Annotated in this window: 50 protein-coding genes (2 of these 50 cut by a window edge); 27 read left to right on the top strand and 23 right to left on the bottom strand. The window is 65.1% G+C overall.

Going from position 1 to position 57,671, the window contains the following annotated elements:
* Positions 1 to 1,582, bottom strand: partial view of a DEAD/DEAH box helicase gene (locus HAH_RS04525; protein WP_014039849.1) — the 5' portion only. The gene continues 281 nt to the left of window position 1, outside the view; 1,582 of the gene's 1,863 nt are visible here — the first part of the coding sequence; it begins with the start codon at positions 1,580 to 1,582; its stop codon lies beyond the left edge, outside the window.
* A gap of 101 nt (positions 1,583 to 1,683) precedes the next feature.
* Here HAH_RS04525 and HAH_RS04520 point away from each other — a divergent pair, with 101 nt between their 5' ends.
* Positions 1,684 to 3,423, top strand: coding sequence for a Na+/H+ antiporter NhaC family protein (locus HAH_RS04520; RefSeq protein WP_014039848.1), 1,740 nt, complete (start codon positions 1,684 to 1,686; stop codon positions 3,421 to 3,423).
* A 48-nt stretch (positions 3,424 to 3,471) separates the two neighbouring features.
* On the opposite strand, the gene HAH_RS04515 is transcribed toward HAH_RS04520, so the two are convergent.
* A complete protein-coding gene (locus HAH_RS04515) occupies positions 3,472 to 4,530 on the bottom strand; it encodes a glycosyltransferase (protein WP_014039847.1) in 1,059 nt (352 codons plus the stop codon).
* A 128-nt stretch (positions 4,531 to 4,658) separates the two neighbouring features.
* Between HAH_RS04515 and HAH_RS04510 the strand changes: the two genes are divergently transcribed.
* From HAH_RS04510 to HAH_RS04500, 3 genes are all read left to right on the top strand, one after another.
* Positions 4,659 to 6,443 carry a DUF2339 domain-containing protein gene (locus HAH_RS04510; RefSeq protein WP_023843172.1) on the top strand — a complete coding sequence of 595 codons (1,785 nt, stop codon included), beginning with the start codon at positions 4,659 to 4,661 and terminating at the stop codon, positions 6,441 to 6,443.
* A gap of 74 nt (positions 6,444 to 6,517) precedes the next feature.
* The gene (locus HAH_RS04505; protein WP_014039845.1) at positions 6,518 to 8,326 is read left to right on the top strand and encodes a S9 family peptidase; all 1,809 of its coding nucleotides are present in this window, start codon (positions 6,518 to 6,520) and stop codon (positions 8,324 to 8,326) included.
* 120 nt (positions 8,327 to 8,446) lie between these two features.
* The gene (locus HAH_RS04500) at positions 8,447 to 8,962 is read left to right on the top strand and encodes an NUDIX domain-containing protein (RefSeq protein ID WP_014039844.1); all 516 of its coding nucleotides are present in this window, start codon (positions 8,447 to 8,449) and stop codon (positions 8,960 to 8,962) included.
* Here the strand turns inward: HAH_RS04500 and HAH_RS04495 are convergent.
* Entirely contained in the window at positions 8,959 to 10,017 is a 1,059-nt protein-coding gene (locus tag HAH_RS04495; RefSeq protein ID WP_014039843.1) for an NAD(P)-dependent glycerol-1-phosphate dehydrogenase, read from the bottom strand. The two genes, HAH_RS04500 and HAH_RS04495, sit on opposite strands and share 4 nt — an antisense overlap.
* A gap of 142 nt (positions 10,018 to 10,159) precedes the next feature.
* Between HAH_RS04495 and HAH_RS04490 the strand changes: the two genes are divergently transcribed.
* Both HAH_RS04490 and HAH_RS04485 read left to right on the top strand, forming a co-directional pair.
* Complete coding sequence (locus HAH_RS04490; protein ID WP_014039842.1) at positions 10,160 to 12,724, top strand: glycoside hydrolase family 3 protein; 2,565 nt, start codon at positions 10,160 to 10,162, stop codon at positions 12,722 to 12,724.
* A gap of 183 nt (positions 12,725 to 12,907) precedes the next feature.
* Positions 12,908 to 13,972 carry a TrmB family transcriptional regulator gene (locus HAH_RS04485; protein WP_014039841.1) on the top strand — a complete coding sequence of 355 codons (1,065 nt, stop codon included), beginning with the start codon at positions 12,908 to 12,910 and terminating at the stop codon, positions 13,970 to 13,972.
* A gap of 3 nt (positions 13,973 to 13,975) precedes the next feature.
* Here HAH_RS04485 and HAH_RS04480 read toward each other — a convergent pair whose 3' ends face one another.
* Entirely contained in the window at positions 13,976 to 14,959 is a 984-nt protein-coding gene (locus HAH_RS04480) for an NAD-dependent epimerase/dehydratase family protein (RefSeq protein ID WP_014039840.1), read from the bottom strand.
* Positions 14,960 to 15,172: 213 nt separating this feature from the next.
* Here HAH_RS04480 and HAH_RS04475 point away from each other — a divergent pair, with 213 nt between their 5' ends.
* Positions 15,173 to 15,733, top strand: a complete 561-nt coding sequence (locus tag HAH_RS04475) for a type IV pilin (protein WP_023843170.1) — start codon at positions 15,173 to 15,175, stop codon at positions 15,731 to 15,733.
* 60 nt (positions 15,734 to 15,793) lie between these two features.
* Here the strand turns inward: HAH_RS04475 and HAH_RS04470 are convergent, their stop codons facing one another.
* The 3 genes from HAH_RS04470 to HAH_RS04460 form a co-directional block, all read right to left on the bottom strand.
* A complete protein-coding gene (locus HAH_RS04470) occupies positions 15,794 to 16,765 on the bottom strand; it encodes a prohibitin family protein (protein ID WP_014039838.1) in 972 nt (323 codons plus the stop codon).
* A gap of 187 nt (positions 16,766 to 16,952) precedes the next feature.
* Positions 16,953 to 21,500, bottom strand: coding sequence for a glutamate synthase large subunit (gltB, locus tag HAH_RS04465; protein ID WP_014039837.1), 4,548 nt, complete (start codon positions 21,498 to 21,500; stop codon positions 16,953 to 16,955).
* Positions 21,501 to 21,654: 154 nt separating this feature from the next.
* On the bottom strand, positions 21,655 to 22,068 hold the full coding sequence (locus tag HAH_RS04460) for a CBS domain-containing protein (protein WP_014039836.1): 414 nt from the start codon (positions 22,066 to 22,068) through the stop codon (positions 21,655 to 21,657).
* Between the two features lie 489 nt (positions 22,069 to 22,557).
* On the opposite strand from HAH_RS04460, the gene HAH_RS04455 reads away from it, so the two are divergent.
* Entirely contained in the window at positions 22,558 to 23,517 is a 960-nt protein-coding gene (locus HAH_RS04455) for a patatin-like phospholipase family protein (protein ID WP_014039834.1), read from the top strand.
* A 12-nt stretch (positions 23,518 to 23,529) separates the two neighbouring features.
* Here HAH_RS04455 and proS read toward each other — a convergent pair whose 3' ends face one another.
* From proS to HAH_RS04440, 3 genes are all read right to left on the bottom strand, one after another.
* Positions 23,530 to 24,984: a proline--tRNA ligase gene (gene proS / locus HAH_RS04450; RefSeq protein WP_014039833.1), complete on the bottom strand. Its 1,455-nt coding sequence runs from the start codon at positions 24,982 to 24,984 to the stop codon at positions 23,530 to 23,532.
* A 129-nt stretch (positions 24,985 to 25,113) separates the two neighbouring features.
* A complete protein-coding gene (locus HAH_RS04445; protein ID WP_014039832.1) occupies positions 25,114 to 25,893 on the bottom strand; it encodes an SAM hydrolase/SAM-dependent halogenase family protein in 780 nt (259 codons plus the stop codon).
* Between the two features lie 93 nt (positions 25,894 to 25,986).
* Positions 25,987 to 26,709, bottom strand: coding sequence for a hypothetical protein (locus tag HAH_RS04440; protein ID WP_014039831.1), 723 nt, complete (start codon positions 26,707 to 26,709; stop codon positions 25,987 to 25,989).
* A gap of 81 nt (positions 26,710 to 26,790) precedes the next feature.
* Between HAH_RS04440 and HAH_RS04435 the strand changes: the two genes are divergently transcribed.
* The 3 genes from HAH_RS04435 (at position 26,791) to HAH_RS04425 (ending at position 28,970) form a co-directional block, all read left to right on the top strand.
* The gene (locus HAH_RS04435) at positions 26,791 to 27,126 is read left to right on the top strand and encodes a DUF7471 family protein (protein WP_014039830.1); all 336 of its coding nucleotides are present in this window, start codon (positions 26,791 to 26,793) and stop codon (positions 27,124 to 27,126) included.
* On the top strand, positions 27,123 to 27,626 hold the full coding sequence (locus HAH_RS04430; protein WP_014039829.1) for a winged helix-turn-helix transcriptional regulator: 504 nt from the start codon (positions 27,123 to 27,125) through the stop codon (positions 27,624 to 27,626). The genes HAH_RS04435 and HAH_RS04430 overlap by 4 nt, the downstream gene beginning before the upstream one ends.
* Before the next feature lie 78 nt (positions 27,627 to 27,704).
* Complete coding sequence (locus HAH_RS04425) at positions 27,705 to 28,970, top strand: DUF7405 family protein (protein ID WP_014039828.1); 1,266 nt, start codon at positions 27,705 to 27,707, stop codon at positions 28,968 to 28,970.
* A gap of 13 nt (positions 28,971 to 28,983) precedes the next feature.
* Here the strand turns inward: HAH_RS04425 and HAH_RS04420 are convergent, their stop codons facing one another.
* The gene (locus HAH_RS04420) at positions 28,984 to 29,466 is read right to left on the bottom strand and encodes a hypothetical protein (protein ID WP_023843168.1); all 483 of its coding nucleotides are present in this window, start codon (positions 29,464 to 29,466) and stop codon (positions 28,984 to 28,986) included.
* 110 nt (positions 29,467 to 29,576) lie between these two features.
* On the opposite strand from HAH_RS04420, the gene HAH_RS04415 reads away from it, so the two are divergent.
* Entirely contained in the window at positions 29,577 to 30,635 is a 1,059-nt protein-coding gene (locus HAH_RS04415; protein ID WP_014039826.1) for a DUF7350 domain-containing protein, read from the top strand.
* Between the two features lie 41 nt (positions 30,636 to 30,676).
* Here HAH_RS04415 and HAH_RS04410 read toward each other — a convergent pair whose 3' ends face one another.
* Positions 30,677 to 31,159, bottom strand: coding sequence for a hypothetical protein (locus HAH_RS04410; RefSeq protein ID WP_014039825.1), 483 nt, complete (start codon positions 31,157 to 31,159; stop codon positions 30,677 to 30,679).
* Between the two features lie 268 nt (positions 31,160 to 31,427).
* Between HAH_RS04410 and HAH_RS04405 the strand changes: the two genes are divergently transcribed.
* The 3 genes from HAH_RS04405 (at position 31,428) to HAH_RS04400 (ending at position 33,849) form a co-directional block, all read left to right on the top strand.
* Complete coding sequence (locus tag HAH_RS04405; protein WP_014039824.1) at positions 31,428 to 33,344, top strand: beta-CASP ribonuclease aCPSF1; 1,917 nt, start codon at positions 31,428 to 31,430, stop codon at positions 33,342 to 33,344.
* A gap of 80 nt (positions 33,345 to 33,424) precedes the next feature.
* Entirely contained in the window at positions 33,425 to 33,580 is a 156-nt protein-coding gene (locus tag HAH_RS19870; protein ID WP_008310249.1) for a hypothetical protein, read from the top strand.
* Positions 33,581 to 33,600: 20 nt separating this feature from the next.
* A complete protein-coding gene (locus HAH_RS04400; RefSeq protein ID WP_014039823.1) occupies positions 33,601 to 33,849 on the top strand; it encodes a DUF7861 family protein in 249 nt (82 codons plus the stop codon).
* Between the two features lie 38 nt (positions 33,850 to 33,887).
* On the opposite strand, the gene HAH_RS04395 is transcribed toward HAH_RS04400, so the two are convergent.
* From HAH_RS04395 to HAH_RS04375, 5 genes are all read right to left on the bottom strand, one after another.
* Positions 33,888 to 34,442, bottom strand: a complete 555-nt coding sequence (locus HAH_RS04395; protein WP_014039822.1) for a hypothetical protein — start codon at positions 34,440 to 34,442, stop codon at positions 33,888 to 33,890.
* Positions 34,439 to 35,764, bottom strand: coding sequence for a divalent metal cation transporter (locus HAH_RS04390; RefSeq protein ID WP_014039821.1), 1,326 nt, complete (start codon positions 35,762 to 35,764; stop codon positions 34,439 to 34,441). Before HAH_RS04390 ends, HAH_RS04395 begins: the two co-directional genes overlap by 4 nt.
* 173 nt (positions 35,765 to 35,937) lie before the next feature.
* Positions 35,938 to 36,642: a hypothetical protein gene (locus tag HAH_RS04385; protein WP_014039820.1), complete on the bottom strand. Its 705-nt coding sequence runs from the start codon at positions 36,640 to 36,642 to the stop codon at positions 35,938 to 35,940.
* A gap of 60 nt (positions 36,643 to 36,702) precedes the next feature.
* Complete coding sequence (pdhA, locus tag HAH_RS04380; RefSeq protein WP_014039819.1) at positions 36,703 to 37,815, bottom strand: pyruvate dehydrogenase (acetyl-transferring) E1 component subunit alpha; 1,113 nt, start codon at positions 37,813 to 37,815, stop codon at positions 36,703 to 36,705.
* 120 nt (positions 37,816 to 37,935) lie between these two features.
* Positions 37,936 to 38,592, bottom strand: a complete 657-nt coding sequence (locus HAH_RS04375) for a sugar phosphate isomerase/epimerase family protein (RefSeq protein ID WP_023843166.1) — start codon at positions 38,590 to 38,592, stop codon at positions 37,936 to 37,938.
* A 94-nt stretch (positions 38,593 to 38,686) separates the two neighbouring features.
* Here HAH_RS04375 and HAH_RS04370 point away from each other — a divergent pair, with 94 nt between their 5' ends.
* The 6 genes from HAH_RS04370 (at position 38,687) to HAH_RS04345 (ending at position 46,885) form a co-directional block, all read left to right on the top strand.
* Positions 38,687 to 39,076, top strand: a complete 390-nt coding sequence (locus HAH_RS04370) for a hypothetical protein (RefSeq protein WP_014039817.1) — start codon at positions 38,687 to 38,689, stop codon at positions 39,074 to 39,076.
* 63 nt (positions 39,077 to 39,139) lie between these two features.
* On the top strand, positions 39,140 to 40,264 hold the full coding sequence (locus tag HAH_RS04365) for a thiamine ABC transporter substrate-binding protein (protein WP_014039816.1): 1,125 nt from the start codon (positions 39,140 to 39,142) through the stop codon (positions 40,262 to 40,264).
* A 12-nt stretch (positions 40,265 to 40,276) separates the two neighbouring features.
* Positions 40,277 to 42,130 carry an ABC transporter permease gene (locus HAH_RS04360; protein ID WP_014039815.1) on the top strand — a complete coding sequence of 618 codons (1,854 nt, stop codon included), beginning with the start codon at positions 40,277 to 40,279 and terminating at the stop codon, positions 42,128 to 42,130.
* A gap of 25 nt (positions 42,131 to 42,155) precedes the next feature.
* Positions 42,156 to 43,268 carry an ABC transporter ATP-binding protein gene (locus HAH_RS04355; protein WP_014039814.1) on the top strand — a complete coding sequence of 371 codons (1,113 nt, stop codon included), beginning with the start codon at positions 42,156 to 42,158 and terminating at the stop codon, positions 43,266 to 43,268.
* A gap of 205 nt (positions 43,269 to 43,473) precedes the next feature.
* Positions 43,474 to 44,949 carry an arginine/ornithine antiporter ArcD gene (arcD, locus tag HAH_RS04350; protein WP_014039813.1) on the top strand — a complete coding sequence of 492 codons (1,476 nt, stop codon included), beginning with the start codon at positions 43,474 to 43,476 and terminating at the stop codon, positions 44,947 to 44,949.
* A 112-nt stretch (positions 44,950 to 45,061) separates the two neighbouring features.
* Positions 45,062 to 46,885 carry an L-aspartate oxidase gene (locus tag HAH_RS04345; protein WP_014039812.1) on the top strand — a complete coding sequence of 608 codons (1,824 nt, stop codon included), beginning with the start codon at positions 45,062 to 45,064 and terminating at the stop codon, positions 46,883 to 46,885.
* Positions 46,886 to 46,921: 36 nt separating this feature from the next.
* On the opposite strand, the gene HAH_RS04340 is transcribed toward HAH_RS04345, so the two are convergent.
* A complete protein-coding gene (locus tag HAH_RS04340) occupies positions 46,922 to 47,293 on the bottom strand; it encodes a regulator of G-protein signaling domain-containing protein (protein WP_014039811.1) in 372 nt (123 codons plus the stop codon).
* A gap of 120 nt (positions 47,294 to 47,413) precedes the next feature.
* On the opposite strand from HAH_RS04340, the gene HAH_RS04335 reads away from it, so the two are divergent.
* A complete protein-coding gene (locus HAH_RS04335) occupies positions 47,414 to 48,541 on the top strand; it encodes a CapA family protein (protein ID WP_044952168.1) in 1,128 nt (375 codons plus the stop codon).
* Between the two features lie 39 nt (positions 48,542 to 48,580).
* Here the strand turns inward: HAH_RS04335 and HAH_RS04330 are convergent, their stop codons facing one another.
* Positions 48,581 to 49,300: a DICT sensory domain-containing protein gene (locus HAH_RS04330; RefSeq protein ID WP_014039809.1), complete on the bottom strand. Its 720-nt coding sequence runs from the start codon at positions 49,298 to 49,300 to the stop codon at positions 48,581 to 48,583.
* Between the two features lie 10 nt (positions 49,301 to 49,310).
* A complete protein-coding gene (locus tag HAH_RS04325) occupies positions 49,311 to 49,691 on the bottom strand; it encodes a DUF7344 domain-containing protein (protein ID WP_023843165.1) in 381 nt (126 codons plus the stop codon).
* Positions 49,692 to 49,788: 97 nt separating this feature from the next.
* Here HAH_RS04325 and HAH_RS04320 point away from each other — a divergent pair, with 97 nt between their 5' ends.
* Entirely contained in the window at positions 49,789 to 50,400 is a 612-nt protein-coding gene (locus tag HAH_RS04320; protein ID WP_008310273.1) for a translation initiation factor IF-2 subunit beta, read from the top strand.
* A 36-nt stretch (positions 50,401 to 50,436) separates the two neighbouring features.
* On the opposite strand, the gene cysK is transcribed toward HAH_RS04320, so the two are convergent.
* Entirely contained in the window at positions 50,437 to 51,363 is a 927-nt protein-coding gene (gene cysK, locus HAH_RS04315; RefSeq protein ID WP_014039807.1) for a cysteine synthase A, read from the bottom strand.
* A 119-nt stretch (positions 51,364 to 51,482) separates the two neighbouring features.
* On the opposite strand from cysK, the gene HAH_RS20265 reads away from it, so the two are divergent.
* Positions 51,483 to 51,608, top strand: a complete 126-nt coding sequence (locus HAH_RS20265; RefSeq protein ID WP_008310277.1) for a hypothetical protein — start codon at positions 51,483 to 51,485, stop codon at positions 51,606 to 51,608.
* Positions 51,609 to 51,627: 19 nt separating this feature from the next.
* On the opposite strand, the gene HAH_RS04310 is transcribed toward HAH_RS20265, so the two are convergent.
* On the bottom strand, positions 51,628 to 52,329 hold the full coding sequence (locus HAH_RS04310; protein WP_014039806.1) for an SOS response-associated peptidase: 702 nt from the start codon (positions 52,327 to 52,329) through the stop codon (positions 51,628 to 51,630).
* A gap of 34 nt (positions 52,330 to 52,363) precedes the next feature.
* On the bottom strand, positions 52,364 to 54,013 hold the full coding sequence (locus tag HAH_RS04305) for a thiamine pyrophosphate-binding protein (protein WP_014039805.1): 1,650 nt from the start codon (positions 54,011 to 54,013) through the stop codon (positions 52,364 to 52,366).
* A gap of 161 nt (positions 54,014 to 54,174) precedes the next feature.
* On the opposite strand from HAH_RS04305, the gene HAH_RS04300 reads away from it, so the two are divergent.
* From HAH_RS04300 to HAH_RS04290, 3 genes are all read left to right on the top strand, one after another.
* Positions 54,175 to 54,561, top strand: coding sequence for a hypothetical protein (locus tag HAH_RS04300; RefSeq protein WP_014039804.1), 387 nt, complete (start codon positions 54,175 to 54,177; stop codon positions 54,559 to 54,561).
* 62 nt (positions 54,562 to 54,623) lie between these two features.
* Positions 54,624 to 55,904: an ornithine cyclodeaminase gene (locus HAH_RS04295; protein WP_014039803.1), complete on the top strand. Its 1,281-nt coding sequence runs from the start codon at positions 54,624 to 54,626 to the stop codon at positions 55,902 to 55,904.
* Positions 55,905 to 56,346: 442 nt separating this feature from the next.
* Positions 56,347 to 57,671, top strand: partial view of an ATPase domain-containing protein gene (locus HAH_RS04290; RefSeq protein ID WP_044951732.1) — the 5' portion only. It continues 166 nt past the right edge of the window; the window shows 1,325 of its 1,491 coding nt (coding positions 1-1,325); its start codon is at positions 56,347 to 56,349; its stop codon lies off the right edge, out of view.

The raw sequence follows: 57,671 nt of genomic DNA, 5'->3' as shown, positions 1-57,671 counted from the left end.
TCAGTTCGCCCCGGCGGAACTCGTCGAACAGTTTCTCCCGGCGGGCGTGTGGCGTCTCGCCGCTGATGAACGGCGCGTCGATGGCCTCGCTGATGGCCTCGCCCTGGTCGAGGTACTCGATGAACACAAGCGCCTTCGCGGCGGGGTTCTCGGCCAGCGCGTAGTGTATCTCGTCAATCTTTCCGGTGTTGCTGGCGGCAGCCTGTCGGCGGTCGTGGCCCGACGTGGAACTGTACTCGGACTGCTCGGTCTCGTTGCCCCACGGTACGAGGCGGATTTCGACCTCGGGTTCGGCCACGTAGCCCTCGTCGAACAGTTTGCCCCAATCTGTCCCGATGGGCGGGCCGATGAGCGTGAATATCTCCTCCTCGTCGTCGCTCTCCCGCGTCGGCGTGGCGGTCAGGCCCAGCCGGTGTTTGGTCTGGAGGTCCGCACTCCGGCGGTGAATCGGCGACGGGACGTGATGGACCTCGTCGAAGACGATGAGGCCCCACTTGCGCTGGTCGAACAGCTTCCGGTGGCGGTCCATCCCCGCGGTGCGGTAGGTTGCGATGGTGACCGGCCGGATGTTCTTCTCGCCGCCGTGGTACTCGCCGATGTCGTCGTCGGTCAGGGTCGTGTGCCGGACCAGTTCGTCGTGCCACTGGGTCGCGAGTTCGCGCGAGGGGACGAGAATCAACGTCTCACCGCTGATAGCGGCCATCGCCCCCATCGCGGCGACGGTCTTGCCCGACCCCGGCGGGCCGACGAACACGCCAGAGCCCTGCTCGGTGAACCGCTCGACCCAGTCCTGCTGGTAATCCCGCAGGCGCAGGCGGAGGTCCATCTCGATGGCGTCGCCGGTCTCTAAGTCGCGGTCGTCACGGACCGGATAGCCCGCCTCGTACAGCGTGCGCTTGATCTCGGCGGTCGCGTCCTCGTTGACCCACGACTCCGAATCCGAGATGGGGGCCCGGAGGTGGTCGTCGTCGAGTTTCGGCCGGGCGACGTTGCCCATCAGGTCATCGCTCTCGGCTTCGAGGACGACGTAGCCGTCCTCGTGGGTCTTCAGGCGGAACTTCCGGGCGCGCTCCCACTGGCTCGTCACCCACTCTTCGAGGTGGGGCGAGCGCTCGCCCAGCACGTCCCGCATCGTCGTCAGGAGGGCGTCTAGAGACTCGTGTGGCGCGGCCCAGATGTCCTCCTCGCGGAGTTCGTACACGTACCCACCCGAACGGTTGGTGTCCTGCAGGCGCGCGAACTGTGAGAGTTGCGCCCGCGTGAACTGGTCGGGGTGTTCGACGACCACTTCGCGGCGGTCGGGGAACAGAACGACGCGCTCGCGGTCTGTCACCTCGGCGATGTCCGCCGGGTACCACACGGACTCGACCTCGGACACGTCCTGGCGCTCGATGTCGCCGTCGTCGGCGAGGCGCTCCAGTGCTTCCCGGGCCTCGTCTGGCGTCAGGTCCGTTTTCCGGGAGAACTCCGTCGCCGTCAGATGTGGGCGGCCGACGGCATCGATAGCGTCGTAGACGGCGTCGAGTTCGAGTTCTGCGGGGTCCGAGTCCTCGTCTCGGTCTGCTGGCTCCTCGACTGTCACTACCAAATGGAGGGGACCGACGCTCAAACGGGTTTCGTCTGGGCGACCGCCCCGTCGGTCCGAACACGTACATTAATATAGCGCCACTTAGACCAGCCGGCATGGTTGAGGGAATCGCGGCTGGACCGTGGTCTGTCGTTCCCGCGCTCGTCGCTATCGGTCTCGCTTGGTACACCCGGGACGCTCTTATCGGGCTGTTCGTGGGCATCGTCATCACAGGCGTGCTGGTCGGCGCATTACACCCCCAGGCTGTCGGGGTCCCGTCCGATCTGATCACCGCCGGCGGTGAGGTGGCGACCGTTCAGCCACAGGCAGAAGACGGGAGTCCCTGGACGGTCGGCGTCGGTGGCATCGTACTCGGAGCGCTCTTCGGGCTGAAGCTCGTGCCGGAAATCATCGCCACGGCCCCGCTGTTCGGGGAATGGTACGTCAAGAACGTCCTGCTCGCCATCTTCGCCATCGGCGGGCTGATCGGACTAATGATTCGAGCCGGTGCGATACAGGGCGTGCTGGAGGCGCTGGTGGCGCGGGCTGAATCCGCCGCAGACGCCGAGAAGGCCGCTTTCCTGGCCGGTATCGCAATCCACATCGACGACTACTTCAACTGTCTCGTGGTCGGCTCGATGATGCGCCCGCTGACCGACAAGTTCGACGTCTCGCGGGCCAAACTGGCCTACTACGTCGACTCAGCGGGGTCCCCGGCGTCCCGGCTCGCGTTCTACTCGACGTGGGGAGCGGCGATGGTCGGCTTCATCGGAGGCGGCCTCGTCGAGGCACAGCAGCAGGGGACGCTGCCCTCGGGCATGACCAACTTCGTGAACACCGGCGGCGAGCAGGTCACCGCGGCGACCGGTGCCGTCTGGCCGCTGTTTTTCAACACGCTGTTTACCGGCTTCTACTCCTGGATCGCGCTCGGTCTCGCGGGACTCGTCGCGTGGCAGGTCGTGCCAAACATCTACGGGATGGGGACGGAGGAATCCCGAGCGAGAAACGAGGGGAAAGTCGTCGGCGACGACGCCGACCCGATGATTTCCGCGGAGATGGACGAGTACGAGGTGTCAGAGACCGCGACGCCGGACTGGCGGAACTTCGCCTGGCCGATTCTCACCATGATCGTCGTCGGCCTCGGCGCGATGTTCTGGCGGGCCAGCCCCGTCATCTACGTCAAGGGGAAGGAAGGGATGGGGGCCACGCTGCTCCAGCTCGGCAGTTGGCAGCTCATCACGCCGCCGAGCGGCCCGTGGGCGTTCAACATCGGCGGCGTCCAGTTGGGTCTCGCGTCCTTCTCGGCACTCATCCTCGCCTTCCTGCTGTATCGCTGGAAGGGCGACATCCCGTCCAACGACGATGCCACCGACGCGATGATGGTCGGCTTCAAGGGCATCCTCCTTGCGGCCGTCATCCTGATGTTCGCCAGTTCCATCCAGAACGCGGTGACGATACTGGGTATTTCGTCGTTCGTGACGAACGTCTTCGGCGGCGTGCCGGCGTTCATCATTCCGGTGGGCGTCTTCCTCGTGACTTCCTTTGTTAGCTTCTCCGATGGCTCGTCGTGGTCGACCTACGGCATCATGTTCCCCATCGCCATCCCGCTCGCGTTCTCGACGGGCGCGAACCTCCCGCTCGTCCTCGGCGCGGTGTTCAGCGGCGGCATCTTCGGCGACCACACCTCGCCCATCAGCGACACGACCGTCCTCGCGTCGTCGACGAGCGGGAGCGACCACATGGTCCACGTCCGGAGTCAAGCGCCCTACGCTCTCATCGCGGCAGGTATCGCGGCCGCGCTGTTCCTCGTGTTCGGGCTGGTGCTCCCCGAAGGGTTCCGCGTCATCCCGTACTGACTGGTGGCGATTTGTCCCCGTCGTCAGCGCGTCTGAACGGCGTTCCGATTAGAAAAGACCGGTCTCCTCGATACGTGACTCGTACAGGTCCTCGTACTCTGCACGGACCTGTGCGTGGTCGAACTCGGCACAGGACTCGTCGACGGTCCGGCGCTCGAAGTCGGCCGATTCGGCGATTTTGTCGGCGATTTCCTGTGGGTTCGTCACCCGGAAGGCACGGTCGCGCTGCTCGATGAGTTCGTGGGCCGACGACTCGGCCTGGTACTCCACGATGCCGATACAGCCACAGGCCATCGCCCAGAGGAGGTCCGTTGCGAAACACTCTCGGAATGCCGTCTGGACGAATACGTGCGCACCCTTGTAGATCGAGACGCGCTCCTCGATGTCGCACGCGCCAGCGAAGGTCACGCGGTCGTCGATGCGGAGGTCGGCCGCCTCCTGTTCGTAGTACTCCCGCTCCGGGCCGTCGCCGATGATCGTCGCCGACCAACCCTTCTGTCTGAGTTCCGCCAGTCCGAGCAGCAGCGACTCGACGTTCGCGCTGCCGTCCAGCCGATGGGCGTACACCACGTCGATCTCCTCGTCGGGGTCGACTTCCCGGACAAGATCCATGTCGATGCTCTGTGGGAGAATCGCGGTCTGGTCCGCCGTCGCTCCCCGCTCGCGGACCCGCGTGCGGACGAGTTCGGAGGGGGTGACGAGACAGTCCGACGCGCGGAGCGCGAGGTTGGCCCGGCGGCTTTCGGGCACGTCTTCGTCCCCATACCACTCCGTGAGAAGCGGCGCGCGAGAGAGCGTTGCACCGGTCTTGGCCGCGAGTGCGACCGACGACGGCGTCGGGTGAACGTGGACGACATCCGGGCGGAACCGGGCGAGCATGGCCGGAAGGCGGACACAGAAGGAGGGGACGGTCGGCGAGACGGTGACGGCGCGGTACGTGACGCCGTCGCGCTCGCGCTGATTGTCGAATCCCGGCCACCACTGCGAACAGAACACGGTCACGTCGTGACCGGCAGCGGCGAGTTCGGTAGCCACCCGCTCCAGCCGGGTCCGTCCCACTGTGTCCCGGTACTGACTCGTCTCCATGGCGACGACCGCGACACGCATACAGGTGCGACGACGTGGCCGCTCAAAAATCCACCCGTTCGCGGTTGACGGCGACAGATGGCGGATTGGCCGTCGGAACTGTCGTTCGACTGGATGTTTATTACAGCGACTGCGCAACGTGTCAGTGTATGAGCGATGATGACGACCTCGAAGCGGAAGTACGTGACCTCCGCGCCGAGGTCGATGCCCTCCAGACACGCATCACCGCCCTGGAATCGAAACTGGACACCGACCCGCCTCCGTCTGTCGGGGACGAAACTGCAACCACTGAAGCGGACACGGCGGCTCCCGAATCGGAGGCCACACACGGTTCGGAGACAGCGCCAGAGACCGGCGAGACAGCCGACAGCGACGCGCCTGTCGACGAGCGGAACTGGGAGCGCGACATCGGGATGAAGTGGCTCGGCGGGGTCGGCGGGCTCGCGCTGGTGGTCGGCGTCGTCTTCTTCATTCGTCTGGCTATCGAAGCGGGCTACCTCGGCCCGCTCGGGCGTGTGCTCACCGGCACAGCGGGCGGGCTCATACTGCTCGCGGGCGGTCGGTACGCCGCCGAGCGGCAGGGCTACGACCGATGGGGTCGGCTCGTCGCGGGGACCGGCCTCGCCATCGCGTATTTCAGCGTCTACGCGGCCTACGGCTTCGAGTCGTACCGCGCCGCCATCGGAGCGCCGCTGTGGGCGGTCCTGCTCGTCCTGACGGCTCTCGTGGCCGCCACCGCGGTTCTCTCGGTGCGGGACCACGCGCCGGCCGTTGCCGGTGAGGCGTTCCTGCTGGGATACGTCACGGCCTACGTCGGACTCGACGCCGCGTCCTTCGTCGTCTCGCCGGCCTACGTCGTGCTTCTCACGGCCGGGCTGGTGACCATCGCCGCCGTCCGGCCGTGGAGCCGGCTCGTCCTCGGGAGCGTCCTCCCGGCCTACGTGCTCCACATCGCCTGGATGAACAGGCTAGAGCCACCCGAAGCGGTTGCCACCGCTGTTCTCGTCGCGACGTTCGCCGTCTACGCCGCTGGTGTGTACGTGCTCCGTGCAAGCGACCGAACGGACCGATGGCACCGCCGACTGGTGGAAGCGACGACCGGGCTCAATGCCGTGTTCGCCGCGATCCTGCTGGAAGGCGTCGTTCGTCGACTCATCCCGACAGCGCCGGACGGGGTGGCTGTCGGCGCAGTCGGACTCGCTCTCGGCGGCGTCTACGCCGTCACGGAGTCACGCCTCGGACAGCAAGACAGCGCGGCTGGGGTGCTGGCCGTCGTGCTACTCGCCATCAGCGTCGTCCTCGGGGCCGACCCGTTCCTCGCGACCGCTGGGCTCCTCCTCCTGCTCTGTGGGGCGCTGGCGCTCGGATTTCGCCGCGACGCGAGGGCAGTTCGTATCGGCGGGCACCTCGTCGCCGTTGGGACCGTCGCCAAACTGCTCGCCGTGGACGCGACCGAATTACCGGCGTTCTCGCTCGCGGACCCGCTGGCGACCGCGATGGGGCGACCAGCCGCATACCTGCTGGGAATCGCGGTCTTCTACGCGCTCGGTCGGTGGTTCGGCGGCGCATCGACGACGGTGCCAAGCACTGACCGCGAACTCTCGGTGGCTGCGCCGTACGTCTGGACAGCGACCGGGCTCGCGGTGGTGCTTCTGGGACTGGAGCTTTCGGGGGCGGGGCTGTCGGTTGCGTGGGCCGTCCTGGGGCTCGCGTTCGTCGGGGTTGGCCTCGCGCTGGACGACCGCAGTCGTCGACTCCAGGGCGTCGTCGTCCTCGGCCTGGTGACGACCAAGGTGTTCCTCTACGACACGCAGGGGCTCGATACGCTCGCCCGGACCCTCTCGTTCCTCGTACTGGGTGGCATCCTCCTCGTCGCCTCGTACGCGTACGCCCGCTGGCAGGGTGAGGAGCCACTCAAGCGACTAGCTGGATAACAGCCGCCGCGTTCCGCTGAATCAGACCACGGCCGCCACAAAGGGTTTTGCCGGTCCCTGCCCTCCCACCGGTTGTGACCGCGTACGACCTCTCTCGCTATCTGAACGTCCGGAGCGCCTACGGCAGTTCGTTCGCGCCGGACGGGACGCTCGCCTTCCTGATGAATACGACCGGCGTCGCCCAGCTCTGGTCGCTTACCGAGCCACAGGGCTGGCCCGAGCAACTGACTTTTTATGACGACACCGTGAGCTTCGTCGACTACTCGCCCGAGCGCCAGGAACTCGTCTTCGGCATGGACGAGGGCGGCAACGAGCGGGCGCAACTGTACCGGCTCGACGCGGACGGGCGCGTCCACGACCTCACCGGGATGCCCGACGCGAAACACCGCTGGGGCGGCTGGTCGCCGGACGGCGAGCGCTTCGCCTTCGCGTCGAACCGCCGCGACGAAGCCGCCTTCGACATCTACGTGCAGGACCGCGACGCAACCGGCGACGACGCGGAACTGGTCTGGGAGGGCGACGGCTGGCTCTCGGTGGGTGGCTTCTCGCCCGACGGCGAGCGCCTGCTGGTCAGCGAAGCCCACTCCAGTTTCGACCAGGACATCTACGTGCTGGACATCGATAGCGAAGACCTCAGCCATCTCACGCCACACGAGGGGAAGGTCAGGTACACGAGCGCGTCGTGGGGGCCGGAGGGCGATGCGGTGTATCTCGTCACCGACGCCGAGAGCGACACGCTCGAACTCGCCCGCCTCTCGCTTGAAGGCGACCTCGACATCGTGCGCTCGGACGACCAGTGGAACATCGACGGTGTCGCACTTGATAAGGACAGTGGCCGTCTCGTGTACTCGCGCAACGTCGACGGCTACAACGAACTCACCGTCGGCGAACTGACAGGGCCGACAACCATTGAGACGTTCCCGACGCCGGACCTGCCGGGCGGGCTGGCTGGCGGCGTCGCCTGGGGCCCCGATGCCGAGCGTTTCGCCGTTAGCGTCACCGGGCGGCGGGTCAATACCAACGTGTTCGTCGTCGAGGCCGAAACCGGCGAGAGCGAACAGTGGACGGCCGCTTCGACGGCCGGCATCCCGCGCGAGACGTTCATCGAGCCAGAGGTCGTCCGGTTCGACTCCTTCGACGGGCGAGAGGTTCCAGCGCTGTTCTCCCTGCCGAACGGTGCGAACGGGGCCAGTGCTGACGGCGACACGCCCGTCATCGTCGACATCCACGGCGGCCCGGAGAGTCAGCGCCGGCCGTCGTTCTCGGGCCTGACCCAGTACTTCCTCTCGCGGGGGTACGCGGTCTTCGAGCCCAACGTCCGCGGGTCGACCGGCTACGGAAAGGCTTACACGCGCCTCGACGACGTCGAAAAGCGGATGGACTCGGTAAAGGACCTACGGGCCGGCGTCGACTGGCTCCACAATCACTCGGCTGTCGATCCCGACCGAATCGTGGCGATGGGCGGCTCCTACGGCGGTTTCATGGTGCTGGCGGCGTTGACGGAGTACCCCGACCTCTGGGCGGCCGGCGTCGACGTGGTCGGCATCGCCAACTTCGTGACGTTTCTGGAGAACACCGGTGACTGGCGACGCGAACTCCGCGAGGCCGAGTACGGCTCTCTCGACGAGGACAGGGAGTTCCTCGAATCCATCTCGCCGATCAACAACGTCGACCGCATCGACGCGCCGCTGTTCGTCCTCCACGGGGCCAACGATCCGCGTGTTCCGGTCGGCGAGGCCGAGCAGATCGCCGAGCAGGCGGCCGAACGGGGAGTTCCCGTGGAGAAGCTCGTCTTCGACGACGAAGGACATGGCATCAGCAAGCGGGAGAACCGCATCGAGGCCTACACCGCTGTCGTCGAGTTCCTCAACGAGCACGTCTGAGAGGTCCGGCCGAATGCTGTGACGGACGGTATTACGGGGGATCACAGCCGGCGCACAGGGTAGTTTCAAACTGTGAGAGCGTTCAGGCGGATTTATTACGCTGCCGAAGCACCGTTTCGTATGGAGATAGCCGAGCGCTCGCGAGCGCGGGTGCAGGAACGCCTCGCCCGGCTCGAACAGGAGTTCGGCTCGACGCCGGTGGACCAGACCACCTTTTCGGTGGGTTCGGAGGCGTACCAGCGTGCTGTCGAGCGCTCACGGGAAGGACAGGTGGACGTACACGCATTCGTCCACAACGAGTCGGGCGACGTGCTACTCAGCGACGCCGACGGGTCCTGGGAGATACCACAGGGACAGACACAGGGGGCCGAGCGGCCGGCGGCAGCGGCCGAACGAGTCGTCACCGAAACAGCCGGCGTCTCGTGTACCATTCGGGACGCGGTTCGGGCGACCATCTGTGGTGTGCGAAACGAGGCAGACCCGGACGCCGAGACGGTGTATCGACTCAGTATCGTGTTCGACGCCGAAATCAACAGGGCCGCGCCCGGCGGCAGTGACGCCGAGACGGTCGCTGAGGCCGAAGCGTCGATTCGATGGGACGACTCAAGCGATGTCGCGGTCGCGGAACTGGTTTAGATAACGCCGGTGACCGTCGCCGCTTCGATCGCCGCTTCTTCACTCATACCGTCCCCGAGCACCGTGTAGCGGTCGCGGATCTGGTGAGCTGTGGTCAGCGCTTCGATCACCGTCTCGTCGTCGATACCAAGTTCGTCTGCCGTCGTCGGCGCGCCGATGGCCGCCAGCGCGTCTCTGGCGTCTCGCCACTTGCCTTTCTGGCCGCTGTGGAGGTACTCGGTCATTATCGAGCCGACACCGACCTGATGGCCGTGGAGCGCGCCGTCGGGGACGAGCCGGTCCAGCTGGTGGGAAAACAGGTGTTCTGCGCCGCTCGCCGGCCGGGAGGAGTCAGCGATGGACATCGCGACGCCGGAGGAGACGAGCGCTTTCACGACAATCCAGGATGACTCCTCGAGCCCCTGCTTTATCGAGTCAGCGCTCTCGACGAGCATCTCGGCGGTCATCTGGGAGAGCGCGCCGGCGTACTCCGAGTAGTGGACGTTCTTCAGGCGATGGGCGAGCTGCCAGTCCCGAACCGCAGTGTAGTTCGAGATGATGTCGGCACAGCCAGCAGTGGTCAGCCGCCAGGGGGCCTCTGCCAGCACCTCGGTGTCGGCGATGACGGCCAGCGGCGGTTCGGCGGCGACGCTGTGGCGCGTATCACCTTCGGGGACCGAGCCGCGGCCGGAGACGATGCCGTCGTGGCTCGCGGCCGTTGGCACCGAGACGAACCCCAGTCCAAGGTCGTCGGCCGCCATCTTCGTGATGTCGATAGCTTTCCCACCGCCGACACCAAGCAGGAAGCCCGCGTCGATGTCGCTCGCGTGGTCGATGACCTGCTGGACGGCGTCGAAACTGGCCTCCTCGATGACGATCTCGGATGGGTCGTACCCCTCGTCCTCGAACTGTGCGACGACCCGCTTGCCGGCGACATCGTGTGGCGTCGGACTGGAGACGACCAGCGGCCGGCCAGTCAGGTGGAGTTCGCTGACGGCCTCTATCGTCTGCCCGAGGACTCCGTGCCCGACCACGACGTTCCGGGGGAGGCGAATCCAGGTGCGTTTCTCGAACATGGTTGCCTGTCTCCGGGCACGCGTGAAAACAGTTTAGGTGCAACTGGCGGTCCGACTGTGCAGTAACCGAAATCTTTTGACAACAATTACACGCCAGTTTTCCAAAAACAATTATTAACATCACTGTTTGGGTGCGCCTGTCATGGCACATGACACGACTGACGACGGTATGCAGGCGTCTCGGCGGACATTTCTGAAAGCGACCGGTGTGGCCACGGCAGCGGCCGCCACCGGCGCAGGTGTTGGGACCGCCGCGGCGCAACCGGACGTCGATTCGCTCATCGGCGACCTCACACTGGAGCAGAAAGCGGCCCAGATGACACAGGTCGCGATTAGCTCCTTCGAGGCGGAGCCGGAGGAATCGAACGTGCCCGACAGCTTCGGGGTCGACACGGTCGGCGAGTACTTCAGCGAACTCGGCATCGGGTCGATCCTCTCGGGTGGGGCCGAGCCGCCGAGCTTCGACGCCAACGCCGTAGTCCAGGGCATCAACGCCCTACAGCAGTACAACCTCGACAACGCCGACCACGACATCCCGTTCCTCTACGGCGTCGACGCCACGCACGGCAACGGGCTGCTAGAGGGCGCGACGGTGTTCCCCCAGCGGCTGAACATGGGTGTGACGCGCGACCTGAGTCTGATCGCGGAGGCCGAACGGCACACGAGCGACGCGACGGCGTCGATGGGGGCACACTGGACGTTCGCACCGACGACGGACCTCCAGCGGGACCCCCGCTGGGGCCGCTTCTTCGAGGGCATCAGCGAGGACCCGAAACTCGAAGCAGATGTCTCGCGAGCGCGGGCGCGAGCGCTTGAGGACGACGACCGGCTGACGGCGTGTGTCAAACACTTCGCGGCCTACTCCGTCCCGAACAACGGCAACGACCGCGCACCGGCCTCGACATCGCTACGTGACCTCCGGACGAACATCCTCCCGCCGTACCGGGAGGCACTGGAATCAGAGCCCGGCACGGTGATGGTCAACAGCGGCTCGATAAACGGGGTTCCGGCCCACGCCTCCCACTGGCTGTTGACGACGCTGCTCCGGGACACCTACGGCTACGAGGGGATGGTCGTCTCCGACTGGGACGACCTGAACCGGATGATCACGAACCACGACTACGCACCCGACTTCGAGACGGCGACCGAGATGGCGATCAACGCCGGCGTCGACATGTACATGATCGGCAACGGCGGTGACGCGCCGGGCCCGGTTCAGTTCATCGACACCGTGGTCAGCCTCGTCGAGGACGGCGCCATCCCGATGGAGCGCATCGACGAGGCAGTCCGGCGGATCCTCGAACTAAAGGCCGACCTCGGCCTGTTCGAGCAGCCGACAGTCGACGAGTCCCGCATCGAGACCGTGCTCGGCGGCGCACAGGAGACCGCCGAGACGATGGCAAAGGAGTCGATGGTCCTCCTGAAAAATACTGATGACACGCTCCCGCTATCCGGCGACGAGAGCGTCCTGCTGACAGGCCCCGGCGTCGACAGCAACGGCAACAACACCCGCGCGCTGATGCAACACGGCGGCTGGACGCTCGGCTGGCAGGGGGCCAGCGCCGGCGGCCCGTTCCCGCGCCAGAACCTCCTCGAAGCGGAGCTCCGCGCTCGCGTCGGCAGTCTCACGCACGTTCCCACCTCGTACGAGAACACCACCTGGTGGGCCGGCGAGGGCGACGGCGAGAACCAGCAGAGCGACGAGAACGGTAACTTCGACTTTACCGCCGAGCAGCGGTCACGGGTCGAGTCGGCTGGACCTGAATCCGATGTCGTCGTCGTCGTGCTCGGCGAGGGAACCCACAACGAAGGGTTCGGTGACCGGGACGAACTGGTGCTCGACGAGTCCCAGCAGGCGCTTCTCGACACCGTCGTCGAGTCCACCGACGATTCGACGCCGATCATCGGCGTCATGCTTGCCGGTTCGCCACGGGGGTCTCCAGAAACGTTTAGCCAGCTTGACGCCCTCCTGTTTGCCGGCCAGCCCGGCAGCGACGGCGGGGTCGCTATCGCCGAGACGCTGGTCGGCGAGTACAATCCCTCTGGGAAGCTCCCGTTCAGCTGGCCAGAGAACGTTGGTACCACACCCGTGCAGTACACCCGTTACGACCCAACATCGACAGGCGGGACAGATAACACCGCAATCTACGAGTACGGCCACGGGCTCTCCTACACCGACTTCGAGTACGGGAGCGTCTCGGTCACTCAGCCCACTGTCGGCAGCCCGGCGAACCAGTCCGAGGTGACCGTCAGCGTCGAGGTGACAAACACCGGCCGGATGGCCGGCGAGCACATCGTCGAGGTGTTCAACACCCAGTCCTATGGCACAGTGCTCCAGCCGAGACGCCGGCTGCTCGGTTACGAGCGCGTCTCGCTGGGCCCCGGCGAGTTGACCACAGTCGACGTGACTGTCGACCTGACGGCGCTGGAGGTCGTTCCCGGTGACGTGCTCGGACTTGGCCCGAAGGTCGTCGAAGCCGGTGAGTACGAACTTACTGTCGGCCAAGACGGCCCGACGGCCACGCTCACGGTCCAGAACACGGCGAGCATCACCGATCCCGACCCCGTTCCGGGCCTCCCGGACTGGTCAGGGAGTACCCCCGGTCGGGGCAATAGTGGGAACAATGGTAACGGCAACAACACCAGCCGCGACCCCACCATGGAAGACGTTGTTGACCTGCTCGACGAGGTTCGTGGGAGATCCTGAGACAGGTCCCGCGACCTACGCCGCGGTGTTCCCGCCGGCGCACCGGACCCCGAATACCCACTACGCACAGACACATGCCGGCCCGCTCCCACACCCACCAATCATTATGTATGTTCGATTAGATTAGCTGAAACAGCGATCCAGTGACAGAGAATCAGCCAGCACGGTTTCAGCAGGACATCCATGCCTGACTCCACACGCCAACCCAGCGCGCCCGTTCGGGACCGACTCCAGCAGTATGGCCTCTCCGAGACGGAGGCGGAAACGTACCTCGCCGTGGTCGAAAAGGGACCGGCAACAGCCCGAACGGTGGCCGAAACGGCGGGGGTCTCCAAAAGCTACGTGTACGACATCTGTGATTCGCTGGCCGTGGACGGCTTCATCAGCGTCGACGACCATCGGACGCCGACGGTCATCCGTGCGACGCCCCCGTCGGAGGCTTTCGGCACGCTGAAGCGCGAACTCGACACGCTGGAGACGGCAGTACAGACCCGGTACGAGAACAACTCGGCCGACGACAACTCCTTCGAGGTGGTCAAATCCAGACCGACCATCATCAAGCGCCTGAAACAGCACATCGAAGCCGCCGAATGCGAGGTCGTGCTCCAGGTCCCGGCCCGTCGGCTCCCGGAGATCCGCGACACGCTCCGCCGTGCCCGCGAGCGGGGCATCCTCGTGCTTCTGACGCTGTCGAGCTACGACGCGGCAACGACGGAACTGGAGGGCGTCGCCAACGCCGTCCGTCTCGGCCTCGACGGCGCGCCCTCGTTGCTTGCGACGGACCAGCAGCGCGGGTTCGTCTCGCCGTCGACGATGCTCAGCTGGGACCACGACGAGACGAACGCGATCACGTTCACGCAGGAGGCGGTCGCGGCGGTGTTAGTCGGTTCCTACCTGGGCAATTACTGGCCGATAGGTGAGGAGGTCCTCCTTTCGCGGCCGCCATCGCTTCCGGCCCGGTACGACATGTTCCGCCCCGTCGTGTTCACGACCACGCTCGCGCTCCGGGCCGGCGAGTCCGTCGTCGCCGACCTGTACGCGCGGCCGACAGGCTCCGACGACGATTTCGAAGTGATATCCGGCGAGGTGGTCGATGTCCGACAGAACCTCGTCGAACCGCACAACAGCGACTTCGGGTTCGAGAACTCGCTGGTCGTCGACACCGGACAAGACCACATCGCTGTCGGCGGATACGGCGCGTTCTTGGAGGACTACGAGGTCAAGCACACGACGCTCCGCCGGGCGTAGTGATCACCCGGTCAGGCGGTCGATAAGCGTCGCTTCCGTGTCTCGGTCCGGGCCGAACTCCCGGCCGGTTCGGTCGTTCTCCCGATGCTCGGCGACGGTCACGGCCAGCGCCGTCTCGTGGGGCGTCGACGACCAGCCCAGGTCGCGGAGCTTCGCCGTCGACAGCAGATGCGGCGAGTCGCGGTAGATGGGGAAGTCGTCGGGGTCCAGTCCCGCCGCCGCGAGCTCACGCTCGCCGACGCCGATGGTCTCGACGGACGTGTCATGTACTCCGGCGAGCAGGTCAACCCACTCCCGGAGCGTCGGCGCGTGCTCGTCGCCGACGTTGTAGGCTTCGCCGGCCGTCCCTCGCTCCGCGACGAGGCGAAGCGCGCTCGCCACGTCCTCGACGTAGGCCATCTGCCACAGACTGAGGCCGTCGCTAGGTACCACAATTCGGTCGTACTCGGCCACGCGGTCCACCCAGTAGGCGAACCGCTCGGTGTAGTCGTAGGGGCCGTACACGACGGTCGGCCGGACGCTCATCGCCCGCACGCCGTCCTCCGCGGCGGCGAACACCTCGCGGTCGCCTTCAGCTTTCCGTGGCCCGTAGGTCTCCGCGCTGTCGGTTGTGGCCTGCTCGGCGGTACAGCCTGCAAGCGGTGTCTCTCCCTCCCGTTTGGGCGTCCGTTCGACGCCGTAGGCCGCGCCGCTCGAGACGTACACGTACGCCTCGGCGTCAGCAAACACGTCGGTCGCCGCCCGGACATCTTCCGGGAAATACGCTACGCAGTCGACGACTACGTCGGGATCGATCTGCTTGCGGGCGGTTTCGAGTGTGTCCCGCTCGTTCCGGTCGCCCTTGATGTGAGTGACATCGGAGTTCGCGAACGGATTCGAGCGCTGGCCGCGGGTGAGCATCGTCACGTCGTAGCCCGCGTCGCGGAACTCGGTGACCGTGTGTCGGCCGATGAACCTGCCGCCGCCGATGACGAGGACGCTGTCCATACGCTGTGCTCGGACGGGACCAGCAAAACAGTGTGGCTCACCGCCGGAGTCTGCCGCAGGTCCGACAGTCGATACCGATTGTTTGCCGGGGCGGCAAGACGACCGGTTCCTCCGCAGAATGCGATGATAGAACCGGCAATGTACGGTTCAAGACGACGTCTCATGCCAGTCCCGTTGCGGGTGTTTTTATGTAACCGGATAGTAGCAGACCCAGTGACGGGTCAGTTGCGTGCTGTCTCTTCGGTCATTTCAGTTATCCTTCTCGTGGCGGTAACTGTCGTTCTCGCGGCAGTGCTGTCTATGGCGACGGTTGACCTCGCGGAGACGTTGGATGATACAGCGCCCGTAATCGGCCAATCAGACGGTGAGTTCGCCGCACAGGATGGGTTCGACGGGGGCATCGTCCGTATCACGCACGTTGCTGGAGATGTCGTCCGTGTCTCGGATATCGAAGTGGCAGTCAGTGCCGACTGTAGCGGTGACGGAACTGAAAAGCACGGGCGGTTAGTCAATCTGCCGGCGAAATCCGGTGACCGGCCACAGAGTGACAACATCGAGGGCGACGATCTCTTCGACGAGAGCACTGGCTCGCTCACGGAGCGCGGTGCCGATGATACCGGGGCACTGGTTACGGACGAGTTCCGCCCCGGTGACGTTATCATCTTCCGAATCGCAGGCGGGGACTGTGACTTGCAGTCGGGCGACACGGTAACCGTCCGAGTCGTGCACACCCCGTCGAACGCGGTTATTATCCGACAGGAATTAACTGCATGACTCGACAGGTACCCGGCACAGCGGGACAAAAACGAACGAGGCGCTCCTTCTTGCCTGTGGTCAGTTCCCGCCCGTTGCGTTCGTCACGTTTGTCGAGAACCCCGTATCGGCACTGGAAGTGTTTCCGCCGCTACTCCTGCCAGTCTGCAGGATAATCGGTGTCCCCTCGTCGTCAGTCGCCAGAATGACCTTATCCGAATCGTCGATGCTCTGCACGTACTGCTGTTTCAGCACGACCGGGTTGTCCCGAAGCGCCTCGCCGCGGATCTCGATAACCCGGGCGTCGGCTTCGGCCTGAATCTCCTGACGCTTCTTCTCGCGTTCGGCCTGTTGAATCTCGAACTTCTTCTCTTCGACGCGTTGCTTGGCGATTTCCTTGTCGTTGAGCGCCTGGTCGTACGAGTCCGGGAGGTCGACGTCACGGACCTGTACCTCTTCGAGGACGAGCGCTTCGCCCTCAAACGCGGATTCGAGTTTCTGCTGTGCCGCCTCACCAAGCCGCTCGCGGCCGCTGTTGGTGTATATTTCGCTTGTCTGGATACCGGCGGCCTCGTCACGGAGTTGCGACCGAACGGACGGTCGAATAAGCCGTTCCTCCGCCTGTTCGACGTTCCGCCATTCCGTGACGAACCCTGACGCGTCCGCTTCTTCGACCTTGTACCGGACGGTGATGTCGATGTCGACCGTCGTCCCGTTTATCGTCTGGACGGTCACCGCATCGGATTGGGCCGCTCTGTCGCCTTCGCCCTCGGTGTTGGCCATGGTGTAGGTCCGTGGCCGGATTTCCACGTCCTGGACCGAGTCCTTGACAGGCACGATGATGTGTGCGCCCGGTTGGAATTCAGCGCCGGTTACCGCGCCGAACGATTTCTGGACGCCGACGTGGCCTTCGGGGACCTGATGATAGCCACCGAACAGGGCCGTTGCGACGGCAAGGGCAACAACGATGCTGACGCCGATACGGAGGCCGCGGCCGACATCGATGTCGATATCCGACCCGGAATCAGGGCCAGGGTCAGGGATGTCACTCATGCTGTGCTCCGATGCGATACCACGGTTGGTTTACAGGGACCATGTCCCGCACTTTGGCCCGACGGCTATAGAGCCAGCGGTTGATTGTCACAGTGTCGCACTAGGGCTACCGGACCTCCCTCTCGACTGTGATCGAAAAAAGCGAGCTATTGCCGACTGATATCCAAAACCGCCGAATAACCGCGCGTCAGTCGTCTGTCGAGGCGGCGAAGTCGGCTTCGGCGGCTTCGGCACTCGGCGCGGCCTTGGCCGGCGGCTCGTTGCGCACGTCGTCGCGCTCGCGGTCGGCGATGACCTCGGCGTAGGCGTCGGGCATCACCTTCGTGAAGTTCTCCACTTCGGCGTCCCAGTCATCGAGCAGTTCCGCCGCGCGGTCGGAGTCGGTGTAGGCGGCGTGGTTCTCGACGAGGCGAGTGATCATCTGGCGGTCCTTTCCTTCGAGGGTATCGGACAGGGACACCATGCCGGTGTTTGCCTTCTCGGCGAACTCGCCGTCGGGGTCGTAGACGTAGGCGACGCCGCCGGACATCCCGGCCGCGAAGTTCTTGCCGGTCTCGCCCAGGACGACGATAGCGCCGCCGGTCATGTACTCACAGCCGTGGTCGCCGACGCCCTCGACGACGCCCTTGACCCCGGAGTTACGCACGGCGAAGCGTTCGCCGGCCATGCCGTTGACGTAGGCCTCGCCCTGGGTCGCGCCGTACAGCGCGACGTTGCCGATGACGATGTTCTCCGTCGGGTCGAAGGGGGCGTTCTCGGGCGTGTTCAGAACGAGCTTCCCGCCGGAGAGGCCCTTGCCGACGTAGTCGTTGGCCGTCCCGGTCAGCTCCATCGTCACGCCCTGTGCGAGGAACGCGCCGAAGGACTGGCCGGCCGTGCCGTCGAAGTCCACCCGGATGGTGTCGTCGGCGAGGCCGTCGCCGCCGTGCTCGCGGGAGATACGGTTCGAGAGCGTCGCCCCGACCGCACGGTCGACGTTGGTGATATCGGTATCGATTGCGACCGGGTCGCCGTCGTAGATGGCGTCTTCGGCGGCGTCGATGAGATCCCAGTCGAGCTGTTCGTCGACCTCGTGGGTCTGTTCCTCCTGCTTGTAGCGGCCGTCGTTGTCGGCCGGCTCCGCGATAACTCCCGAGAGATCGAGCTTCTGGGCCTTCGGCTGGGACACGTCGTCGCGCTGTGCCAGCACGCTCGGTCGGCCGATCATCTCGTCGACCGTCTCGAAGCCGAGTTCGGCCATAATCTCCCGCAGTTCCTGAGCCACGAACGTCATGTAGTTGATGACGTGCTGTGGCTCGCCGGGGAAGCGCTCGCGGAGGTTCTCGTTCTGCGTGGCGATGCCGACCGGGCAGGTGTTTTCGTGGCACTGCCGAGCCATCACACAGCCCGAGGTGACCATCGAGGCGGTCCCGAAGGTGTACCCCTCGGCACCGAGCAGGGCGGCGACGGCCACGTCACGGCCGGTCTTCATGCCGCCGTCGGTGGTCACCTTAATGCGCGAGCGCAGGCCGGTGGCCCGGAGCATCTGGTTGGCCTCCGAAACACCTAGCTCCCAGGGGAGCCCGGCGTTCTTGATTGAGGTCTTCGGCGACGCACCGGTCCCGCCGTCGTGGCCCGAGATGTGGACCACGTCGGCGTTGGCCTTGGCGACGCCGGCCGCGATGGTCCCGATGCCGTCCTCGGAGACCAGCTTGACGTTGATGTCGGCCTCGGGGTTCGAGGCCTTGAGGTCGTGGATGAGCTGCTTGAGGTCCTCGATGGAGTAGATATCGTGCAGCGGCGGCGGCGAGATGAGGCCGACGCCCGGCGTCGCGTACCGGACGTGGGCGATCATTTCGTTGACCTTCTTGCCGGGCAGGTGGCCGCCTTCGCCGGGCTTCGAACCTTGCGCCATCTTGATCTGGAGCTCGTCGGCCGACGCGAGGTAATCCGAGGTGACGCCGAAGCGGCCGGAGGCGACCTGCTTCGTGGTACACTCCTTCTCGGTGTCGAACCGCTCGGGCGGCTCGCCGCCCTCGCCGGTGTTGGCGTTGGCCCCAAGCCGGTTCATCGCGATGGCGTTGTTCTCGTGCATCTCGGGCGACAGCGACCCGAGTGACATCGCCGCCGTCTCGAAGCGCTCGACGATGTCCTCGACCGGCTCGACGTCCTCGATGGGGATGGACTCGCGGTCGGAGTCGAACTCAAGCAGGCCACGGAGCGTCTGGAGCTCCTCGTTCTGGTCGTTGACCAGCTCGGCGAACTCCTTGTACGTGTCGTAGTCACCCATGCGGACAGCCTGCTGGATCTTGCCGACCGTGTTGGGGTTCCACTGGTGGTGGATGCCGTTCGAGCGGAACTCGTACTCGCCCTGGCGGGGCATCTCCGGCTCTTCCTCGCTCCAAGCGATTTCGTGGCGCTGGGTGAGGTCGTCCTCGATCTCCTCGATGCCGATACCCTCCGTCCGGCAGGTCGTCCCCTCGAAGTACTCGGCGATGAAGTCCGAGGAGAGGCCGACGGCCTCGAAGATCTGAGCGCCCTGGTAGGACTCCACGGTGGAGATACCCATCTTGGCCATCGTCTTCAGAAGGCCGTCCTCGACGGCGGTGATGTAGGCGTCGATAGCGTCGGCGAGGTCCGCGCCGTCCGGTCCAGCGACCAGATCCTCGATGGTCTGGTAAGCCAGGTAGGGGTTGACCGCGCCAGCGCCGTAGCCGATGAGCGTCGCGAAGTGATGCACCGCACGCGGGTCGCCGGACTCGACGACGAGCCCGACGTGGTTGCGGAGGCCGTTGCGGACGAGGTGGTGGTGGACGCCACCGACGGCCAGCAGGCTCGGAATCGGCACGCGGTCCTCGCTGGCCGAACGGTCCGAGAGCACGAGGATGTCGTGCTCTTTGGCAGCGGCGTCGGCTTCGGCCCGCACGTCTTCGACGGCCTGACGAAGGTCGCCGCCCTCTTTGTAGGTAATATCGATGACCTTCGTGGACATGCCGTTGGCGTTCAGGTCCTTGATCGACGCCGTCTCCTCGTCGGTGAGGATCGGCGAGTCGAGGACGAGTTGGCGGGCGTGATCTTGGCTCTCGTCGAGCATGTTGCGCTGGAACCCGAGCCGGGATTCCAGCGAGGTGACGAGTTCCTCGCGGATGTAGTCGAGCGGCGGGTTCGTCACCTGGGCGAACAGCTGCTTGAAGTAGGTGAACAGCGGACGGTTGAACTGCGAGAGGACCGACAGCGGCGTATCGTCGCCCATGGAGCCGACGGGGTCTTTCCCTTTCTCGGCCATCGGCTCGATGAGGTGGTCGACCTCGTCGTACGTGTAGCCGTACATGGCCTGGTGGCTTCGGAGGGCATCCGCGGGGTCCCGGGGCGCGTTGTCCCCGCGGTCGGCGACCTCGTCGAGGGCGACCTGTTCCTCGGCGACCCACTCGCCGTACTTGTCGTCCGTGATGTCGTCGAACACTTCGGCGTCGGGGATGACACGCCCCTCTTCGGGGTCGGCGAGGAAACACTGTCCGGGCTGGAGCCGGCCGCGCTCTTGAATCTCGCTGGCGTCGTGTTCCAGCGCGCCGGCTTCCGAGGACATCACGAGCGTGTTGTCCTCCAGCACGTCGTAGCGACACGGGCGCAGCCCGTTCCGGTCCAGCACGGCACCGATGCGGTCGCCGTCGGTGGCCGCGACGAGCGCCGGGCCGTCCCAGGGTTCGACCAGCGAGGCGTGGTAGTCATAGAAATCACGCCGGTCACCGGTCACGTCGTTCATCTCGCCGCGCCAGGCCTCCGGGATGAGCATCCGGAGCGCGTGGGGGAGGTCGCGGCCGCCCTGCAGCAGGAGTTCGAGCGCGTTGTCGACGCTCGCGGTGTCCGACTGCTCGGGGTCGTCGATAATCGGCTTGATTTTCTCTAAGTCGCCCTCGAACTCGTCGCTCTGGATGTCAGTCTCCCGAGCGCGCATCCAGTTGATGTTCCCCTGAATCGTGTTGAACTCGCCGTTGTGGATGACACGGCGGTAGGGGTGGGCAAGGTGCCACGCGCCCAGCGTGTTCGTCGAGAAACGGGCGTGGACCATCGCGAACGTGGACTGCAGCCGCTCGTCTTCGAGGTCAGGGTAGTAGTCTTCGAGCTGTTCGGCCTTGAGCAGGCCTTTGTACACCACTACGTCGGTCGCGAGCGAGACAACATAGAAGCGCTCGTGACCCGGTGGTTTCGCTTCCTTGACGGTGTTTTCGAGCGACCGGCGGCCGATATACAGTTGATTCTCGAAGGCGTCGCCGGTCTTGCCCGTCGCGGAAGTGACGAAAAACTGGACGATGTCCGGCTCAGATTCGAGCGCCGTCGCGCCGAGGTCGCTGTTGTCAGTCGGGACGTCGCGCCAGTCGAGGACGTCCAGGCCCTCTGCGGCGAGTTCCGTCTCGACGAGGTCCTTCAGACTCCCGGCGACCTCGTCGTCTTTCGGGAGAAAGAGCGTGCCAACGGCGTATTCGCCGGCGGGCGGCAGGTCGGCGTCGACTTCGGCAGCGAAAAACTCGTGGGGGATCTGGAGCATGATGCCCGCTCCGTCGCCCGTATCTTGCTCGGCTCCTGTCGTCCCTCGATGTTCGAGGTTGTCGAGGAGTTCGAGTCCGTCCGATACAACCCAGTGGTCGCTCTGGCCGTCGAGGTCCATGACGACCCCGACGCCACAGTTCGACCGTTCGTCCGTGGGATCTGCAAGCCCGGCGTCGCCTGCAGAGAGACCTGTCTGTCGCTCAACCATGTGTTTCACGACTGGGGATGCCACTATAAGAGGGTAATCCTAATGGTATTAGTGTTGTTTAACCCCACATTAGGGAGTATATATTTATAACGATTGTTGGGACTGTATCATGGTTTATAAACGGTCGTCCGCAGGCTGGCGGTTCACACGCTGTTCAGCCGAGCACAGGAGCGGATGACTGCTCGATACCCGAAACGTAGGCCGTCATATCAGTCGTCGTCAACATTCCGACGACTCCTTCCGTCTCATCGACGACAGGGAGGTGGTGGACACTGTGGTCCAGCATCAGGCTTGCGGCCGCCTCGATGGGGTCGTTTGCCGTTACTGTAACCGGCTCCGTCGTCATGAAGTCAGACACGTCTAGCGCCGTCGTATCGCCACCTTGTGCGGCGATTTCGACGAAATCCGTGGAGGTGAGAATCCCCAACAACGCTCCGTCAGCGTCGACGACAACAACAGAGCTGATGTTCTCGTCGAGCATCCGCTTGGCGACCGCTTTCGCGTTCGCGTCAGCAGCAACAGTGGTGACAGGCGATGACATAATTCGTCCGACAAACACGTCGTCCATGACAGCCGATAACATAGGGCGAGGTATAACCGTGTTGGTTCCGGATATTTACCGATTGCAGCGATGCAGAGAAATATATAAGGTCTTAATATTCTGCGCTCGCGCCGACGAATGCACCACCCAACCAGTCGCTCGCTGTCTCCCCGACGCCGCATCCCGACTGGTCGATCACGTCGGGGCTGTCGGCCCACCGCTGATGACCCAGAATGGGCGATACATCCACGGTTCCCACGACGGTATCTGTTCGCCGTTTGGCGTTTGTATGACTGTAGTCTGACGGCGATTTATATACATAGAGACAGCAGTGGTCATCGGGGGCACGGAGGAAAATGTCACACGCTCCCCGACCCCATCCTTCCTTCATACTGCCGGCTGTGTTAGTGAAGATGCCCGCTACCCAGAGGTGGCAAGACACTTCACCGGCTCACAGCCGGCAGTATCGGTGGGCCGGCAACTATCTATGCAAGCCCCTCGTATATGAATTAAACCATGTCTGGTCATGGACCCAGCGTCGCCATCGCCTGTCAGGGCGGCGGCAGCCACAGTGCGTTTACCGCCGGTGTGCTGCAACGACTCCTACCAACTGTCGACAACGAGTACAATCTCGTGGGGTTGAGTGGTACTTCCGGTGGCGCGCTCTGTGCGGTCACGGCCTGGTACGGACTGCTCAGTGATGGCCCCGACGACGCCGAGAAGCTGCTGGGAGACGTCTGGTGTGACGTCGCCGCCACGACACCGCCCTCGGTCCTGCTGAACGAGTCGCTCGTCTGGCGCAAGCGACTACAGAATCTCATGGTCCCTGCGGCCGACATCTCGCCCTACGCGACGCCAGGAGCGGTCGGCCACGACTGGTTCCTATCGCTGCTCGACCGCCACATCGAGTTCGACGAGTTCGACAGTCTCGCCGACGAGGTACCACCGCATGTGACCGTCGGCACGGTCAACGTCAACAGCGGCGTGTTCGAGACGTTCACCGACGATGCCATCACAGCGAGGACGGTACTGGCCTCGGCCGCGTTCCCGCTGCTGTACAAAGCCGTCGAACTGAACGGTCACTGGCACTGGGACGGCCTGTTCTCACAGAACCCACCGATCCGGGAGTTCCTGACCAGCGACCGACCGAAACCGGACGAGATCTGGGTCATCCAGATCGAGCCACAGACCCGCGACGACCGACCGACATCGCTTGCGGAGATCACCGACCGCCGGCAGGAACTATCGGGGAATCTCTCGCTGAATCAGGAGCTGTTCTTCGTCCGGAAGGTCAACGAATGGGTCGAAAAGGGGTATCTCCCGGACGATTTCAAACACATCGAGATACGGCGACTGGGACTCGATGAAAAGCTGACAGCAGCTTCGAAGCGCGACCGCGACCCTCGGTTCATCGAGGACCTCATGGAAACGGGCCGGGCCGAAGCCGGCGCGTTTCTGGACCGGATACCGGAGTAAGCACCCGCCTTCTCAGTAGCTCTTCGCGAAGTACGCCGTCTCCTCGGCGTCCTCACCGCAGATGGCGCAGTCGTCGTGGATCGGCTCCTCGTCGCGGTCGAGGGGAACCATCACGATTTCGGCCGCGATAGCGTCTTTGATCGGTTCCTCACAGTCCGCGTCGCCACACCAGCCACACTTCACGTAGCCGCCGTGCTGGCCGATAGTGCCCAGAATCTCCTCACGGGACTCAGCCTCGCGGATTTCGCCCTCCAGCGTCTCCTCGGCGTCGGCGTACAGCTTGGCGTGGACAGTGTCGAGGTGGTCGGTAACGGTGTCAGCGATGCTCTCGCGGTCGACGGTCGCGTTCTCACCGTCGGGCCGGTGGACCAGCGTGGCTTCCCCGTCCTCGACCTCGTGGGGACCGATTTCGATTCGGAGAGGAACGCCGTGTAGTTCGTGCTCGTTGTACTTGAAGCCGGGATTGCGGTGCTCGCGGTCGTCGAGTTCGACGCGGACGCCGGCCTCGTCCAGTTCGGCAGCGAGGTCGGCGGCGTAGTCGATGACTTCGTCCTTGTTGTCCTCCTGCCAGATGGGGACGACGACGACCTGATCGGGTGCGAGCGCGGGCGGGAGCACGAGCCCCTGGTCGTCGGAGTGGGTCATGATGAGCGCGCCCATCGCGCGCCAGGACAGCCCCCACGAGGTCGTGTGGGCGGTGTTCTCCTCCTCGTCGGCGTCGGCGTATGTGATGTCGAACGCCTCGCCGAAGGAGGTCCCCAGATAGTGAGAGGTGGCGGCCTGAACGGTCTTGCCGTCGGGCATCAGCGTCTCGATGGTCGTCGTGGTGTGTGCCCCGGGGAACTTGTCGTGCTCGGGCTTGCGGCCCTTCAGCGGCGGCATCGCCATGACCTCCTCGTAGAGGCGAGCGTACTGGTCTAGACGAGTCATCGTCTCCTCCCACGCGCCGTCCTCGTCGGCGTGGGCAGTGTGGCCCTCCTGCCAGAGGAACTCCTTAGTGCGGAAGAACGGCTTCGTCTCGGTGGCCTCCCACCGGACAACGGAACACCACTGGTTCAACCGCAAAGGGAGGTCCCGGTGCGAGCGGGTCCACTGGGCCATGAACGGCGCGATGATGGACTCGCTGGTGGGCCGAACCGCGAGGCGCTCTTCGAGTTCATCGTGGCCGCCGTGGGTCACCCACGCGACCTCGGGGTCGAACCCCTCGACGACGTCTTTCTCCTTCTCCAGATAGCTCTCGGGAATAAACAGCGGGAAGTAGGCGTTCTGGACGCCGGTGTCCTTGAACCAGCCGTCGAGGTTGTTCTGGATACGCTCCCAGATGGCGTAGCCGCGTGGTCGCGTGACGATGAACCCGCCCATGGGGGCGTAGTCCGCGAGGCCGGCCTTCTGGACGACCTCGGCGTACCACTCGCCGGGTGAATGCTCCTTGCTCTCGGTAATGCCGAGTTCCTGCTCGCCACTCATTAGGTGTGTCGTGGCCCACGGCGCTAATAAACTCCCCGAAGGGTGGTGAGCCGCTGGCACGCCGACCGGACCAGTTCGATGCCCCGCTTCGCGCCGCGAGGACCATCGTAGCGGAGGTCGATCTCAGCTCTATTCCGCCCGTATAGAGAGACTGTCTCCGGGCTCCGGGGTACCGAAGGCCGATGCCGCGGAGCCGCCGCGCAAGAACAGCTCCTGATACGGGTCGCCACCTCCAGCCGACCCCGGGACGATAGCGAGGGACCCCTCCGGAACGTCCGATACAGCGTCCCTGACGACGATCTCTCGGGATGCGCCGTTAAGTTCGACAGCGACTGTGTCACTACCGGGTTCGAACTCCGAGGTTCGAATCGAGGTCTTGACGTTCCCGTACCCGTCGACGTGACAGACCACGGACTCGGGCGGGGCCGGGACGTCGTCGAGTGAGCGCTCCGCCCCGAGCGAGGAGCGGTTCCCGTTCGCGATTTCGGCGACCCGGCGCGGGAACACGTCCCGCGAGCGGAACTGGCCGGTGTCGGCCGGCAGTTCGATCTCGCGGAAGGTCGTCGCGCGGCCGGCGATAAACGAGAGGTTGTAGCCGGCGTCGACGGCGACGACGGGGACGCCGTTGTCCAGTTCGAGATAGCACAGGGGCCCGCCGGTGTCGGCCCGCTCCGGCGTCGATTCCGTGGTTCGTGGCGCGGTGTTCGAGTAAATCAGCAGGTCGTCGAACGAGGGATTGTGAGCGCCCAGCTGTGCGATCCAGAACCCCGTGGCGACCGTCGAGAACGGCTGCACCTCGGTCGACTGGACGGTAATCGTCGGGTCTGCGGCAGTGAGACGGTGGACGACCTCCGAGAATGCCGGATCGGCCGGGCCGTAGTCCGCGATGAGATGGACGAACGTGCTCATGAAAGGCTCCGGTCGCTACCACGTCGGTGAACCTGTATAATCTTGTGCCTTGGTAACAGAGCCAGCGCTGTCAAACGCACCCCGCGCCGACACTCAGGCACCGATTGTCGTCAGCGAGGCGATAGAGTCAGCGACACGGCGTTCCATTCCCGTCCCGGTGAATCCCGGCGCGGGGTCGACAGCCTGCGCGTAGAACCCTTCCTTGCTCTCGACGAACTCGACACAGAGTGCCCGCGCGCCAAAGCGGTCCAGCAACTCCCGGACGCGGGCCGCGAGCGTCACCTCGACAGTCTCCTCGCTGATGACGTGGTCCAGCCCGGACACTTCCGACCGGACCTGAATCGCCCGCAGATGGGTTTCGCGGCCGTCGTTGACGGCGAAGTACTTGTACTCCACCGGCTCCTCCCGAACCCGGGCCTGGTAGAAATCGCCCTCGTCACTGTTCGCCGGTATCCCGTCCCAGGCGTAGCGAGTCCGGGCGATGTAGTCGTGATCCGGCTTTTCGAACCAGACGGTCGGGACCTGACAGCCGACCTGCTCCAGCCCGTGGAGGGCGACGAGTCGGCAGGCCAGCGCCGTCGTCGGCAGGAACCCGTTCCACGTCTCGACGCCGACCCTGTCGGCGTAGCGAAGGGCGCTGAACGACTCGGGCCGGAGCGTCGTGTTGACGAGTGCGGCCAGGTCGTCGATATCGGCTCTGGCCACCGGGTTTCCGGGGCGGAGAAACTGGACGTCGAACCCCCGGGCGGAGAGCCGCTCTGCGACGGCACCGAACACCGGGTGTTCAGGCTCGCAGATGAAGCCGATGCAGTCCATACCGCCACGTCTCAGCGGTCCGATAAAAAAGTCGCGCAAAACCGAACGACTGAGGCACCGTGGTTCCGAAGTAAACGCCTGATGAAACCGCTCAGTATTGGGGGCCATCTCGGTGCCGGGAGCTGGGACATCGCCGCCGTCGTCGTCCTCTCCGCTGTGGCCGGGGCGGTCCTGTGTGGGCTTGCCCTGGTCGCGTACCGCCAGCGCGGGACGCGTGCGTATCTGTTGATTGTGCTCGCACTCGCCGCGCTGTTTGCCCGCCCACTCATCGCGCTGCTGTCCGGATTCGCACTGGTCTCAGGACCGACCCACCATTTCCTCGAACACGCGCTCGATACCCTCTTTGTCGTCCTCGTCCTCGGTGCAGTGTACTACGCCCGGACAGTCGAGAAACGCCTCGACGAGGAGGGGCTATGAGCGACACCAGAGCGCGGATTTACCGGCACATCGAGTCCAATCCGGGAGTTCACTTCCGGGAGCTAACCCGGGCGCTGGACCTCGCAACGGGACAGGTACAGTACCATCTGGGCCGACTCGACCGCATCACCAGCGAGTCGATCAACGGGCGCACGCACTACTACACGGCGTCGTTCGACCCCTGGGAGCGCCACGCCATCGCCTTCCTCCGTCGCGAAACGGCGAGAGACGTTCTTGTCACGCTCGTAGAGCGCGAAGCCGCTCGCCCCGGCGAAGTGGCCGACCACCTCGACATCGCTCGGAGCACGCTCGAACACCACCTCAGCGGCCTGGTCGAACACGACATCGTCGAAAAGCGTCGGGACGGGGGACGGGTGATGCTGGCGCTCTGTCGGCGTGACCAGACGGTCGAACTGCTCGCGACGGTCGACCCCACGGCCCCCGACCGCCTGTCTGACCGCTTCACCCGGTTACTCGACCGCCTCTTCGAGAGCGGCTAGTTCGACTACCCGCGGACAGTGGCTGATTTCGAGTCCCGTACCACAACCCAATTGCACGGGCAGTCCATAGGGTGGGTGATGACTGAACGCGGAATTTCCCGACGCGAGTTCGCCAAGAGCGCCGTCGCCATCGGCGGCACCGCGGCGCTGGCCGCCTGTCTCGACCGCGGGTCGGGGACGGTACCCAAGGGCACCGACGACCCTTCGTCGCTCCCGGAGCGCCAGCACGCCTGGGATGCGTCGCTGGCGACCGACGACGCCGGGAACCACCGACTGTCGCGCCACCACGTCCTCCTGCTGCTGGATTACACCGGCGACGGAACGCCGACGGATGCCGACCGCGAGCAGGTCGATACGGCGCTCCGCGACCTCGAACAGGCCTACGAGTGGAGCAACGAGGGGTTACTGTTCACGCTCGGGTACAGTCCGGCCTACTTCGACCGCTTCGAGGCCGACGTAGCCGGCGTCGACCTGCCAGAGCCGATGGCGCTTGCCCCCTTCGAAGACCCGGAACTCGACACGCCCGACGCGCTCCTGCACCTCGCCAGTGACGACGAGCGAGCCGTCATCGAGGCCGAAGAAGCACTGAAGGGGAATCGGGACACTGCGAACGACCACGAGATGAGCGCTACCTTCGAGGGCGTCCTGCGCGAGGCAGAGCGACGGACGGGGTTCGTCGGGGCCGGCCTCCCCGCCGAGAATCAAGACGTCGACGGGGTTCCGGACTCCGACCCGGTCCCCGAAGAGGCCCCGCTGTTCATGGGGTTCAAGTCCGGGTTCAAGGAAAACCAGGCCTCCGAGGACCGCGTAACGGTCGATTCGGGACCGTTCGCCGGCGGCGCGACCCAGCACCTCTCGAAGATCCGACTGCAACTCCAGCAGTGGTACGAACAGGACTCCCGGGACCAGCGCGTCTCGAAGATGTTCTGTCCGGCCCACGCTGACGAGGACAGGGTCGAAGGCGTCGGCGAGAACCTCGGTACTGACAACGGTGCCGGCGAGTGCCCCGAGGACGTGGTCGATAGCGGCCGACGGGAGGGCGTCGTCGGTCACGCACAGAAGATGTCCCGCGTCAGAGAAGACGGGACACCGACCATCCTCCGCCGGGACTTCAGTTCGACCGACGGCGGCGAAGCGGGGCTGCACTTCCTCTCGCTGCAGCGCTCTATCGCCGACTTCGTCGCGACGAAACAGGCGATGAACGGAACGGACGTCGCTAACGACTCCGCCGTCGGTCAGCGAGTGAACAACGGTATCCTCCAGTACATGACAGTCACGCGACGCGGGAACTACCTGCTCCCCCCGCGCTCGTTGCGGGCACTCCCACCGGCCGACCCAGCCTGACGGGTCGATGTCGTCAGGAGACCGCGTCACGGTTCTCGACTGTCTCACGAGCCAGGGCGTCGGCGCTGACGCTGTACCGATACGACTGGGTAAAGTAGTCGGATATCGGACCGTCCGTCGCTGTCGAGCCGGCCGGCGGGTCGGTCGTCGACGACCCTGTACAGGTGATGACGACGTCGTACCCCCACGACCGCTCGGTGACGTTGTCGATGCGGCAGTCGAGGGTCATCTCGGTGTGTTCGCCCTGCCACAGACCGTTGTAGACGCTCCGGTACTGGTACTCGTAGACGAACTCGCGGGCGGAGGACTCGTTCAGCGTCACGGGCTGGTCGGGCGGGTCCTTTGGACCGTCATGGAACTCGACAGTCCCTGTCGGGGATGCAACGGTTGTCGCTGCCTCCGACGGGGCCGCTGACTCCGGCGACGGTCCACCGAAACATCCCGCGGCCAAGACGACGAAGCTGAGGACCGCAGTGCGGGCGATTCTGGAGGACACGGCCGGGATTGCACCGACCGATAGCAAATGTCTTGTGCCGTTTCGGTCTCGCCACGACATTCGGCTATCGTACCAGAACGGTCTTTCAGATGAGGACCCAAAGGCGGTCCATGAATCGCCGAGAGTTCCTCGCCAGTGCCGCTTTCGCCGGCACGACGGTTCTGGCGGGGTGTGGTTCGCTGAGTTCCCAGTCGACACGCGCTCCCCCGCTGGTCGAGAACCGCCCCGATGCCACGTATCGCCCCACCCACGCCGAGGGGATGGGAATGGCCGGGATGGCACAGGCGGGTGAGTACATGGTCGGGCTGAGCTACTCCTTTCCCCACCGCTTCTGGACGGTCACCGGGACGACAGCCGAAAAGGTCGACATCCGGAGCGAGGACAGCGTCCACCTGATGGCAACCATCTGGGACCCCGAGACCGAGATGGTACTGCCGGTGTCTGCCGGCCTCTCGATCACCATCGAACGCGACGGCGAGACGGTCGCCGACAAGTCCCCGTGGCCGATGATCTCCCAGAACATGGGCTTTCACTACGGCGACAACTACGCGCTCGACGGCGACGGTGTCTACCAGCTTTCCGTCCGCGTCAACGGGATGGGGGAACGCCGACTGGGGGGCTTCGACGGTCGGTTCGGCGAGGCCGGCGAGGCAACGGTCGAGTTCGACTTCGCACAGTCCACCCGCGACCAACTCTCCTTCGAGGAGTTCCCGGACTCACAGGGCGAGCGCGGGGCGGTCGACCTGATGAACATGGACATGGTACCGACATCGCAGGTCCCAGAAGTGTCGGCCCTGCCCGGAACGGTCCTCGGGACGGACAAAGGGAGCGACGGCGTGTACGCCGTGACGTGGGTACAGGACGCCGCGTTCCTCTCCGATGGCGAGTCGTATCTCGCCGTCTCGGCTCGGACGCCGTACAACCGCGTTCCCCTTCCGATGATGTCGCTCGACGGGACTGTTGAGGCCGACGGCGAGACGGTGTTCGAGGACGCGCTGACCGCCGCGGTCCACCCCGAAATCGGGTATCACTACGGCGCAATCATTGAGACGACAGCCCAGGATCCGTCTGTCGGTGTCGACGTCGTCGCCCCGCCGCAGGTGTCCCGCCACGAGGGGTACGAGACGGCGTTCCTGACGACGCCCTCGTTCTCGTTTTCGGGAGGCTGACCGCCTCGACCAGTCGTTCGGTTGCGAGAGCGGACCATGGCTCACTCCACGGCGAACGGACTCTCCGTCTGTTGCCACGGCCAGCCCGGGACCCGCGTCTGAACCCCGGCCGCGAGTGCGGCGTCGAGGTCGTCAGCACCCGCGGCCGCTGTGTCGTCCCCGTGGGTTCGCACGTCCGCGACGTGGAAGGTGGCCTCCGCGAGCAGCCGGAGCGGTTGCTCGCCGGCAATCATCGCTGCCAGCTCACGGCCCAGCAGTTCGTCGACGACGAAGCCCGGGTAATCGCCTGTGACGTCCAGTTCTCGAAGGAGATGAACCAGCGCTGCGACGTTGACCGCACGGTCGCCGTCGGCGAACACCTCGTCGATGGCGGCCGTGTAGGCGTCGTCTGTGAGCGGCTCGACGTCGACATCGAACTGGGACCCGAGATGGGCTCGCGTTTCGTTCACCAGCGGGACGACGTCGCTACGACGGTCCTGTACCCATTCGTACTCGTCGCGGACTGTGTCCGGTGTCAGTCGCATGGCGGCGTCTCACACGGTGTGCGTTTACTCCTTTGGGCAACAGCGCGTCGACCACGGTCCGGCCCCCTACCCTCCGTATTGCGAAGGCTTTTATAACACGAGGGGAATACTGAGAAATAGAGGACGGTTTTCCGGACATCTCTCCACGTCCGGAGGCAACTCACCGATAACTGATGACTTTATTAGAGAGCGTACATCCCGCGGCACCAGGTCGGCCCGCGCCAGCCGTGGACGGCCCCGCTACCGGGATGACACCCCGTTTTGAGCTATGAGCACTGTAGACAAGCAACTCGAAGACGTGAAGGCAACGATCGACGAGGAAGTCCCGCGCCGTATCTCCGTCTCGGATGTCACGTACGAGGGACCGGAACTCGTCATATACACGCGGGACCCGAAGGAGTTCGCCGCGAACAGCGACCTCGTTCGCCGGCTCGCGTCGAAACTCCGCAAGCGAATCACGGTCCGCCCGGACCCGGACGTACTGGCCCCGCCAGCCGAGGCTGAGGAGGCGATTCGGGAACTCATCCCCGAGGAGGCCGGCGTCATGGACCTGAATTTCCACACCGACACCGGCGAAGTCGTCGTCCAGGCCCAGAAGCCCGGCGTCGTCATTGGCCGGCGCGGCTCGACCCTGCGTGACATCACGCAAGAGGTCGGCTGGACGCCCGAAGTCGTTCGAACGCCCCCCATCGAGTCCTCGACGGTCGAGAACGTCCGGAACTTCCTCAAACAGGAGCGCGAGGACCGCCGGGACATCCTCGAACGCGTCGGCCGGCAGATCCACCGCGAGCCGATGTCCGACGACGAGTACGTCCGTATCACGACACTGGGCTGCTGCCGAGAGGTCGGCCGCGCCGCGTTCATCCTCTCGACGCCGGACACGCGCATCCTCATCGACTGTGGTAACAAGCCCGGGTCGAACGGGGAGCAACCGTATCTGGACATCCCGGAGGCGTTCGGGGCCGGGACCAACGGTATCGACGCCGTCGTCCTGACCCACGCACATCTGGACCACTCCGCGCTGGTCCCGCTACTGTTCGAATACGGCTACGACGGCCCCATCTACTGCACCGAGCCGACGCGGGACCTGATGGGCCTGCTGACGCTGGATTATCTGGACACTGCCGCGGACGACGGTCGGACCCCGCCGTACGACTCCGAGATGGTCCGCGAAGCCATCAAACACACCATCCCGCTGGAGTACGGCGACGTGACCGACATCGCGCCCGACATCAAACTGACGCTGCACAACGCCGGCCACGTCCTCGGCTCGTCGGTGTGTCACTTCCACGTCGGCGACGGCCTGTACAACGTCGCCTTCTCCGGCGACATCCACTACGACGACACGCGCCTGTTCGACGGCGCGGTCAACGACTTCCCGCGGGTGGAAACGCTCGTGCTGGAGTCGACCTACGGCGGCCGCAACGACTACCAGACCGATCAGGAAGACTCAGAGCGAAAGCTCAAACAGATCATCCAGAACGCCTACGACCGCGACGGGAAAGTGCTCATTCCGACCTTCGCCGTCGGGCGGTCACAGGAACTCATGCTCGTCCTCGAAGAGGCGATGCGGAACGGCGACATCCCCGAGATGCCGGTCCACCTCGACGGGATGATCTGGGAGGCGACGGCCGTTCACACGACCTACCCCGAGTATCTCCGCGACGGTCTGCAGGACCGTATCTTCGACGAAGACCAGAACCCGTTCCTGGCCGATCAGTTCAACCACATTGACGGCGGGGACGAGGAACGACAGGAGATCGCCGATGGCGATTCCGCTATCATCCTCTCTACTTCGGGGATGCTCACCGGCGGGCCGGTCATGTCCTGGCTCGAACAGCTCGGCCCCGACCCGGATTCGACGCTTACCTTCGTCGACTATCAGGCGCAGGGAACGCTTGGTAATCGTATCCAGCGCGGCGTAGACGAGGCGCCCGTCGGCGGCAACGGGCGCAGCGAGACGGTCCCGCTGGAGATGACCGTCGAGACGGTCGACGGCTTCTCCGGCCACGCCGACCGACAGGGACTGGAAAACTTCGTGAAGACGATGAACCCCAGACCCGAGAAGATCCTCTGTGTCCACGGCGACGAATCGGCGACACAGGACCTCTCCTCGTCGCTGTACCACGACCAGAACATCCGGACCTTCGCGCCGGAGAACCTCGAAACGTTCCGCTTCCGCTGATCCAGTCGCCGTTCCCGGTTCGTTCTCACTCCCCGATAGCCGGACGAACCTCTATACGGCAGGCGGGTGAACTACCGCGTATGGACATCATCCAGTATCTCGACGAACTCGAACCGGTCGGGATGGTACTCATCGGGCTCGTACTGTTCATCATCCCTGAGCCGGCCACCTCCACGCTGGGTATCGGCCTGATGGTGCTCGGCGGCGCGTGGTGGTTCTACGAGTGGAACCGGTGAGATAACTCACAGCAGTCCCGATGAATCACGACCGCATTCACGCGCAGGAACCGTCACACCACCGCGACAGATGGACCGTCGGTACAATCACCGAGATAGCGGAGCGAGACGGCCACTGTGTCGTCACTGTTGAGAACGAGTCCGGCGAGCCGACTGAACTCGTCGTTACCATGGCCATTCGCGACCTGTTCGTCAGTCGGCTGGACATCGGCGACGACGAAGATCCGGTCGGCGAGCGCGTCTGGTTCCGGAAACGCGGCGGGTCGTAGCCAGCCGCTGACGCGTCCGGTCACCGTTCGACGGGACGCTACGACAGATCGACGATCCGGTCGGCCCAGCGCCGGAGCCTATCGAGCGCGTCCCGCTCGGCCCGGAACACCGGATTATCGACGCCCAGTTCGTCGCTGTCGAAGGCGTTGAGGACGGCTACGTCCGCCTTTTTACAGTATTCGGTGAGCCGGCTGACCGCAGCGGCGTCGTGCTGGAACGGAATCGTCGCGTCGTTGACGAACACCGCGCGGGGATTCTCCGGGAGCGCGTCAATCTGTCGCTCGGCACGGCGGGCGTTTTCCCGGGCGAGTGCGACCGCCTGCTCGGCCGTCTCGCTCTCGGCGCGGGGCGCACTGGCGTCGATCCGGCCGACCCAGACCGACTCCGGGACGCTGATAAATCGATCAAGACGGCCGCCTAATACAGTCCCGTCCAGTTCGATTTCGGGCGCGAAATCGAGGACGACAACGCCCTCGGTGCCCTCGCGGTCGAGCCATGCCTCTATGGCGGCAGCGGTCGTCCGCGTCTTGCCGGCGTTGGAGGGACCGGTGACGAGCGTCGACCCAGAGAGTGGGAATCCAACGCCGGTCACGCGAGGAGTTCCTCCCGGAGGAACTTCCCGCCGAGGCCGGCCATGGCGAGGCCGAGGACGATGGCAAACGCCAGCACGAACCCGGAGAGCGGGCCGACGCCGCCGCCGAGCTGTTCGACGACGAAGTTCCCGGCGAGCCCGCCCGAAACTGCGATGAGCGCCAGCCCGCCGGCGTTCGCCGCCAGCGAGTTCGACTCCGGGACCGCGTCGGAGTTCAGGAGGTAGAGGACAAGGGCAATGACGAACGGGGTGCCGACGGTGCCGAGCGCAAGCACGAGGACGAGCTGGCCGAGCACGTTCCCGCCGATGAACGCGCCCGGAGCAGACAGCAGCGCAACGGCGGCGAGCAGGCCGCGGTAACGGTTATCCTCGATAGTGGTGCCCCAGCCGAGCTTGTCGGCGAGCAGGAACGGCGGGACGATGGTGTTGCCGCCAAGCGTCGACACGGCCGCGCCCCAGAGGCCGAGCAGGAACAGCCAGCGAGCGCTGTCGCCGACCAATGGACCGAGGGCCTCCGCAGCGCCGACCGTCGTAAGGTCGCCGGAGGTGAGCACACTCGCCGTAACGAGGAAGATAGCGAGGCTGTAGACCCCAAACGCCACCAGCATCGACGCCCCGACGTCGACCGTCGCGAGGTCGTAGTCCTCGCGGGTCCAGCCTCGGGCCCGCATCGTGTAGGAGTGCATCGTGATGAGCGTGATGTGGACCGCGCCGCCGAGGATGCCGGCCGCAACCAGCGCGCTCCCGGACGGGACGGACGGGACCAGTCCGTTCACCGCCGCGCCAGCGTCGATTGGCACGACGAACAGGCTGGCGACGAACGCGACGACGACCAGCAGGACGAGGACTTTTGCGGCCAGTTCGAGGAACCGGTAGCCGCCGCCGGCCAGCCCCGCCGCCAGAACGAGCGCCCAGGCGACGCCCCAGATACGCGCGTCGATACCGGTCACCGTCGCCGAGACCGTGGCGACGGTCTTCATGATTACGAGCTGTGCCACGCCGGCCGCAAGCACCGCGTCGCCGACCAGCAGCCACGCCCACGCGTCGCCGAGGTGCTCCTCGACGACGGCGACGATGCCCCGTTCGGTCAGCAGTCCCAGCCGCATCGCGAGGTACTGGGCCAGCGCCCCCGCCCCCGCGGAGAGGACGACGACCCACAGGAGGCTGTAGCCGAACGCACCGCCAGCGGTGACGAGGCTGGCAATCGTCGCCGGGCCGGCGGCGATTGCACCCGCGATCCAGGACGGCCCCATCGCTTCGGCGTATTCACCGAGTGTTCCCTTGCTAACAGCCGAACTGTCGACGGTTTCGGTCGAACTCATACCCCGGCTTGGGTGAGGCCCCCTGAAAACCCTGCCGACATATTGTTCGGTGGTATTCTACGGTAATTCGACTTCAGTAAAGCGATTATGCGAAAATGACAGCGCTGGCCGAATTGACACACCACACGCTCACCGAGCGGAACGCTACCGAGAGCAGGACAGACCGCTCCGACTCAGAGTTCAACGGTTCCGAGGTCCGATTCCAGTTCGTCGACGTGGTCGTTGTAGGCGTCGACGAAATCCGCGAACTGGGGGGCGTACTCCCGGATGTCGGCGGCCGACGGCGGTTCGTACTGCGAGAGGAGATAGAGCCCGTTGCTCCCGCCGACCCGGAGGTACGACGCGCCGTCGGTGTCCCATTTGAGTTCCCAGCGCGTGCCGCCGATTCGGTCGGTGAAGGTCCCGTAGTCGCCGCCCTCGTAGCGCTGGAGTTCCCGGGCAATCTGGTCGCAAATCTCGCGGATGCGGCCGAGGACACGGTCGCGCTCGGCCACGACGCCGTCGGTGGTGGCAATTTCCGGGAACTCGGTCGATACGTCGTCGAGCACGCCGTCGAGCGACGCGACGTAGTCGTTGAACCCCTCGACGAAGGCGTCGTAGTCGGCGAGTGCGGCGGCCAGCGGCTCCGGCTCGGGTGGCTGTTTGGTCGAGATGACGTACGTGTCCGAGCCGCGCGACGGCGAGAACCGCAGATACTCCAGATCGCCGCCCTCGTACTTGACGGTCCACTCGCCGCGGTCGGTCTCGATGTCCGCCTGCCCGTAGTCGCCGCCTTCCAGCCGGGCGAGCTGGTAGGCGACCTGTCCGGCGTGGTCCCGGACCGCCGCGACCAGTTCGTCACGCTGCTGTGCAACGGCCGTTGCGTCGGCAGGGTCCACCGGTGGCCACTCTGTCACAGTAGACGGAAGCGACGGGACGGCAATAACAGGCTCGGTCGGCTACTCTGACTCCAGCAAGGCGTCGTCGCCGTGGCGTTCGCGGAGCGCCTCGAAGTACTCCTGCTGCTCGTCGATGTTCTGCGTGGACTCGGCGTACACGTCGGTAAAGAGATCCGTCGGTTCAGCGGCGTGAGCCTCCGCGTTGTCGATAATCTCGCCGAGTTGCTCGTCGATGGTGTCGTCCATCACGTCGATCTTCTCGTCGTCCAGCAGATTGCAGTTCCTGAGGAACTGCTCCATGCGGTCCAGCGGGTCGCGTTCGCGCCACTGCTCGACCTCCGCGTCGTCCCGGTACACGTCCGGGTCGTCGGCGGTCGTATGTGCGCCGAAGCGGTACTGGACGGCTTCGATGAAAACGGGTCCCCGCTCCTGTCCGTCGGCTCCCACGGCCCGCTCCCGTGCGGCCTCGGTGACGGTGTAGGTCGCCAGCGGGTCCATCCCGTCGACCTGCACGCCGTCGAAGCCGTAGGCGTCGGCCTTCTGCGCCAGCGTCTGGCTGGCGGTCTGGCGCTCCCGCGGGACGGAGATAGCCCACTGGTTGTTGTTACAGAAGAACACCGTTGGTGTCTCGAACACGCCGGCGAAGTTCATCGCCTCGTGGAAGTCCCCTTCGCTGGTGGCCCCGTCGCCGAAGTGGACGATACCGGCGCGCTCGTCGCCCTTTCGCTTTGCCGCCCACGACCACCCGACGGCGTGGGGCAGGTGTGCACCGATGGAGATGTTCAGCGGGAACACGTTCACGTCGCCGAGAGCGGCGTTGCCCGCTTCGTGGCCCATCCAGTAGAGGACGTACTCCCAGGGGAGCCCGCGGGCGACGAGCGCGCCGTGTTCCCGGTACTGATAGAAGATTGTGTCCTCGTCGGCCAGCGCGTACGTCGACCCGACCTGAGACCCTTCCTGGCCCGCCAGCGAGGAGTAGGTGCCGAGCCGACCCTGCCGCTGGAGACTTATCATCCGCTCGTCGAACTGCCGCGCAAAGCGCATATCGCGGTACATCGAAACCAGTTTCTCGTCAGAGAGGTCCGGGATGAGGTCCGGGTCGACGATCTCGCCATCGGCGTCCAGCGCCTGCGCCTGGTCGTCGTACGCCCTATCGAGCACGTCGGTTGCCATGTCGTATCACCACACTCGGTGCGGACTGGCAAAAAGGTGTGTCTGAGCCCTGATTCACTGACGGAACAAGGATTCCTCAGTCTCAATGACCTTTTCCCAGACCACGGCCGCCATCGCCGCTTAGTTGAGCCACTCCAGCACGCGCTGGCGGGCGTCGGCTTGGTCGTCGGGCATGACCTCAAGCACGACGTTGCCGTCGAACTCCGAAGCCAAAATTTCGGCTGTTCGTTCGAGGGGTATCTCCCCGTCGCCGAAGGGGAGGCCGTCGTTCAACAGCGTTCCGTCGGTGAAGTGGACGACCTGAATCTGGTCGCCGTAGCTTTTCAAGAGGTCCGAGAGTGACTCCAGATACGCTGGCTCGGACATGAACAGGTGGGCCGTATCGAGCACCAGGTCGTGGCCGCGGTCGAGCAGTAGATTCGCCAGCGAGAACTGGCTCGCGCCAGGGTTGTTCTCGTAGCCGCAGGGGGCGGCGAAGTCGTAGCTGTCCAGCAGGGCGGTGTGCGTGTGCTGGGCGTACTGGCTGTGGACAACGAGATAGGCGTCGAGTCGCTCGGCAAGCGCATCGCTCCGGCGGAACGGTTCCGGATCGTCCGGGCGGGCGTGAAGCGTGTGGACCGACGCCGCCGAGACGGGTGACTGTTTGACCATCGCCGCTGTAGCCCCGACGTCGTCGAGGTCCGACGGCCGGAGGTGGAGTTCCACGCTGTCGAAGCCTCGGTCGGCCGCGGCGTCGAGCTTGGCTGTGGTCGGCGGGCACTTGCCGACGATATTCATTGGAGGGAGATTCCACGACGGCGAAAATAAAACAGTCCCTTCGTCGACACGACTGGCCCGAGTATTCATGCTGTTTCCGTCCAATATGTCGGTGATGCCCGGCAAAGCGAACCCGGAGACGGACGAGAGTGCGGTGACACTCTGGTGGGAACACCACCTGTCGCACACACATGCAGTACTCTGGACCGTCATCCTCGTCGCAACAGTCGGGGACATCCTCCTGACGATGACTGGGTTCACGGTCGGACTGCAAGAGGGGAACGTCGTCGTCAGCACGATGCTCGCGGAGTTCGGGCTGGCGGGCCTCTGGCTGGTGAAGTTCGGGGCGATGCTGTGGCTGGTCGCCGGGTGGCGACTGCTCTCCGAACACAACGCGACGGTGTTTCTCGCCCTGTTCGCCGTGGTGACGCTCGCGGTCGTTGCTTACAACGCCGTCACCATCCTGCAGTACCGCGGGGTGATAACGGCTGTTGCGGTGTTTTGAGGGGTGACGCGTTAGGATTCGGGAACACCGGCGTTAAGTACCACTGGGTGTGACCACGGAGTAATGGATAGACGTTCCTTCCTGACAGCGGCCGGCGCGACGGTGTCCGTCTCGTTTGCCGGCTGTGCCGGGCTGGGCGGTAGCGACGAGTCGAGCACCGAGGCGTCGAGTACGGACGAGTCAACCGCGACCGGGACGAGTACCGGCGACGCCGGCGATGTAGAGGAAACGCTCGTCGTCGGGACCTACAGCGCCTTCGTCGACTCGCCGTCGACGAGTCCGGGCGCGTGGGTGAAACAGCGCTTCGAGGAGGAGTTCGACGCCCGCCTGATCTGGCAGACGCCGAGCAACGAGGTCAACCACTACATCGAGCGCCGGAACGCCGGCGTCGACATCGAGGCCGACATGTACCTCGGGCTGAACACGGACCACCTCGTCCGGATCGACGAGAACCTCGACGACGGGCTGTTCGCCGGGGTCGGCGACGTGGCCGGCCAGGACGACATCAAACCGGGGCTGCAGTTCGACCCCGACGGCCGGGCAATCCCCTACGACACCGGCTACATCAGCCTGGTGTTCGACGGCACGGAGACCACAGCACCGGAGACCTTCGACGGCCTGCTTGCGGAGGAACACGCCGGCGACCTCATCACGCAGAATCCGTCCAGTTCGGCTACCGGCCGGGCGTTCCTGCTGCACACGGTCAAGCAGTTCGGCCCGGACGGCTATCTGGACTACTGGAGCGACCTGCAAGAGAACGACGTTCGGGTACTCGGTTCGTGGAGTGACGCTTACAGCGCCTGGTCGGGCGGCGAAGCCCCGATGGTGGTCTCCTACTCCACCGACCAGGTGTTCGCGGACCAGAACGACGCCAATCTGGAAGAACACCAGATCCGCTTCCTGAACGACCAGGGCTACGCCAACCCGGAAGGGATGGCGGTCTTCGATGGAGCGGATACGCCCGACCTCGCCCGGGAGTTCATGAGCTTCCTGCTGCGCCCGGAGATTCAGGGCGAAATCGCCGTCCGGAACGTCCAGTTCCCGGCAACCGAATCCGCCGACCTCCCCGAGGACTACGCCGAACTGGCTCAGGAGCCCCCGGAGCCGGTCACGTTCGGCTACGACGAACTCAAGGGCTCCGTCTCGGGCTGGATCTCCGACTGGGAACGGCAGTTCGCCTCGAACTAACGACGACCGACTGTGGCCCGAGATTCAGACGGCGGTGCCGATGGTGGCGGCGGGGGGTCGACAGGGACAGCGAACAGTCCGTCCCGCGAGCGGGGCCGGACCGTCCGCAACACTATCGAGCGTCGGGCAATCGTCGGGCTCGCGGTCGCAACTATCGCCCTCTTGCTTGGCATCTTCTACTACCCGGTGGCGACGGTGTTCATCGACAGCGTCCTCGTCGACGGCCGCTTGACGGGCCGGGTGTTCGTCTCGATACTGCGGGACCCGTTCTACCTCGGAGAGCCGGCGCGGTTGCTCGCCGGCGAACCAGTGGGGGCCGTCATCGAGAGCGTCCTGTCGTCGGACCGGCGGCTGGGCGTCATCGGCTTCACGGCGTATCAGGCGGCCCTCTCGACCGTCACCAGCGTCGCTCTCGGCCTGCCAGCGGCGTACCTGCTGGCCCGGTTTGAGTTCCCGGGACGGCGGACGCTCCGGTCGCTGACGATTCTCCCGTTCGTTCTCCCGTCAATAATGGTCGGCGTCGGTTTCGTCGCCACGTTCGGCCGGAACGGGACGCTCAACGCCGTGCTCGGCGCGCTCGGTCTGGGACAGGTCAATCTCCTGTTCACGCTGGAGGCCGTCGTCATCGCTCACGCGTTCTACAACGCCCCGCTCGTGGCACGGGTGACCACCGCCGCCTGGGAGTCCGTCGACGCCAGTGCGGTCGAGACGGCCCGGAGCCTCGGCGCGAGCCCCGTCCGAGCGTTCCGCGACGTGGTCGCCCCGCAGCTGTACCCGTCGGTGCTGATGGGCGCAGCACTGACGTTCGTGTTCACCTTCAGCACGTTCCCCATCGTCCTCGCGCTGGGCGGGTTCCAGCTGGCGACCGTCGAGGTGTTCGTCTACCGGCTCATCCGAGACCTGGAGTACGCCGAGGCGGCCGCCCTCGCGCTGATTGAACTCGGCATCTCGCTGGGGCTGCTGTACGCGTACCTCCGGTACGAGGCCAAGCATACTGTCCGGTCGCGGGGGATTCGACCGCTTCCGCGGCGGCCGCTGACACCGCCGTCGTTCTCGGTCCGGGAACTGCTCCCCCGGCTGGGGCTCGCCGTCTACGCCGTCGTCGCGCTGGCGGTGTTCGTCGCGCCGATAGCGAGCATGGTGCTCGCCAGCCTCAGCGGCCCGGAGGGGCTGACGCTGGCGAACTATCAGTTCCTCATCGACCGCCAGACGACCGGCGCAGCGTTCCAGGTCCAGCCGTGGGATGCGGTCAGGAACTCACTGCTGTTCGGGGTCGCCTCGCTCGCCGTTGCCCTGCCGATGGGCGTCGTCGTGGCCGTCCTCACGACCCGGGACTACCGCGGTCGGAAGCTCGTCGACGCCGTGGCGATGGCCCCGCTGGCCGTGTCTGGCATCGTCGTCGGCCTCGGCCTGCTCCGAGGCCTCGTCTTCGGCGTCGAAGTCGGCGACACTCGTCTCGCCGTCGGCGGCGGCCTCGCCATCGTCGCCGCCCATGCCGTCGCCGGCTACCCGTTCGTCGTCCGGACGGTCGCGCCCGGACTCGAGGGAGTCGACCACACGCTGGTCGAATCCGCCCGCGCGCTCGGCGCGCCGCGTGCCAGAGCGCTGCTGGACATCGAACTGCCGCTCGTGTGGCCAGCGGTCATCGCTGGGGCCGCCTTTGCGTTCGCTATCTCTATCGGGGAGTTCTCGGCGACGATTGTCCTCGCCTCGGGAACGAACCAGTTCACGATGCCCATCGCCATCGAGCGGTTCATCGGCCGCCGGCTCGGTCCCGCGACAGCGATGGGCGTCGTCCTGCTCGTGGTCACCAGCGCGAGCTTCCTGCTCATCGACCGGCTGGGGGGTGACGACGTTGGGTTCTAAGGAGTCGCCGTCGGACAGTGCTGCCGTGAACCGGACCGCCCCGCCGGCCGTCGAACTCGACGGCGTCACCAGACGCTACGGCGAGACGACCGCCGTCGAGGACCTGTCGCTTTCCGTTCGGGACGGCGAGTTCTTCACGCTGGTCGGCCCCTCCGGCTGTGGGAAGACGACGACGCTCCGGCTCATCGCGGCCTTCGAGGACCCGACGCAGGGCGAAGTCCGGTTCGGCGGCGAGTCCGTCACCGGCGTCCCCCCAGAGGACCGCGACGTGGGCGTCGTCTTCCAGAACTACGCGCTGTTCCCGCACATGACCGTCGGGGAGAACGTCGCCTACGGCCTCTCGTTCTCCGACCCGCCCGGCGGCGGCAGCGACGAAGCGCGGGTTCGTGAGCTGCTGGAGCTGGTGGACCTCGACGGTATGCAGGACCGGGACCCAGACACGCTTTCCGGCGGCCAGCAACAGCGGGTGGCGATGGCCCGCGCGCTGGCCCCCGGCCCCGACGTGCTCCTGCTCGACGAGCCGATGAGCGCCCTGGATGCGAAGCTCCGGGAACGGTTGCGCGTGCAGGTCCGCGAGATTCAGCAGGAACTGGGCATTACGACGATTTACGTCACCCACGACCAGGAGGAGGCCTTAGCTGTCTCAGACCGCGTGGCAGTCATGCGAGACGGGACGCCGGAACAGGTCGCGCCGCCGCGGACCATCTACCGCGAGCCGGCGACAGAGTTCGTCGCCACCTTCGTCGGCGACAACAACGTCCTCAGCGGTGAGGTGACGGCAGTTCGGTCGACCGACAGGGTTGACGATTCCAGCGACGAGAGTGGACGATCCATCGCGGACGTGACGGTCGACAGTACGACGCTCTCAGTGGCCCTGGATGGTGACAGCGACCCGGAGGCCGCTGTCTCGGCCGGGGACCGGCTCACGTTCTGTGTGCGACCGGAGCGGCTTACCCTCGATGCCGACCGGAACGCGCTGACGGCGACCGTCACGAGCGCGGAGTTCCTCGGGGAGACGACACGCGTTCATCTCGACTGGGAGGGTCGAGAAATCCTGTTACGAGCCGAAGACCCGCCGACGGGCACGGTGACAGTCGGCTTCGACCCGGCGGACGCACACACTGTCGACAGACAGTAGTAAGCTACCAATCCTCACGCCCACGCCGGAATGGAGCCTGTTTTAACCCACCTGTGGTTATCGCCGATATAAATATGACACGCGGGGCCGTCGCAGGTGGTCGGCAGAGGCGTATCGGAGCGTGTCGACAGGGCTGGCGGGAACACCCAGCTTCAAACCAAAGCCATGTCGGAGTCCGGCCGGCTGGGCGCGACGGGGTGCGGTAATGGTCGAGTTCGAACCCCGGCTGTTCGACGATATCGATCCGGCTGAGCGGCCGTCGCTGGGTGCCGCTCTCGTGCCGATTGCGGGAATGATTGTGTTCCTCAGTGTGGGCCTCATTGCCTTCGACTTGGACCCACAGTTCCCGCTGTTCTGGGGAATTGCCTTCACCGGCCTGTTCGCACGGTATCATCTCGGGCTGTCGTGGGAAGACCTGTACGACGGGATCGCCAGCAGCCTGCTCATGGGCATGCGGGTAATTCTCATCATGTTCACCGTCTACGCGCTCATCGCGTCGTGGATTCAGGCGGGCACGATTCCCAGCCTCATGTACTTCGGTTTAGAGCTATTCACGCCGACAGTGTTTCTCCCAGTAGCGGCCATCCTCTCTGCGATAATCTCCTTCGCCGTCGGCTCGTCCTGGACGACGGCCGGGACACTCGGGGTGGCGCTCATCGGCATCGGTTCGGGACTGGGTATTTCCGAGCCGATGACCGCCGGTGCCATCCTCAGCGGGGCCTACACGGGGGACAAGCAGTCCCCGCTCTCGGATACGACGAACCTGGCCGCAGCAGTGACAGACACGGACCTGTACGAACACATCAACGCGATGCGGGCCGGCACGCTCGTCGCGTTCACGATTGCCGTCGTCCTGTACGCCGGCCTCGGGCTGCGAGCGGCTGGGGCTATCCCCGCCAACCGCGTTGCGTCAATCCAGGCGGCGATAGAGAGCACGTACGTCGTCTCGCCGCTCGTGTTTTTGCCGGTCATCGTGACCTTTGGGCTTGCACTGCGTGGCATCCCAGCCCTGCCGACGCTCGGGACAGGTGTCTTCGCGGGCGTTGGGACCGCCATGCTCGTGCAGGGAACCGGATTCGGCGCTGCGTGGTCGGCGGCACAGTCCGGGACAGCCCCAGAGACGGGCATGGAACTCGTAAACGGACTCTTAGAGAGCGGCGGCCTGACCGGCGGCGCGTGGATTGTGACGATTGCGATTGCCGCGCTCGCACTGGGCGGCCTGCTTGAACGGGCCGGCGTGCTCGCGGTGCTCTCCCACCATCTCGGGCGACTCTGCCACAGCGTTGCGAGCCTCACGGGCGTCACCGCTGTGTCCGCCGTCTCGATGAACATTCTCGCGGCGGAGCAGTACGTGAGCATCGTGGTGCCGGGGATGACGCTCGGTAATCTGTACAACGAACAGGGGCTCAAGAGTCAGAATCTCTCCCGAGCCATCGAAGCGTCGGGAACGACGACGAGTGCGCTCATCCCGTGGAGTAGCGGCGGTCTGTTCATGGCCGGGACGCTCGGCGTCCCGACGCTGGAATACGCACCGTACTACTTCTTCGGCTTTCTCTCACCGCTCGTGCTTCTGTTCATGGGGGTCACCGGCTGGCAGATCGTCTATGCGGACCGAACCGACGCCGAAAGCACGCCCGGACAGTCCGGTAGTGCCGGGCCGGTGTCAGCAGGCGAGGACTGATTCGCCTTGCGCTGCCAGCAGTCGTGAATGTGTGATCGTGACTGAACGCTGGCGGCCCTCGCGTGCGCGTACGCGCGAAGCCCTGATAAGTCCACAGCCCCTACGTTAGACGATGACACCACAGAAGCCATCCGCTGACGGCGAGCAGGCTGCCGACGGTCGGGCGACCGACGTAGGCCCGGCGGTCGACTACGAGACGGTGTCGGTACCAGTGCTGGTCGTCGGCGCTGGCGCTGCCGGGGCGCGGGTCGCTATCGGACTTGCCCAGAACGGTGTCGAACCGCTGGTCATCGGCAAGCGGGACCACGGCGACGCACACACGACCTGGGCGGCCGGCGGCATCAACGCCTCGCTGGGATCGCTCGACCCCGAGGACGACTGGACGATTCACGCCGCCGATACGCTGGACGAGGGACATTTCATCAACGACCCGAAAGCGGTCGAGCTGACGACCAAGCATATGCCCGACCGCATCCGGGAACTCGACGATTGGGGGATGGCGTTCGACCGCACTGAGGACGGCAAGATCAATCAGCGGTACTTCGGCGCGCAGTCGTTCCGCCGGACCTGCTTCGTCGGCGACCGCACGGGCGAGGCGATGCTGGATGCGCTCGTCTCGAAGGCCCAGTCGCTCGATATCCCGTACCGCGACAACGTGATGATCACGCGGCTGCTCTCCGACGGCGACCGCGTCTACGGCGCGGCCGGCTACGACATGGAGAGCGGCGAGTTCATCCTCTTCGAGTCGGATCACGTCGTCCTGGCGGCGGGTGGCTCCTCCGCGCTGTATAACCGCCACTCCTCGCGCGACGAGGAGAACAACGGCGACGGCCCGGCGCTGGCGCTCGAAGCCGGCGCGTCGCTGATGGACATGGAGTTCGTCCAGTTCCACCCAACGGGGATGGTCGGCGACCGCTACGGCGAGGACTGGGACGGCCGACTCGTCACCGAGGCGGTCCGGGGCGAGGGCGGTCGGCTACTCAACACAGACGGCGAGCGGTTCATGGAGGAGTACTCGCCGGACCAGATGGAACTCGACGCGCGGGACGTGGTGGCCCGTGCCATCGCACAGGAACTCCGCGAGGGCCGTGGGACCGAGAACGGCGGCGTCTATCTGGACATTTCCCACCGCGACGACGAGTACATCAAGTCCCGACTGCCGCGGATGTACGAGCGGTTCATGGACCTCGGCGTCGACATCACGGAGAAGCCGATGGAGGTCGCGCCGACCGCCCACTACTCGATGGGCGGCGTCGACATCGACTTCGAGACCGGGGAAACCGGCGTCAGTGGGCTCTACGCTGTCGGCGAGACGGTCACAGGCGTCCACGGCGCGAACCGCCTAGGCGGGAACTCGCTCGCGGAGACGGTCGCCATCGGCGCGCTCGTCGGCGACCACGTCGCGGCGCAGGTGACAGGCGACGACCGCGACGACGCCCTGCCGGCTGGTCAGCGTGCCATCGCCGAGCGCGAGTTCCGGTCGCTGCAGGAACTGGCGGCGTCGGACGGAGACGAGACGCCCGGAGGGCTACTCGCGGACCTCGGCGACCTGCTGTGGGAGCACGCCGGTATTCTCCGTAACGGCGAATCACTGTCGGACGGCCTCGCCGCGCTCGATGCCCTTCGCGAACGGACTGGGGACATCGGTATCGACGGCGACCGGACCAGCCTGTCGTTCGAACTCGCCGTCGATCTGTTCTTCAGCCTCACGGTTGCCGAGGCCCTGCTGCTGAGCGCACGCAAGCGCGACGAGTCCCGCGGCGCGCACTACCGCACCGATGCGCCCGACGTAGACCCCGACTGGCGGCGGAACATCCTCGTAGACCGCGGCGACACCGGGCTTGAACTGACGACTCGCGGCGTCGCCGAACCGAGCGACGAAGTCAGCGAGGCGGTCGACGTCGGCTACGAACTCGACTATCACCACCTCGAATAGAGCGGTCCACCCAACAGTCCGCCTGCGGTTGCTCTTTTAATCTCGATAGGCGCAGTGGAAGCCGGCGACCTGCTGGTAGAACGTCGGAATCACGTCCGTTCGAAGGTCCACGTCAGGGTCGTCTTCGAACTCCCGGCGCGTGAACTCCCGAGCGTCTTCGATGGCCGCTTCGACATGGGGCGAGACGCCAGGTTCGTCAATCGTGCCGATGTAGGCCCAGATGAACGCCGCCTCCAGCGTGTCGAAGAACTCCGGGGTTGGTTCGAACGTGGGTTCGCCGTCCGCCGCGATTCGGTTGTACGTCCGGCTGATGAGGACGCTGCCGTCGTCGAGGCCGTGGTCGGCGAACGACTCCGTGGTCGTACACTCTTCGTCCCCGTCGTAGTCCCGTGCAGTGTCGCTTGACATACCTGGATAGAGGGGTGATAACCAAAAGTAACCGTCCGGAGTGTGTTTTGATACGACACACCCTGGATGGTTTTTACGTCACTGAAATTCAAGGCGGTCCCAGCCGATGTTCTATTCACTGTGGCACCGACCCGCCGAACCGTCCTCGCCAGCGGCGGCCCCGCACTCGGGAGCCTCACCGCCGTTTCGGGGTGTCTAGGTGCCGACGACGACGCGGACGTGTCGTGTCCGCCGTCTGTCCCGACGGACGCGTCACTACGTCTCGGGTTCGTCGGCGACGTGATGCTGGGCCGGAGCGTCGACGAACGCTGGCGCGATGCCCCCGACGGACCGACGGCCGTCTGGGGGTCGATGCTCGACGAACTCCAGTCACTCGACGGGCTGGTGGCGAACCTCGAATGCTGTCTCTCGGACCGCGGCGAACCGCGGCCCGGCCGTACGTTCCACTTCCGAGCGAGCCCGAAATGGGCCGTGGCCGCGCTGGACCGCGCCGGCGTCTCCTGTGCCGGACTGGCGAACAACCACCTGTTCGATTTCGGACCGGCGGCACTCACGGACACGCCGGCTCACCTCGCCGACGCTGGCATCGCCTCAGCCGGGGCCGGCGTCGATAGCGAGACAGCATTCGAGCCGGCGTTCGTCGAGATCGGCGACCTCTCGATCGCCGTCGTCGCCGTCACTGACCAGTCACCCAGCTACGCCGCCGACGGCGACAGTCCCGGCACGGCATACGCACCGCTGGACCCGAACCACCCGCTGACTCGCCGCCGTGTCGGAGGCGCGCTGGCGGCGGCCCGCGACGCCGACCCCGACCTGCTCGTCGTCACCGCTCACTGGGGGCCGAACTGGGTGACCGAACCGGGCGAGACACAGCAGGCCTTCGCCCGTTGGCTGGTGGACAACGGGGCCGACGTGGTCCACGGCCACAGCGCCCACGTCATCCAGGGGGTCGAGGTGTACCGCGGTCGCCCCATCATGTACGACACCGGTAATTTCGTCGACGACTACGCGGTCAAGGACGGCTACCGCAACGACCGGAGCTTCCTGTTCGAACTCCATATCGAGGACGGCCGGCTGGCCGCGCTCGAACTCACGCCGGTCGAGAACGCGTACGTACAGGTCGGACGCGCCGACGAAGCGGTGGCTGAGTGGCTTCGTGAGACACTCCGGGAGCGCTCTCGGCCCTTCGGAACGGCTATCGAGCGTGACGGCCTCGGGCTTCGGGTTCCGCTGTCATGTCCGGCATAGCATCCGCTGGGTGTTTCCGGGCCGACTCGTGGTCAGTTGCTACTCGTCGACAGCCACAACCGCCGTCATGATTTCGTCGACCAGCCGTGCGTTGTACGTCCAGAGACCACGAAACGGTCCGTCCTCGGTTTCTTCGGCGACGAGTGCACACTTGTTCTGGTCGTCGCCGGCGGCGTCGAACGCCAGCAGCCACACCTGTTCGAGCACGGTGTCTGTGAGCGGATGGAACGAGATTCCGGGAATCGCTGGCGGCTCCCAGTCGTCTCGTCCGTAAACGTGGATGTCGAGGTCCGTGTCGCTGGCGAGCGTCTGGTATCGGGCGCGCTGAGAGCGGAAGATCGACAGCGACTGGAAGCTCACTCGAAGCGTTCCCTTCCCGACGCGGTAGGCCCTGTCCTCGAACTCGTGCGACGTTGCGAGCAACTGTGCCGGCGTGAGCGATGCGAGGAGCGTGTTCGCCAGCGCCGAGTGGAGAAGCTGCCGGTCCGGGTCACTGTCAGGCACCCTGCTGTCGTCGGGCTCTGTCGTCGGCTTACATAAGAACGCCTGCAGCGCTGTGAGTGGCGGTGTCCCGGCGAACGCGCCGTCGCGGCGGACGACGACAAACGCGTTCTGGTGTCCAGTCGGGAGTTTCCGCCAGGTGGCGTCGATTCCCTGAGTTGCCAGACGCTCTACCACAGTCTTCGTTGCGGGCGGACCGTACACAGTTATCTCCACGTCCGAGTCCTCGAAGCGTCGGAGGAGGGTACGAACTGTCATCGGCCCACGATCAGTCCTCGTGGTCTGTCTCGGCGGTATCCAGATCGGTTATCGTCGCCAGAACCTCGGCCGTGGATGGCGACAGCGATGCCAGCGTCGCGGTCCGCTGGGCAGCGTCGTAGCTAATAACGCCAGCGTCATCGAGAACAGGGAGGTGGCGGTGGTGGAGCGACGTGCGGGTATCGTCCCAGTTGCGGGCGTCGGTGTCTCGACCACGCGCGCTGGACCAGCCCACGACCACGTCAGTGAGTTCCGCGATTGAGGCCGAGTCGTGTTCGGCGAGGTAAGTGTATATCATCCGCCGGGGCTCGGCTGCCAGCGCCCGTAATAGCGTATCGAGTCGCTCGGACGCGAGTCCCGGCGTCTCCACAGGCTGTTCGTGCTGATCCATGTCAATCAATTATCCACTCTCAGTATTAATATCATTGGCCGATAGGAGATCACAGATGTGACGGAATCCATTTACGTGCCAGCACCGTCTAAGATGTATGAACTACGAGTCCGCCCTACAGCGTGCGTACGACGTACTACCAGACCAACCCCGGGAAGCCGGCGAACGGCTCTCGATTCCCGACCCCGAGGGCCAGACCGACGGGGCGTTCACACGCCTGACGAACTTAGAGGCAATCGCCGACGCAGTCTCGCGGGACGCCCAGCATCTCCACCGCGCCATCCAGCGCGAGTTCGGGACCAACGGCCAGTTCGACGGCGGCGAAGCCCGCTACAACGGGTCGTTCGACACCGCTGATTTCGAGGCCGCCATCGACGCGTACGTCGCCGAGTACGTCACCTGTTCCGAGTGTGGCCTGCCCGACACCGTCCTCAAGAACGAGGACGGCGTCGACATGCTGCGCTGTCAGGCCTGCGGTGCGTTCCGCCCGGTCGCCAAGGGCGCGAGTTCGAACACCCAGCAGGACCGACCCACGCTCGAAGAGGGCGAGACCTACGAGGTCAAGATCACCGGCACCGGCCGCGAGGGCGACGGTGTTGCCGAGAAAGGGAAGTACACCATCTTCGTCTCCGGAGCGCGCGAAGGGCAGGTCGTCGAGGCCTACATCGAGAGCATCAGCGGCACGCTGGCGTTCGGCCGGGTCGCCTGAAGGCTGTTTTCGCCGCATCGCAGCGACGGTTCTCGCTTAGTCCCACAGGTCCGTCGAGAGGTATCGTTCACCGGTGTCCGGCAGGACGGCGACCACCGTCTCGTCGGGGTTCTCGGTGGCGTACTCCGCGGCCGCGTGCAGCGCCGCACCCGATGAGATGCCGACCATAATCCCCTCCTCGCTGGCGAGTCGGTGGGTCGCCTCCATGGATTCCGCCTTGCTCGCGGTCCGCACCTCGTCGACGAGGTCGCGCCGGAGAATGTCCGGAACGAACCCGGGACCGATACCCTGGATGTCGTGGCTGTCCGGGGCATCCGCCGAGAGCAGTTTGGACTGTTCAGGCTCGACGGCGACCGATGTGAGATCCGCGCCGACCTCCTCCTCGATGTACTCCGAGATACCGGTGATCGTGCCGCCGGTCCCGACGCCGGCGACGACGGCGTCCACGTCGCCGTCGGTATCGGCCCATATCTCCGGACCCGTCGTCTCGCGGTGGGCGCGCGGGTTCGCCTCGTTCTCGAACTGCCGGGCGCGGACAGTATCCGGCGCATCCGCGAGTTCGTTCGCGCGCTCGATTGCGCCGCTCATGCCGCCGTCGGCCGGCGTGAGTTCGAGGTCCGCGCCGAGCCCCGACAGCAACTGCCGGCGCTCCTCGCTCATCGATTCGGGCATCGTCAGCACGCAGTCGTACCCCCGTGCAGCGCAGACAGCGGCCAGCCCGATACCGGTGTTGCCGCTGGTCGCCTCGACGACCGTTCCGTCGTCAGGTAGGTTTCCGGACTCTGCGGCCGCCTCGACCATGTACAGCGCGATGCGGTCCTTGACGGAGTAAGGATTGGCCGCTTCGACCTTGCCGAGCAGATTGTCCGCGAAGCTGTCGAGACAGACCAGCGGCGTGTCGCCGATGAGCTCAGTCACACTGGACGCGACAGTACCGTCGTCTCGCTGGGCGTACGACTGCATACACCGGGAGAAGGCGATTAGCCCCCGTAACGACGTACCCAGAATATTGTGGGACGGATACATTCACTCGGTTCCGAGTCTCCAGAAGCTTATGTTGTCTCCACACGAGCGTTCCAGTAATGCCCGAGATTACCGTCTCTGAGGGCCTGTACCGCCAGCTATCCGCCGCCGAAAACCAGGTCGAAGAAGAGACGCTCTGGAAGATGTTGCACCAGTTCAAGCGCCAGAACACGCCGAGCGAGTAGCGCCGTTACCCAGCCGTCACTACCCGACTGGTTCGATGAGGTCCGGCGAGTCGTTGGCTGGGCTGTTAACCGCTGACGAAACCGGATAGGTCCGCATCGGGCCGTCGTACGGGTCAAGCAGTGTGGACACGTCGTCGGCGCTGCCGCGCAGCCACGTCGACTCCTCAGCCGGGTCGAGGATGACGGCCATCCGGTGATGGAGGTCAGCGACGGCGTCGTTCGGTTCGGTCGTCACAATCGTGAACGACTCGACGATATCGTCTTCGCCGCCCGAATCGCCGCCGCTCCCGCCGAACTCCCCCAGCCCGGTCTGTCGCTGTGGCGGCTCCCACCGCTCGTACAGCCCCGCCATCGCGAACAGGTCGTCGTCCGGCAGCGCCACGCGATACGGTTGCTTGCCGTCGCTCGTCTCGACCCACTCGTAGAACCCATCGGCAGGGACAAGACAGCGGCGAGCCTCGTAGGCCTCGGCGAACGAACGTTTCTCCGCCAGCGTCTCGGCGCGGGCGTTGATGTGCCCGTGGTCCGTGCGGTTGTCAGCCCAGGACGGAATCAGTCCCCACTCCATTCGCTGGATTGTGTCGGGTGATTCGTTGGTGATGACCGGCAGGTCTTGGCTCGGAGCGGCGTTGTATCGCGGCTCGTAGTCGAAAGAAAACTCGGCGTCGAACCGCGTCTCAATTTCCTCGCGAGGAGAGAACAAACTGTAGCGGCCACACATGACCTGCTTTTGGCGTTCCCGCTGGATAAATCCACTACTCGCTCATCCACTCGCTCGCCTGTGGCTCCGTCGGGTCGGTCCTGACCTCGACGAGCGTCGGCGCGTCCGTCTGCACCGCCTCGCGAACCGCCGTGCGGATTTCGGACGGCGTGTCGGCTTGCACGGCTTCCATCCCCATTCCGGCAGCGACAGTTCCGAAGTCAATCGGCGTCGTGTCCCATCCGTACGCCTGGTGGTCGAGGTCGTAACTCCGGCCGGCCTCCTCACTGATAATCGCGTAATCGTCGTTGTTGAGGACGACGACGGTGATCGGGAGGTCCTCGGCGACCGCAGTGTGGAGCTCGTGCACGCACATCATGAGGCCGCCATCACCGGTCAACGCGACGACGGGCGTGTCCGGATTGGCTAGCTGTGCCCCAATCGCCGACGGCAGTCCGGTTCCCATCGTCGCCCACGATCCGGGGTTGACGTAGCTGCGCGGCCCGTACGCCTCGAACGTGTTCAGCGCCCAGACGCGGAACCCCCCGGCGTCGACGGCCGTGATAGCATCCGAAGGGACTGCGTCCCGGAGAGTTTGCAGCACATGGACGGAGGTGAGCGGTGGTTCCGAATCCACGAGCGGTTCGATACGACGCGCAGTGGCATCGCGGACAGCCTGTGCGCGTTCGGTGCCGTCCGCCTTCGTAGCAGGAGCGGTATCAGCCGCCGCGATTTTGTTCTCGACCGCCGTCATCGCGTCCGCGGCATCTGCGAGGATGCCGACAGTCGGGTCATAGCCCGTGCCGAGGTCGTCGGCGTCAATCGTGACGTGAACGAGCGTCTCAGGTAGTTCGACGGACCACCCGCGTGTCCCGTGTGCGTCAAGGTCGGAGCCGACGGCGAGTACGGCGTCGGAGTCGGCGAGACAGTCTAGTAGCTCTGGGCTTGCACTCCCGCTCAGGACACCGGCACTGAGGTCGTGATCCTCCGGGAACACGCCTTTGCCTTTGTACGTCGTCACGACGGGCGCGTCAAGTCGCTCGGCGAGGCTTCGGAGCGCCGCCGTCCCGCCCGACGCTCGCACACCACCGCCTGCCATGATAACTGGCATCTCGGCCGCGAGCAGGTGCTCAGCGGCTTCCGCAACCGCCTGCTCCGGGACGGTGCTGGTGGACGGAGCCGAAGGTGTGCTTGCACCAGCGATTGGCACGTCCATCTGCAAGTAATTCTTGGGGAGCCCGACTCTGACTGGCCCCTTCGGCGGTGTCTTGGCGATCTGTACCGCTCGGTCGATCGTCGCCGCTGTCGTCTCGGGGTTCTTCAGTAGTATGTTCTCTTTGACGACGTTGTCGTAGGTGTCCGGCGGGGTTTCGTGGATCGCATCGCCGCCCCGGAGCGCCGGCTCGGTTTCGATGGCGAAGTGCACCAGCGGCGTGCAGTCGTTCAGCGCGTTTTTCAGGCCGTTCATCGCGTTCATATCGCCCGGACCGGGAACGACAACAGTGCTCGCTATCTGCCCGCTCGTCTCTGCATAGCCCCAGGCCTGATGTGAGACCGCAGTTTCGTGCCGTGCCACGACGAAACGGATGTCGTCTCGCTTGCCGATGGCCTCGTTCAGCGGGAGGGACTGCTTCCCCGGGATGCCAAAGACGGTATCGATGCCGTTCGCGACGAGACGGTCTACCACCGCCAGACTAACGCGCATACTGATTCCTCACTCCGAAGACAATTCACTCTCATGACTTTAGTTCGCCACCGGTCATGCTAGACCGCGTCGGATCGACGCCACAGACGCAGGGGCGGTTGTACTATCGAGCCCTGCATGGCCCGCGAATTTAAATCCGAAAGCGCCCAACTACGTGACAGATGACCACGGACCCCCCGTTCAGCATCCCTGCACACCCACAGCGGCGCTTTCCCCACGGGAGCGGGGTCGAATACGAGGGCGGGACGGAGTTCCGACTTATCCCGGATCGGGAGCGGTCGACGCCGGAACTCGCCGAGACAGTCGTCGACATCCTCGAGGCCGGACCGTACCGCTACGGTGATTTCCACGACCTGCCGATGCCGCTGTGGCTGGTCCGCGACGAGGAGACGACCGACGTGTTCCGCGTTGCCGTCCGCGACGGGACGGTCCGACTGCACGTCCTGCCGACCACAGAGTCCGACGGGCTACAGCGGTTCTTCGAGCGGCTGCGTGAGGCCAGCGAGGGAGAGTCGTGGGCCGTGCAACGACACGTTGACGGGCGGTAGCCGGGTCGCCGGAGTGGTGCAGACCCAAAACCGTCTTACACACCTGTCTCCATGTCTTGGCCATGACCGTCTCTCGCGAAGTCGAACTAGAGGGCCACATCATCGACTCCGGGATGATGCAGTCCTGTTTCGGCATCATCATGGATCTGGGCGGCTCCTTCTCCGTTCAGGAGTTCGATATCGGCCGTCACAAAGACGAGGAGTCCTACGCCCGGATGCTCGTCGAGGCTGACGACGAAGACCAACTGCAGTCGATTGTTCACGAACTCCACCAGCACGGCGTCAACCCCTCGGACCCGAAAGACGCCACGCTCGTCCCCGCACCCGACGACCAGGTCGTCCCGCACGGGTTCTACTCGACGACGAACCACCCGACGTTCATCCGCCACAGCGGCGAGTGGATCGAGGTCGAGGACATGGAGATGGACTGCGCCGTGGTCGTCGAAGATGGCGAAGCGCACCGCGCCTCGGAACAGTCGAACGGTGACGACGAGGAACCGAGAGACTACCCCCGAGCTTACACCAAGGTCCTGAACGCTATCGAGGAGGGCGACATGGTCGTCACCGACGAAACCGGCATCAAGGTCCAGCCGCCGGAGCGGCCCCGCGATTCGGGCGGCGCGTTCGGCTTCATGCAGGGCGGCGTCTCCTCGGAGCGCCCGTCGGAGTCGACCATCCGCAAAATCGCGGACGCGATCAAGGAGACGAAAAAAGAGGGCGGCAAGGTGATGGCTGTCTGTGGGCCGGCGCTCATCCACTCCGGGGCGCGCGAAGACCTCGCTCGCCTCGTCCGGGAGGGGTACGTCGACATGCTCTCGGCCGGCAACGGCTTCGCCGTCCACGACATCGAGCGCGACATCTACGGGACCTCGCTAGGCATGGACACCGAGAGCCTTGACCATCCCCGCCACGGCCACAAGCACCACATCTACGCCATCAGCGAGGTCATCCGCGAAGGCGGCATCGAGGAGGCCGTCGACTCCGGCACCATCGGCTCCGGCGTGATGTACGAATGCATCGAAAACGACCGGCCGTTCGTTCTCGCGGGCTCTATCCGCGACGACGGCCCGCTCCCGGACACCATCACCGACGCCGTCGAGGCCCAGAACGCCATTCGGGAGCAGGCCCACGAGGCCGACATGGTGCTGATGCTCTCGACGCTGCTGCACTCGGTCGCCGTCGGGAACTGTCTCCCCTCGACGACGCGGGTCGTCTGCGTCGACATCAACCCCGCGACGGTGACACAGCTCCTCGACCGTGGCTCCGCACAGGCAGTCGGGATGGTCACCGACATCGGCACCTTCGTCCCGATTCTGGCGGAGCAGTTACTCGACGAGGAGTAAGACGACCACGAGCAGCGCGAGTGGTCGCTTTTTCGCCCACGTTTTTTATCGAGTGGTGTGTGACCACAGGGAGCACACCCGATGGTAAAAAAGGTGGATTGCGGACGTTTGTCCCGATTCTGGCGGAGCAGTTGCTCAACGAGGAGTAGGACGACCACGAGCAGCGCGAGTGGTCGCTTTTTCACCCACGTTTTTTACCGAGCGGTGTGCGACCACTGGGAGCACACCCGAGGGTAAAAAAGGTGGATTGCGGACCTTCGTCCCGATTCTGGCCGAGCAGTTGCTCGACGAGGAGTAGGACGACCACGAGCAGCGCGAGTGGTCGCTTTTTCGCTCACGTTAGTCGAAAGAGCGAGGAGACGCGAATCGGTGTTTCGTGTCCTCGGTTGTCACGCCCGCGTTCTCGCGAGATGCTTATTACCCGCCATCCGATACTCTCTCTATGCCCTCTCCTTTGCGGCAGTTCACGCGGCTTTCCAGCGGGATCTCAGGCCTTGATTCGCTTCTCAGAGGCGGGCTTGTGGAAGGGCGGCTCTATCTCGTTATCGGACCGCCCGGGACCGGGAAAACACTGCTTGGCACGCAGTTTCTCGAAGCGGGGCTCGAAGCAGGCGACGACGTGCTGTTCATTCACGCCGAAGAATCGGCTGCCGATTTACTGGCGAACACTGCCGAACTCGGCATCGATATCGCCGATGCGACGTTTCTGGATGTCGGCCCCGATTCGGAGTTTTTCATGGAGGCCGAATCGTACGACGTGGTCAAGCCCAGAGACGTCGAGGACGGCCACCTGATTTCGGATATCCGCGAGGCTATCGAGCGGGTCGACCCGGACCGCGTCCTCATTGACCCGATCACACACTTCCAGTATCTCGAACCGACCGAGTACCAGTTTCGGAAGCGTATCATCTCTTTCGCGCGCTTTCTGCAAGACAGGGAGACGACCGTGCTGGCGACCAAGACGCCGAGCAATCAGATGGACAGCCAGCTTCGGTCGCTCAGTGACGGCATCATCTCGCTCAGTTACGGCGATGAGAAGGCGGGTCGGCGTATTCGACTGCGCAAGCATCGCGGCATCGGCCAACAGGACGGCTCACACGGGATGGAAATCCGGGAATCCGGCGTCGAAGTGTATCCCGCGCTCGAACCGGAACAGCGGACGCGGTCGTTCGACCCAACGCAGTTCTCCGCCGGCGTACCGGAACTGGACTCGCTCCTCGATGGCGGACTCGAACGCGGGACGGTGACGATTCTCAGTGGCCCCTCCGGCGTCGGCAAGTCGACGACGGCGACGGAGTTCCTGGCCTCCGCAGCGGCAGACGGGTCCCCGGCGCTTGCCTACCTGTTCGACGAATCCATCGACACGTTCACACACCGCTGTGAGACGTTCGGGATACCGCTCTCGGAGTTGCGTGACGAGGGGACACTTCTCGTCGAGGAGATCGAGTCGCTGGCGATGTCGCCCGAGGAGTTCGCGAACCGCGTGAAGACACAGGCCGCGGAGCGCGGGGCCGAACTCGTGGTTATCGACGGCATCGCGGGCTACAAGAACGCGATCAAGCACGGACAGGACGACATGGAACTGCGTCGGCGGCTCCACGCCCTGACACAGCATCTCACGCGCGGGAACACCGCTGTGATCCTGATCGACCAGCGTAGGGACGTGACGGGGCTTCACGAACCCACGAGCGAGAACGTCAGTTACCTCGCCGACAACATCGTCTTCGAGAACTACATCGAGGTCGGGGGCGAACTCCAGCGAGTCGT

Origin of the sequence: Haloarcula hispanica ATCC 33960, from assembly GCF_000223905.1 — an archaeon.
GTDB classification, from domain to species: domain Archaea; phylum Halobacteriota; class Halobacteria; order Halobacteriales; family Haloarculaceae; genus Haloarcula; species Haloarcula hispanica.
The sequence above is the reverse complement of the archived record's forward strand: the minus strand, read 5'-3'. Positions and strand labels throughout refer to the sequence as shown.

Bases quoted from the DNA above. Each gene is read 5' to 3' on its own strand.
- HAH_RS04520 (WP_014039848.1), top strand. From the start codon at position 1,684: ATGGTTGAGGGAATCGCGGCTGGACCGTGGTCTGTCGTTCCCGCGCTC.
- HAH_RS04515 (WP_014039847.1), bottom strand. From the start codon at position 4,530: ATGCGTGTCGCGGTCGTCGCCATGGAGACGAGTCAGTACCGGGACACA.
- HAH_RS04510 (WP_023843172.1), top strand. From the start codon at position 4,659: ATGAGCGATGATGACGACCTCGAAGCGGAAGTACGTGACCTCCGCGCC.
- HAH_RS04500 (WP_014039844.1), top strand. From the start codon at position 8,447: ATGGAGATAGCCGAGCGCTCGCGAGCGCGGGTGCAGGAACGCCTCGCC.
- HAH_RS04495 (WP_014039843.1), bottom strand. From the start codon at position 10,017: ATGTTCGAGAAACGCACCTGGATTCGCCTCCCCCGGAACGTCGTGGTC.
- HAH_RS04490 (WP_014039842.1), top strand. From the start codon at position 10,160: ATGGCACATGACACGACTGACGACGGTATGCAGGCGTCTCGGCGGACA.
- HAH_RS04485 (WP_014039841.1), top strand. From the start codon at position 12,908: ATGCCTGACTCCACACGCCAACCCAGCGCGCCCGTTCGGGACCGACTC.
- HAH_RS04480 (WP_014039840.1), bottom strand. From the start codon at position 14,959: ATGGACAGCGTCCTCGTCATCGGCGGCGGCAGGTTCATCGGCCGACAC.
- HAH_RS04470 (WP_014039838.1), bottom strand. From the start codon at position 16,765: ATGAGTGACATCCCTGACCCTGGCCCTGATTCCGGGTCGGATATCGAC.
- gltB (WP_014039837.1), bottom strand. From the start codon at position 21,500: ATGGTTGAGCGACAGACAGGTCTCTCTGCAGGCGACGCCGGGCTTGCA.
- HAH_RS04460 (WP_014039836.1), bottom strand. From the start codon at position 22,068: ATGGACGACGTGTTTGTCGGACGAATTATGTCATCGCCTGTCACCACT.
- HAH_RS04455 (WP_014039834.1), top strand. From the start codon at position 22,558: ATGTCTGGTCATGGACCCAGCGTCGCCATCGCCTGTCAGGGCGGCGGC.
- proS (WP_014039833.1), bottom strand. From the start codon at position 24,984: ATGAGTGGCGAGCAGGAACTCGGCATTACCGAGAGCAAGGAGCATTCA.
- HAH_RS04445 (WP_014039832.1), bottom strand. From the start codon at position 25,893: ATGAGCACGTTCGTCCATCTCATCGCGGACTACGGCCCGGCCGATCCG.
- HAH_RS04440 (WP_014039831.1), bottom strand. From the start codon at position 26,709: ATGGACTGCATCGGCTTCATCTGCGAGCCTGAACACCCGGTGTTCGGT.
- HAH_RS04435 (WP_014039830.1), top strand. From the start codon at position 26,791: ATGAAACCGCTCAGTATTGGGGGCCATCTCGGTGCCGGGAGCTGGGAC.
- HAH_RS04430 (WP_014039829.1), top strand. From the start codon at position 27,123: ATGAGCGACACCAGAGCGCGGATTTACCGGCACATCGAGTCCAATCCG.
- HAH_RS04425 (WP_014039828.1), top strand. From the start codon at position 27,705: ATGACTGAACGCGGAATTTCCCGACGCGAGTTCGCCAAGAGCGCCGTC.
- HAH_RS04415 (WP_014039826.1), top strand. From the start codon at position 29,577: ATGAATCGCCGAGAGTTCCTCGCCAGTGCCGCTTTCGCCGGCACGACG.
- HAH_RS04410 (WP_014039825.1), bottom strand. From the start codon at position 31,159: ATGCGACTGACACCGGACACAGTCCGCGACGAGTACGAATGGGTACAG.
- HAH_RS04405 (WP_014039824.1), top strand. From the start codon at position 31,428: ATGAGCACTGTAGACAAGCAACTCGAAGACGTGAAGGCAACGATCGAC.
- HAH_RS19870 (WP_008310249.1), top strand. From the start codon at position 33,425: ATGGACATCATCCAGTATCTCGACGAACTCGAACCGGTCGGGATGGTA.
- HAH_RS04400 (WP_014039823.1), top strand. From the start codon at position 33,601: ATGAATCACGACCGCATTCACGCGCAGGAACCGTCACACCACCGCGAC.
- HAH_RS04390 (WP_014039821.1), bottom strand. From the start codon at position 35,764: ATGAGTTCGACCGAAACCGTCGACAGTTCGGCTGTTAGCAAGGGAACA.
- pdhA (WP_014039819.1), bottom strand. From the start codon at position 37,815: ATGGCAACCGACGTGCTCGATAGGGCGTACGACGACCAGGCGCAGGCG.
- HAH_RS04375 (WP_023843166.1), bottom strand. From the start codon at position 38,592: ATGAATATCGTCGGCAAGTGCCCGCCGACCACAGCCAAGCTCGACGCC.
- HAH_RS04370 (WP_014039817.1), top strand. From the start codon at position 38,687: ATGCCCGGCAAAGCGAACCCGGAGACGGACGAGAGTGCGGTGACACTC.
- HAH_RS04365 (WP_014039816.1), top strand. From the start codon at position 39,140: ATGGATAGACGTTCCTTCCTGACAGCGGCCGGCGCGACGGTGTCCGTC.
- arcD (WP_014039813.1), top strand. From the start codon at position 43,474: ATGGTCGAGTTCGAACCCCGGCTGTTCGACGATATCGATCCGGCTGAG.
- HAH_RS04345 (WP_014039812.1), top strand. From the start codon at position 45,062: ATGACACCACAGAAGCCATCCGCTGACGGCGAGCAGGCTGCCGACGGT.
- HAH_RS04340 (WP_014039811.1), bottom strand. From the start codon at position 47,293: ATGTCAAGCGACACTGCACGGGACTACGACGGGGACGAAGAGTGTACG.
- HAH_RS04330 (WP_014039809.1), bottom strand. From the start codon at position 49,300: ATGACAGTTCGTACCCTCCTCCGACGCTTCGAGGACTCGGACGTGGAG.
- HAH_RS04325 (WP_023843165.1), bottom strand. From the start codon at position 49,691: ATGGATCAGCACGAACAGCCTGTGGAGACGCCGGGACTCGCGTCCGAG.
- HAH_RS04320 (WP_008310273.1), top strand. From the start codon at position 49,789: ATGAACTACGAGTCCGCCCTACAGCGTGCGTACGACGTACTACCAGAC.
- cysK (WP_014039807.1), bottom strand. From the start codon at position 51,363: ATGCAGTCGTACGCCCAGCGAGACGACGGTACTGTCGCGTCCAGTGTG.
- HAH_RS20265 (WP_008310277.1), top strand. From the start codon at position 51,483: ATGCCCGAGATTACCGTCTCTGAGGGCCTGTACCGCCAGCTATCCGCC.
- HAH_RS04310 (WP_014039806.1), bottom strand. From the start codon at position 52,329: ATGTGTGGCCGCTACAGTTTGTTCTCTCCTCGCGAGGAAATTGAGACG.
- HAH_RS04305 (WP_014039805.1), bottom strand. From the start codon at position 54,013: ATGCGCGTTAGTCTGGCGGTGGTAGACCGTCTCGTCGCGAACGGCATC.
- HAH_RS04300 (WP_014039804.1), top strand. From the start codon at position 54,175: ATGACCACGGACCCCCCGTTCAGCATCCCTGCACACCCACAGCGGCGC.
- HAH_RS04295 (WP_014039803.1), top strand. From the start codon at position 54,624: ATGACCGTCTCTCGCGAAGTCGAACTAGAGGGCCACATCATCGACTCC.